This window comes from Serratia sp. PL7, assembly GCF_945957435.1.
The window spans coordinates 173014-215816 of the sequence record NZ_CAMFLB010000014.1 but is presented as its reverse complement, the minus strand read 5'-3'; the positions used below and the strand labels follow the sequence as shown (position 1 = coordinate 215816).

General features: G+C 55.3%; 46 protein-coding genes (1 of these 46 running past the window's edge). 12 read left to right on the top strand and 34 right to left on the bottom strand.

The features are described 5' to 3' along the window. From N6G83_RS36415 to fkpA, 9 genes are all read right to left on the bottom strand, one after another. Positions 1–171 (bottom strand): GTP-binding protein (locus N6G83_RS36415; protein ID WP_235163334.1); only part of this gene is annotated, 171 nt, incomplete at its 3' end. A gap of 71 nt (positions 172–242) precedes the next feature. Then, positions 243–2357, bottom strand: coding sequence for an elongation factor G (fusA, locus tag N6G83_RS36410; RefSeq protein WP_021181636.1), 2115 nt, complete (start codon positions 2355–2357; stop codon positions 243–245). Between the two features lie 90 nt (positions 2358–2447). Then, positions 2448–2918 (bottom strand): 30S ribosomal protein S7, encoded by a 471-nt coding sequence (gene rpsG, locus N6G83_RS36405; protein ID WP_021181637.1) that lies wholly within the window; start codon positions 2916–2918, stop codon positions 2448–2450. 91 nt (positions 2919–3009) lie between these two features. Then, on the bottom strand, positions 3010–3384 hold the full coding sequence (rpsL, locus tag N6G83_RS36400; protein WP_021181638.1) for a 30S ribosomal protein S12: 375 nt from the start codon (positions 3382–3384) through the stop codon (positions 3010–3012). Positions 3385–3528: 144 nt separating this feature from the next. Then, entirely contained in the window at positions 3529–3816 is a 288-nt protein-coding gene (tusB, locus tag N6G83_RS36395) for a sulfurtransferase complex subunit TusB (protein ID WP_065684973.1), read from the bottom strand. Between the two features lie 9 nt (positions 3817–3825). After that, positions 3826–4185, bottom strand: coding sequence for a sulfurtransferase complex subunit TusC (tusC, locus tag N6G83_RS36390; RefSeq protein WP_065684972.1), 360 nt, complete (start codon positions 4183–4185; stop codon positions 3826–3828). 9 nt (positions 4186–4194) lie between these two features. Further along, positions 4195–4584, bottom strand: a complete 390-nt coding sequence (gene tusD, locus N6G83_RS36385) for a sulfurtransferase complex subunit TusD (RefSeq protein WP_065684971.1) — start codon at positions 4582–4584, stop codon at positions 4195–4197. Next, the gene (locus N6G83_RS36380; protein WP_024482691.1) at positions 4584–5306 is read right to left on the bottom strand and encodes a transcriptional regulator; all 723 of its coding nucleotides are present in this window, start codon (positions 5304–5306) and stop codon (positions 4584–4586) included. Before N6G83_RS36380 ends, tusD begins: the two co-directional genes overlap by 1 nt. Positions 5307–5632: 326 nt before the next feature. After that, positions 5633–6511, bottom strand: coding sequence for an FKBP-type peptidyl-prolyl cis-trans isomerase (gene fkpA, locus N6G83_RS36375; protein WP_065684970.1), 879 nt, complete (start codon positions 6509–6511; stop codon positions 5633–5635). Positions 6512–6828: 317 nt separating this feature from the next. Here fkpA and N6G83_RS36370 point away from each other — a divergent pair, with 317 nt between their 5' ends. Then, positions 6829–7056, top strand: coding sequence for a protein SlyX (locus tag N6G83_RS36370; RefSeq protein ID WP_211134519.1), 228 nt, complete (start codon positions 6829–6831; stop codon positions 7054–7056). Between the two features lie 45 nt (positions 7057–7101). Here the strand turns inward: N6G83_RS36370 and slyD are convergent, their stop codons facing one another. The 4 genes from slyD to kefG all read right to left on the bottom strand — a co-directional run bounded on the left by slyD (position 7102) and on the right by kefG (position 10364). Further along, positions 7102–7689, bottom strand: a complete 588-nt coding sequence (gene slyD / locus N6G83_RS36365; RefSeq protein ID WP_021181645.1) for a peptidylprolyl isomerase — start codon at positions 7687–7689, stop codon at positions 7102–7104. A gap of 94 nt (positions 7690–7783) precedes the next feature. After that, positions 7784–7987, bottom strand: a complete 204-nt coding sequence (locus tag N6G83_RS36360) for a YheV family putative zinc ribbon protein (protein WP_037376686.1) — start codon at positions 7985–7987, stop codon at positions 7784–7786. A 14-nt stretch (positions 7988–8001) separates the two neighbouring features. Beyond that, positions 8002–9810 (bottom strand): glutathione-regulated potassium-efflux system protein KefB, encoded by a 1809-nt coding sequence (gene kefB, locus N6G83_RS36355; RefSeq protein ID WP_211134520.1) that lies wholly within the window; start codon positions 9808–9810, stop codon positions 8002–8004. Next, positions 9810–10364, bottom strand: a complete 555-nt coding sequence (gene kefG / locus N6G83_RS36350; protein WP_024482696.1) for a glutathione-regulated potassium-efflux system ancillary protein KefG — start codon at positions 10362–10364, stop codon at positions 9810–9812. The genes kefB and kefG overlap by 1 nt, the downstream gene beginning before the upstream one ends. Positions 10365–10498: 134 nt before the next feature. Between kefG and N6G83_RS36345 the strand changes: the two genes are divergently transcribed. Beyond that, positions 10499–12418, top strand: coding sequence for an ABC transporter ATP-binding protein (locus N6G83_RS36345; RefSeq protein WP_024530829.1), 1920 nt, complete (start codon positions 10499–10501; stop codon positions 12416–12418). A 117-nt stretch (positions 12419–12535) separates the two neighbouring features. On the opposite strand, the gene N6G83_RS36340 is transcribed toward N6G83_RS36345, so the two are convergent. Together N6G83_RS36340 and prs are read right to left on the bottom strand one after the other, a co-directional pair. Then, the gene (locus N6G83_RS36340) at positions 12536–14056 is read right to left on the bottom strand and encodes a nicotinate phosphoribosyltransferase (RefSeq protein ID WP_211134521.1); all 1521 of its coding nucleotides are present in this window, start codon (positions 14054–14056) and stop codon (positions 12536–12538) included. Between the two features lie 10 nt (positions 14057–14066). Further along, a complete protein-coding gene (prs, locus tag N6G83_RS36335; protein WP_211134522.1) occupies positions 14067–14927 on the bottom strand; it encodes a ribose-phosphate diphosphokinase in 861 nt (286 codons plus the stop codon). Positions 14928–15119: 192 nt separating this feature from the next. Between prs and N6G83_RS36330 the strand changes: the two genes are divergently transcribed. After that, positions 15120–15839: an NUDIX hydrolase gene (locus N6G83_RS36330; RefSeq protein WP_024530826.1), complete on the top strand. Its 720-nt coding sequence runs from the start codon at positions 15120–15122 to the stop codon at positions 15837–15839. A 3-nt stretch (positions 15840–15842) separates the two neighbouring features. On the opposite strand, the gene tauD is transcribed toward N6G83_RS36330, so the two are convergent. The 9 genes from tauD to N6G83_RS36285 form a co-directional block, all read right to left on the bottom strand. Then, positions 15843–16691, bottom strand: coding sequence for a taurine dioxygenase (gene tauD, locus N6G83_RS36325; protein ID WP_211134523.1), 849 nt, complete (start codon positions 16689–16691; stop codon positions 15843–15845). Next, entirely contained in the window at positions 16688–17521 is an 834-nt protein-coding gene (gene tauC / locus N6G83_RS36320; protein WP_211134524.1) for a taurine ABC transporter permease TauC, read from the bottom strand. The genes tauD and tauC overlap by 4 nt, the downstream gene beginning before the upstream one ends. Beyond that, positions 17518–18285, bottom strand: a complete 768-nt coding sequence (tauB, locus tag N6G83_RS36315) for a taurine ABC transporter ATP-binding subunit (protein ID WP_074032192.1) — start codon at positions 18283–18285, stop codon at positions 17518–17520. The genes tauC and tauB overlap by 4 nt, the downstream gene beginning before the upstream one ends. Before the next feature lie 10 nt (positions 18286–18295). Further along, positions 18296–19291 (bottom strand): taurine ABC transporter substrate-binding protein, encoded by a 996-nt coding sequence (gene tauA, locus N6G83_RS36310; protein ID WP_211134525.1) that lies wholly within the window; start codon positions 19289–19291, stop codon positions 18296–18298. Positions 19292–19384: 93 nt separating this feature from the next. Continuing rightward, the gene (locus tag N6G83_RS36305) at positions 19385–20512 is read right to left on the bottom strand and encodes a Gfo/Idh/MocA family protein (protein ID WP_211134526.1); all 1128 of its coding nucleotides are present in this window, start codon (positions 20510–20512) and stop codon (positions 19385–19387) included. Then, positions 20509–21573, bottom strand: a complete 1065-nt coding sequence (locus N6G83_RS36300; protein ID WP_211134527.1) for a sugar phosphate isomerase/epimerase family protein — start codon at positions 21571–21573, stop codon at positions 20509–20511. The genes N6G83_RS36305 and N6G83_RS36300 overlap by 4 nt, the downstream gene beginning before the upstream one ends. After that, positions 21570–22646, bottom strand: a complete 1077-nt coding sequence (locus tag N6G83_RS36295) for a Gfo/Idh/MocA family protein (protein ID WP_211134528.1) — start codon at positions 22644–22646, stop codon at positions 21570–21572. Before N6G83_RS36295 ends, N6G83_RS36300 begins: the two co-directional genes overlap by 4 nt. Continuing rightward, a complete protein-coding gene (locus tag N6G83_RS36290; protein WP_211134529.1) occupies positions 22639–23901 on the bottom strand; it encodes an MFS transporter in 1263 nt (420 codons plus the stop codon). The genes N6G83_RS36295 and N6G83_RS36290 overlap by 8 nt, the downstream gene beginning before the upstream one ends. Positions 23902–23948: 47 nt before the next feature. Further along, positions 23949–24866, bottom strand: coding sequence for a GNAT family N-acetyltransferase (locus tag N6G83_RS36285; protein WP_196062613.1), 918 nt, complete (start codon positions 24864–24866; stop codon positions 23949–23951). A gap of 233 nt (positions 24867–25099) precedes the next feature. Here N6G83_RS36285 and N6G83_RS36280 point away from each other — a divergent pair, with 233 nt between their 5' ends. After that, the gene (locus tag N6G83_RS36280; protein ID WP_121608441.1) at positions 25100–26080 is read left to right on the top strand and encodes a LacI family DNA-binding transcriptional regulator; all 981 of its coding nucleotides are present in this window, start codon (positions 25100–25102) and stop codon (positions 26078–26080) included. Here the strand turns inward: N6G83_RS36280 and N6G83_RS36275 are convergent. Both N6G83_RS36275 and N6G83_RS36270 read right to left on the bottom strand, forming a co-directional pair. Next, positions 26072–26854, bottom strand: a complete 783-nt coding sequence (locus N6G83_RS36275) for a PhzF family phenazine biosynthesis protein (protein ID WP_065684959.1) — start codon at positions 26852–26854, stop codon at positions 26072–26074. The genes N6G83_RS36280 and N6G83_RS36275 overlap by 9 nt on opposite strands. Positions 26855–26864: 10 nt before the next feature. Beyond that, entirely contained in the window at positions 26865–27467 is a 603-nt protein-coding gene (locus N6G83_RS36270) for a LysE family translocator (RefSeq protein WP_021808042.1), read from the bottom strand. 117 nt (positions 27468–27584) lie between these two features. Here N6G83_RS36270 and N6G83_RS36265 point away from each other — a divergent pair, with 117 nt between their 5' ends. The 3 genes from N6G83_RS36265 (at position 27585) to N6G83_RS36255 (ending at position 29816) form a co-directional block, all read left to right on the top strand. Next, entirely contained in the window at positions 27585–28565 is a 981-nt protein-coding gene (locus N6G83_RS36265; protein WP_065684958.1) for a hydrolase, read from the top strand. Next, complete coding sequence (locus N6G83_RS36260) at positions 28562–28795, top strand: YheU family protein (protein ID WP_024530813.1); 234 nt, start codon at positions 28562–28564, stop codon at positions 28793–28795. The genes N6G83_RS36265 and N6G83_RS36260 overlap by 4 nt, the downstream gene beginning before the upstream one ends. A gap of 151 nt (positions 28796–28946) precedes the next feature. After that, entirely contained in the window at positions 28947–29816 is an 870-nt protein-coding gene (locus tag N6G83_RS36255; protein WP_021808045.1) for a phosphoribulokinase, read from the top strand. A gap of 36 nt (positions 29817–29852) precedes the next feature. Here the strand turns inward: N6G83_RS36255 and N6G83_RS36250 are convergent, their stop codons facing one another. Beyond that, positions 29853–31031: an amidohydrolase gene (locus N6G83_RS36250; protein ID WP_211134530.1), complete on the bottom strand. Its 1179-nt coding sequence runs from the start codon at positions 31029–31031 to the stop codon at positions 29853–29855. Between the two features lie 5 nt (positions 31032–31036). Continuing rightward, positions 31037–32227 (bottom strand): MFS transporter, encoded by a 1191-nt coding sequence (locus tag N6G83_RS36245; protein ID WP_074032184.1) that lies wholly within the window; start codon positions 32225–32227, stop codon positions 31037–31039. Positions 32228–32420: 193 nt separating this feature from the next. On the opposite strand from N6G83_RS36245, the gene N6G83_RS36240 reads away from it, so the two are divergent. Beyond that, positions 32421–33329: a LysR substrate-binding domain-containing protein gene (locus N6G83_RS36240; RefSeq protein ID WP_211134531.1), complete on the top strand. Its 909-nt coding sequence runs from the start codon at positions 32421–32423 to the stop codon at positions 33327–33329. Positions 33330–33331: 2 nt separating this feature from the next. Here N6G83_RS36240 and N6G83_RS36235 read toward each other — a convergent pair whose 3' ends face one another. Beyond that, positions 33332–33739 carry an OsmC family protein gene (locus N6G83_RS36235; protein ID WP_021181673.1) on the bottom strand — a complete coding sequence of 136 codons (408 nt, stop codon included), beginning with the start codon at positions 33737–33739 and terminating at the stop codon, positions 33332–33334. 381 nt (positions 33740–34120) lie between these two features. On the opposite strand from N6G83_RS36235, the gene crp reads away from it, so the two are divergent. Together crp and N6G83_RS36225 are read left to right on the top strand one after the other, a co-directional pair. Continuing rightward, a complete protein-coding gene (gene crp, locus N6G83_RS36230; protein ID WP_005969523.1) occupies positions 34121–34753 on the top strand; it encodes a cAMP-activated global transcriptional regulator CRP in 633 nt (210 codons plus the stop codon). Between the two features lie 56 nt (positions 34754–34809). Beyond that, positions 34810–36885: a YccS/YhfK family putative transporter gene (locus N6G83_RS36225; RefSeq protein ID WP_065684951.1), complete on the top strand. Its 2076-nt coding sequence runs from the start codon at positions 34810–34812 to the stop codon at positions 36883–36885. Between the two features lie 42 nt (positions 36886–36927). Here the strand turns inward: N6G83_RS36225 and N6G83_RS36220 are convergent, their stop codons facing one another. Beyond that, the gene (locus N6G83_RS36220; RefSeq protein WP_024527550.1) at positions 36928–38145 is read right to left on the bottom strand and encodes an aspartate aminotransferase family protein; all 1218 of its coding nucleotides are present in this window, start codon (positions 38143–38145) and stop codon (positions 36928–36930) included. Between the two features lie 94 nt (positions 38146–38239). Beyond that, positions 38240–38815 (bottom strand): aminodeoxychorismate synthase component II, encoded by a 576-nt coding sequence (locus N6G83_RS36215; protein ID WP_024527551.1) that lies wholly within the window; start codon positions 38813–38815, stop codon positions 38240–38242. Between the two features lie 217 nt (positions 38816–39032). Between N6G83_RS36215 and N6G83_RS36210 the strand changes: the two genes are divergently transcribed. Next, positions 39033–39392, top strand: a complete 360-nt coding sequence (locus N6G83_RS36210) for a type II toxin-antitoxin system RelE/ParE family toxin (RefSeq protein ID WP_211134532.1) — start codon at positions 39033–39035, stop codon at positions 39390–39392. Beyond that, on the top strand, positions 39376–39699 hold the full coding sequence (locus N6G83_RS36205) for a helix-turn-helix domain-containing protein (protein WP_065684948.1): 324 nt from the start codon (positions 39376–39378) through the stop codon (positions 39697–39699). Before N6G83_RS36210 ends, N6G83_RS36205 begins: the two co-directional genes overlap by 17 nt. A 236-nt stretch (positions 39700–39935) precedes the next feature. Here N6G83_RS36205 and N6G83_RS36200 read toward each other — a convergent pair whose 3' ends face one another. From N6G83_RS36200 to N6G83_RS36190, 3 genes are all read right to left on the bottom strand, one after another. Continuing rightward, a complete protein-coding gene (locus N6G83_RS36200) occupies positions 39936–41462 on the bottom strand; it encodes a helicase HerA-like C-terminal domain-containing protein (protein ID WP_211134533.1) in 1527 nt (508 codons plus the stop codon). Positions 41463–41599: 137 nt separating this feature from the next. Continuing rightward, positions 41600–42325, bottom strand: coding sequence for a two-component system response regulator BtsR (gene btsR / locus N6G83_RS36195; RefSeq protein WP_021181680.1), 726 nt, complete (start codon positions 42323–42325; stop codon positions 41600–41602). Continuing rightward, on the bottom strand, positions 42325–42803 hold the final stretch of the coding sequence (locus N6G83_RS36190) for a sensor histidine kinase (protein ID WP_260524115.1). 1207 nt of this gene lie beyond the right edge of the window; 479 of the gene's 1686 nt are visible here — the last part of the coding sequence; its start codon lies beyond the right edge, outside the window — the gene reads right to left on this strand; it ends in the stop codon at positions 42325–42327. The genes btsR and N6G83_RS36190 overlap by 1 nt, the downstream gene beginning before the upstream one ends.

The following is a 42803-nucleotide window of genomic DNA, read 5'->3' as shown; positions in this document are numbered from 1 at the left end:
TTTTTCTTCTGGCGCGTTATCGATCTGGTCGAAAGCACGTGCAGAACCACCGTAGGTTTTAGCCAGAACGGTAGTGATTGCAGCGGTCAGGGTAGTTTTACCGTGGTCAACGTGGCCGATAGTACCAACGTTAACGTGCGGTTTGGAACGTTCAAATTTTTCTTTAGACACGGCTATATTCCTTAACTCTTTTGCTCCCCCCTCATGGAGGGAGCACTGATCAATGTGTTAAACCCGAAAGCTTATTTACCACGGGCTTCAATTACGGCCTGAGCGACGTTGTTCGGCGCATCATCGTACTTCAGGAACTCCATGGAGTAAGAAGCACGGCCTTTGGTCAGAGAACGCAGTTGAGTTGCGTATCCAAACATCTCGGACAACGGAACTTCAGCGTGAATCTGAACGCCAGTAGCGTTGGATTCCTGACCTTTCAGTTGACCACGACGACGGCTAAGGTCACCGATGACGTCACCAGTGTTCTCTTCCGGCGTTTCAACTTCAACCTTCATGATAGGCTCAAGCAAAACAGGTTTTGCTTTCTTAAAGCCATCTTTAAAGGCGATAGACGCGGCCAGTTTAAACGCCAATTCGGAGGAGTCAACATCGTGGAAAGAACCGAAATGCAGACGCACACCGAGATCAACTACCGGATAACCGGCCAGTGGACCAGACTTAAGTTGCTCCTGAAGACCTTTATCAATGGCAGGGATGTATTCCGTTGGGATCACACCACCTTTAATGTCATTGATGAACTCGTAGCCTTTCGGATTTGAGCCCGGCTCCAGTGGGTACATGTCGATAACAACATGACCATACTGACCACGACCACCAGACTGCTTGGCGTGTTTACCTTCGATGTCAGTAACTTTCGCGCGAATTGCTTCACGGTAAGCAACCTGTGGTTTACCCACGTTCGCTTCAACGTTAAATTCACGACGCATACGGTCAACCAGGATATCCAGGTGAAGTTCACCCATACCTGCGATGATGGTCTGACCTGATTCTTCGTCAGTCCATACGCGGAATGATGGGTCTTCCTTCGCCAGACGGCCCAGAGCCAGACCCATTTTTTCCTGGTCAGCTTTGGTTTTTGGTTCTACCGCTACGGAGATTACCGGCTCTGGGAACTCCATACGCTCAAGAATGATCGGGCTAGCAGGATCACACAGCGTATCACCGGTAGTTACGTCTTTCAGACCGATTGCCGCAGCGATGTCGCCTGCACGAACTTCTTTAATTTCTTCACGCTTGTTAGCGTGCATCTGAACGATACGGCCCAGACGCTCACGCGCGGCCTTCACGGAGTTCAGAACGGTGTCACCGGAGTTAACAACGCCAGAATACACACGGAAGAACGTCAGGTTACCCACGAATGGGTCGGTAGCGATTTTGAACGCCAGTGCAGAGAACGGCTCTGAGTCGTCAGAATGACGTACTGCAGGGGTGTCTTTACCGTCGTCCAGAATACCGTTGATAGCTTCAACGTCATTTGGCGCTGGCAGGTATTCGATAACCGCATCCAGCATTGCCTGTACGCCTTTGTTTTTAAAGGCAGAACCACAGGTTACCAGAATCACTTCGTTGTTCAGCACGCGCTGACGCAAAGCTTTCTTGATTTCTTCCTCGGTCAGCTCTTCGCCGCCCAGGTATTTGTCCATCAGCTCATCTGAGGCTTCAGCAGCAGACTCGACCAGATTCTGGTGCCATTCAGCAGCCAGTTCTTGCATGTCAGCTGGGATCTCTTCGTATTCGAAGGTCACGCCTGCATCAGCTTCGTTCCAGTTGATGGCTTTCATTTTCACCAGGTCAACAACACCGGTGAATTTCTCTTCTGCGCCAATTGCCAGCTGCAATGGAACCGGGTTTGCGCCCAGACGAGATTTAAGCTGACCAACAACTTTCAGGAAGTTGGCACCCATACGGTCCATTTTGTTAACGAACGCGATGCGTGGCACTTTGTATTTGTTAGCCTGACGCCATACGGTTTCAGACTGTGGCTGAACACCACCAACAGCACAGTAAACCATTACCGCGCCATCAAGCACACGCATGGAACGTTCTACTTCGATGGTGAAGTCAACGTGCCCTGGGGTGTCGATGATGTTTACACGGTGCGGCTCAAACTGCTTGGCCATACCAGACCAGAAAGCAGTTGTCGCTGCAGAAGTAATGGTAATACCACGCTCCTGCTCTTGTTCCATCCAGTCCATGGTGGCGGCGCCGTCATGAACTTCACCGATTTTGTGGTTTACACCGGTGTAGAACAGGATACGTTCGGTAGTTGTGGTCTTACCGGCGTCGATGTGAGCACTGATACCGATATTACGGTAGCGCTCAATGGGTGTTGTACGAGCCATTTGATTCCTCTATTGCCTTAGGCGGTTCGGTGAAACCAAGCGGGTTGGCTTCTTGAAGCGCCCACTTGGTTAGCAAAACTACTGCATGGATTACCAGCGGTAGTGGGCGAACGCCTTGTTGGCTTCTGCCATACGGTGAACGTCTTCACGCTTCTTAACAGCAGAACCTTTGTTCTCTGCTGCATCAGACAGTTCGTTCGCCAGGCGCAGAGCCATGGATTTATCACCACGTTTACGAGCGGCATCAACGATCCAACGCATTGCCAGGGCATTACGACGAACCGGACGAACTTCAACTGGTACCTGGTAAGTAGAACCACCAACGCGGCGAGACTTAACTTCTACAGTCGGGCGCACGTTGTCGAGAGCGACTTCGAAAGCTTCCAGGTGACCTTTACCAGAACGCTGAGCCAGGGTCTCCAGCGCGGTATAGACGATTGCTTCTGCAGTAGATTTCTTGCCATCTACCATCAGAATGTTTACAAATTTAGCCAACAGCTCGGATCCGAACTTAGGATCTGGCAGGATTTTACGTTGGCCTATTACGCGACGACGTGGCATGGAAATACTCCGTTGAAAATTTCAGGATTGTCCAAAACTCTACGAGTTTATTTTGACATTAAAATGTTTGGCCTTACTTAACGGAGAACCATTAAGCCTTTGGCTTCTTCACGCCGTACTTGGAACGAGCTTGCTTACGGTCTTTAACGCCGGAGCAGTCAAGTGCACCACGGACGGTGTGGTAACGCACACCTGGCAAGTCTTTAACACGACCGCCACGGATCAGGATTACGGAGTGTTCCTGCAGGTTGTGGCCTTCGCCACCAATGTAAGAACTCACTTCGAAACCGTTAGTCAAACGCACACGGCAAACTTTACGCAGTGCGGAGTTTGGTTTTTTCGGGGTGGTAGTATATACGCGAGTACATACGCCACGTTTCTGCGGGCAAGCTTCCAGCGCTGGAACGTTGCTTTTAGCAGCCTTCACAGAGCGTGGTTTGCGAACCAGCTGATTAATCGTAGTCATTAAAAAAAGCTCCTGGGTTTTGCTTCGTTTTTTGCTTCGTAAACATGTGATAAATCCCCCGTATGCACTATTGGCACAGTACGAGGACGCAGAATTTTATGGCTGACTGGTAGAGGTGTCAAGAAATATACAACATCACACGCATTACCATGCCATTTGGCTGTGGTGTGTCTCGGTTAACACAACGAAGTCAGTATAACCGATCAGCGTGATTTTGGGTGAAAAATGACCAGACAGGCCTCTGGCATCCAGATCGTCCTGCAGCGCATAAAGGGATATGGGGGCATTGAGCAATAAATCAAGGCTGGCGCTACCGGCCAGGCCGGCCAGTAAGCCGTCTTGCAACAACAACAGGGCATCACCTTCTCTGGTGAGCCTTAACAACGCAGGCAGGTCGCAACGGGTTGGGGAATGGCTTAGGGTATACAGCATCAAAGTATCCTAGAAAGTCATGACCACATCGTAAGCGGCCAGTTTCTCGCGCAGAGTCTCTGGCGGCAGAATTTCGGCCTTCAACACCCAGTCGGTGACCTGTTGCAGCCCGCGCTCCTGGATGGCCGTTGCGCAGAGATAGCAGTTATCAACGTCATACAGCGGCAATACGCCAAAGGTGGCGATGTAATTGCGGGCCAGGATCTTTTCGGGTTGTTGGCCCGGCAGCAGTTGCAACACGCCATCGCCGACAAAAAACACGCCGATATCCTCGCTCAGTGCCGACGTCGCCAGTACCGCATCCAGCCCTTCTCTGCCAGCCGCACTGCCATGTGGCCCTTGGGTAAATACAAACGCAACTCGCTTCATTCTACTCACTTAAAACTGTACCAGACGATCGTTGCTCAGCGCCGCTTCTGCCAATGAGCCTAAACCGCTGAGGGTAAACCCCGGCTGCAGGTTAGCGGCCGCCAATGCCAGCTGTGCGGCTTCTTGCTCATCGGCCACGCCACGGCGCAAAGCTGCCGCCACACAGACGTTAAGCTCCACACCATGCCGCTGTGCCAGATCAACCCACGCACGCACCAGATCGAACTCATCGCTGGCCGGAGATGATAGCTGGTTAGCATTCAGCACCCCTTCGCGATAGAAAAAAACGCTGGTAATGCGGTGGCCTGCCGCCAACAGGGCCTGGGCGAATTGCCAGGCGCTGCTCGCTTGCTGAGTACCATAAGCCGGGCCAGTGACCAATAGGCAGTAGTTAAGCATCAGCGCTCATTGCCCAGCAGATCGCCACTCTTGAACTGGCGGATATACAGGTAAACGGTATGTTTGGAGATATTCAGGCGATCGGCAACCTGATTGATCGCGTCCTTGATATCAAAAATGCCTTTCTCATACAGGTTGAGTACGATCTGGCGATTTTTGGCGTTATTGGACACGTTGCGATCGGCATTCACCTCTTCGATGGTGAACTCCAACGTCTGCGCCACCAGATCGTCAACCGAGGAGGCAAAGTTGACAGAGGAAGCTACCTCCTGCGTTTCCGGCGGCATAAAGGTCTGGATGATCTGCGAGAACGGCACATCAAGGTTCATGTTGATACACAGCAAGCCGATCACCCGCTGTTCGCGATTGCGGATGGCAATCGTCACCGACTTCATCAACACGCCACTTTTGGCCCGGGTGAAATAGGCTTTGGAGACGCTGCTGTCATCGCCCGCCATATCGTGCAGCATGCGCAGTGCCAGATCGGTGATCGGCGAACCGATTTTACGCCCGGTGTGCTCGCCATTGGCGATACGCACGGCGGAGCATTTCAGATCCTCCAGGGAGTGCAGCACGATTTCGCAGTGCCCACCAATCAGCATCGCCAGCCCGTCGACCACGACTTCATACGACTTCAGGATTTCATGGTCCGTCTGACTAAACGGACGCTCATTCAGCAAATCAAGTTCGCTGGCTTCGCTGGATAAAAGCGAATTTGACATCGAAGATACCACCTACATAGATCGCCTGTGCCAGGGGACGCAACTAAAACGGCTCGCGCAGGAGACAATCGCTGCCGGGAGCAGTTTTAGGTACACGCCCTAAGGGGCAGGCGCATGATTCATAAGTTCAGACCCAGAGTCTAGCAAAACGGTCAGATGCTGGTTCTTACATTTGCGCGTGATATTGACGTTAAGCCCGATGCCCGGCAGGCGTCAAGCGATCAGTAGAGACAGGAAGTAAAGTTGCAGGATATTTTGCATTCTTGGTCGTGCAGAAATGAAAACCGCCGCGAAGGACATTCGCGGCGGTTGGGAAAATCTTAGACTTATTTGGCTTTAGCGTCTGCAGCAGCTTCGTCAGCCGCTTTTTCTGTTTTGTCGTCAGCCTTGGCTGCCGGTTTCACATCCAGCAGTTCAACATCAAACACCAGCGTGGAGTTGGCAGGGATCCCTGGAACGCCATTTTTGCCGTAGGCCAGTGCCGGTGGGATAACCAGTTTGATCTTGCCACCTTTCTTGATGTGCTTCAGGCCTTCGGTCCAGCCTGGGATCACGCCGTCCAGACGGAATGACAATGGCTCGCCGCGATCGTAGGAGTTGTCAAACACGGTGCCGTCGGTCAGGGTACCTTTGTAGTTTACCACTACGGTATCGCTGTCTTTCGGTGCTTCACCGGTCCCTTCTTTCTCTACTTTGTACAGCAGACCAGATTCGGTTTTCTTCGCGCCTTTTTCTTTGGCGAAGGCTTCAGCGTATTTAGCGCCTTTCGCTTCGTTTTCTTTCGCGTCCTGCTCCATCTTCGCCTGAGCGGAAGCCTTCACGCGCACTTCAAAACCTTGCAGGGTTTTTTCGATGTCAGAGTCATTCAGCTTGCTTTGCTTGGCAAACGCGTCTTTAACAGCCCCGAGCATCACGTCTTTGTCCAGCTTGATGCCCAGTTTTTCTTGTTCATCCAGCGAGTTTTCCATGTAGCGGCCGAGTTGAACACCCAGTGCGTAAGCTACCTGCTCATCGTCATTCTTGAACTTGCCGGTGCTTGGTGCTTCTGCAGGTTTAGCCGCTTCAGCAGCAGGCGCAACCTCACCGGTAGTGGTAACGGTAGCTGCATCAGCAGGTTTGGCCGCATCGGCTGCCATAACTTGGGTCGCATTCAGAGCAAGAGCCATAGTGGTTGCCAGAAGCGTGACTTTAAACAAAGATTTCATCCATTTCTCCAGTGTCTGAAGCGGTGCCTCAAACCATCATTAAGTAAGTTAACCGGGCTACTATAGCTGCCTGAAACAAAACAAAACAGTCACACAGGTAACCAATCGAGTCAAGATGTGACCTCATATTGGTAGCAAAGTTCAAGAAAAATAAAAATAGCATTGATAATTAACGATTTTATTTAACGACTTTGCGGATTGAATTGTCCGCTCTACGGCAGTGAAAAGCCACTTGCCGAAATTGGCAGGCACAAAGCCGACCGCTACTGATAACATAGTGCCAGAATCCCGGATTTAACAGTGCCAGAGGTAACATCATGCACGAGAAAAACTACGAGAACCTGCTTCTGCGGTTGGAAGAGATAGAAAGCCGCCAGGCCTTTCAGGAAGTGACGATTGAGGAACTCAATCAAACCGTGGTGCAGCATCAGCTTGAAATGCTGAAGATACAAGAGCATCTGCGCCTGCTGACCGACAAACTGCGCGCCAGCCAACCTTCGATGATCGCCTCGCAGTCGGAAGAGACGCCGCCCCCGCATTACTAAAAAAGGCCGCCGAAGCGACCTTTTGTTGCAGTTACAGCACCAGAATTAGTGGCAGCCGCAACCACCGTTGCCACCACAGCCGCCTTTCTTGCCGTGGTCATGATCGTGGTCGTGATCGTGGCCATGACCGCCGCAGCAGCCGTCACCGTGTTCGTGGTGATGATCGTGCTCACCGTGAACGTGGCCGTGGGCCAGTTCTTCTTCGGTCGCTTCACGGAGCGCCACAACTTCTACGTGGAAGTTCAGGTCTTGGCCAGCCAGCATGTGGTTACCATCAACCACTACGTGGTCACCATCAACTTCGGTGATTTCAACCGGAACCGGGCCCTGATCGGTATCAGCCAGGAAGCGCATACCTACCTGCAGTTCATCAACGCCCATAAAGACGTCTTTAGGAACGCGCTGCACCAGGTTTTCATCGTAGTTGCCGTAAGCTTCGTTAGCGGCAACATGAACGTCGAAACGATCGCCCGCTTCGTGACCTTCGAGCGCTTTTTCCAGACCTGCGATCAGAGAGCCATGCCCGTGCAGATAGTCCAACGGTGCACTCACCGGAGACTCATCAACCAAAACACCGTCTTCTGTACGTACTTGGTAAGCCAGGCTGACCACCAAGTCTTTTGTTACTTTCATGATATCTCCTACCGTTGGAAACTAAATCGGTGGAGATTGTAGCGGAAATCTCCAGCGCTGTACCCTTCAGCATAAAAAATCACGGCAGATAACGCTACTCCGGATGAAAAATACCGATCACCTGCTCCTGCGGACGAACGTGTTTTTCCACCTGTTGCTCGGTCTGGCGCTGATGGTGGCCACACTTGACGCACTCCACCACTTCAACCTGGTCTTCACGCCAAACCGCCAGCGTATCCATAGCGTTACAGCTTGGGCAAACCGCCCCGGCGATAAATCTTTTACGTGTTGCAGACATCATTGTGCTCCGAATTATTCGTATTCATCCCAACCGTCGAACTGCCGTTTTTCTTTTTGCATTTCACGGTGGAAAAGTTCTTCCAGCTCGCGCCGGGCTTCTTTCACGCGGGAAATCTGGGCCACGTCCCCCAGATGCGGAGGCATCAGTTCACGCAGCATGCGCATATCCAGACGGCGAAAATGCTGCTGAGCGCGATAAGCCTGATGCGGGTGCATCCCCAACTCCGTTAACGCCTTGCGCCCCAGCTCCAGAGCGCTGGAGAAGGTTTCCCGGCTAAACTGTTTTACGCCAGCCTGTAGCAACTCATGCGCTTCCACACGCCCCCGCGCCCGCGCCAAAATGGACAGGTTGGGGAAGTGCTGCTGGCACAGATGGACAATGGCCATGGTATCTTCCGGCTCATTACAGGTAATAACGATAGATTTGGCTTTTGCCGCACCGGCTGCCCGCAGCAGTTCCAGCTCCGTAGCATCCCCGTAGTAAACCTTGTAACCGTATCGGCGCAATACGCCAACCGCGCTAACGTCCCGCTCAAGCACGGTGATACGCTTCTTGTTAGCCATCAGTAAGCGGCCAATCACCTGCCCGAAGCGGCCGAAGCCGACGATGATTACCTGCGGATCGTCATCTGCCACGTAGGGAGCCTCTTCATCCTCATCCTTGGCGTTATAGCGGCGGGCCAGAATGCGATCGATAATCTGCATCAGCAGCGGCGTGGTCATCATTGAGAGCGTCACCACGACCAGCAGCAAGGCCAGTTGATCGTCGTCAAAGATATGCTGTGTCGACGCCGCCGAGAACAGCACGAAGGCGAACTCCCCGCCCTGGCTCAGCACCCCGGAAAATTGCAGACGTACCGAGCGTCGCAGGCCAAAGATACGCGCCATCGAGTACAATACACCCGACTTCACCGCCACCAGGATCAACACGCCAAGCAGCACTTCCAGCAGATGGGTATACAACACGCCCATATTCAGTGCCATGCCTACCGAGATGAAGAACAGCCCGAGCAGCAGCCCTTTGAAAGGCTCAATGGCGATTTCCAGCTCATGGCGATATTCGCTCTCTGCGAGCAACACCCCGGCGATAAAAGTCCCCAATGCCATCGACAGACCAAGGGCATCCATAAACAGCGCAGCCCCCAGGACCACCAACAACGCGGCGGCCGTAAATATTTCACGCACCCCAGATGAGGCGATATAACGAAATAACGGGCGTAACAGGAAACGCCCGCCGATCAGCATGCCGCCGAAGGCCGCAACCTTCATGGCGATTTTCGCCCAATCATCGCTGGTGCCTGCGCCACCGGCCAGGATCGGGATCAACGCTAACGCCGGGATCACCGCCATATCCTGGAACAGCAGCACCGAGAAACCTAGCTGGCCCCCTTCGTTACGGTTCATCCCCTTTTCACGCATCAGCTGCAGCGCCATGGCCGTCGATGACATGGCCAGACCAATGCCGCCGATCACTGCCGCCTGCCAGGCGAAATGGCTAAAATACAGCAGCGCGCCGAGCACTGCCGCCGTGACCAATACCTGCCCGGCACCGACACCAAAGATCGAACGACGCAGTTCCCATAGTTTGGCCGGGTTCAGTTCCAGCCCGATGATAAACATCAGGAACACCACACCCAACTCGGAGAAATGCAGAATTTCATCCACATCCCGAATGAATCCCAATCCCCACGGGCCGATGGCGATACCGGCGATCAGATAGCCTAAAACAGCCCCGATCCCCAGGCGACGGGCAATGGGTACTGTCACCACCGCGGCAAACAGGAACAGCAGTATGGCGGTTAATAGCGCGGAACCTTCCATCAGTGCCTCCCGGTGTGCGGTAAGGGGTTACGCAACCAATCGCCATAGGCGCTGGCGTGGCTGCTCAGCACTTCCGGTTTCTGGCGGCGTGCCCAGTAGACGAGGATCGGCGTCAGCCAGTGCATATGACACATGGCCGCAGTCAGTTCAAAAGGGCGCAGAATATCCTCGATCGGATAGCGATTATAACCGCCGGTGCGATAGGCGCCTTCCGGCTCCCCGGTAGTGATCACCGAACGCCAGTATTTGCCTGCCAGCGCATTACCGCCCATCCCACTGGCAAAGCCACGGGACAGCACACGGTCCAGCCACTCTTTCAGCAAGGCCGGGCAGCTATAGGTATATAAAGGGTGTTGGAAAACGATGACCTGATGGTCGCGCAGCAGCTGTTGTTCGTGATGGATATCAATAAAGAAATCCGGATAGTGCGCGTATAAATCGTGCACGGTGACATGTTCCAACTGCTGTGCCGGTTGTAACAAAACCCGGTTTGCTACCGAGTCCTGGGATTCCGGATGGGCATACAGCAGCAAAACCTTCGGCGGCTGTGACATCATTCCCCTCCAAAGCGTCGTCAGGGTGGCGGATTTCCGTTACCATGCAACGCAAAGACTAATAATAGGACTGCTACGCGTCCTGTTAACGTAAACTCAATTCAATTTAACATACTCTGAACAAACGGCGCTTTATGATTGTTTTCTCCTCGCTACAAATCCGACGCGGCACCCGCGTCCTGTTGGACAACGCCACGGCGACGGTTAATCCAGGTCAGAAAGTCGGCCTGGTGGGTAAGAACGGCTGTGGGAAATCCACGCTGCTGGCCCTGTTGAAAGGTGAGATCGCCGCAGACGGTGGCAGCTACACCTTCCCAAACAACTGGGCGCTGGCCTGGGTGAATCAGGAAACTCCGGCACTGGACGTGCCCGCCATTGAGTATGTTATCGATGGAGATCGGGAATTCCGCCAGTTGGAAGCCGAATTACAGGTGGCAAACGATAATAACGACGGCCACGCCATCGCCACGCTGCACGGCAAGCTCGATGCCCTGGATGCCTGGACCATCCGTTCCCGTGCCGCCAGCCTGTTGCACGGTTTAGGCTTTTCCAACGAGCAACTGCAAAGCCCGGTGCGCGCCTTCTCGGGCGGATGGCGTATGCGCCTCAACCTGGCTCAGGCTTTGGTTTGCCGCTCCGATCTGCTATTGCTGGACGAACCCACCAACCACCTGGATCTGGATGCAGTGATCTGGCTGGAACGCTGGCTGAAAAGCTATCCGGGCACCCTGGTGCTGATTTCGCATGACCGTGATTTCCTCGACCCAATCGTCGACAAGATCCTGCACATCGAAAATGAGACCATCAACGAATATACCGGCAACTATTCCTCCTTTGAGCGCCAGCGCGTCACCAAACTGGCACAGCAGCAGTCGCTGTATCAGAGCCAACAGGAAAAAGTGGCGCATCTGCAAAGCTATATTGACCGTTTCCGTGCTCAGGCCACCAAGGCCAAACAGGCACAGAGCCGCATCAAAATGCTGGAACGGATGGAGCTGATTGCCCCAGCGCACGTCGATAATCCGTTCACGTTTAGCTTCCGCCAACCCGAAAGTCTGCCAAATCCCTTGCTGCGGATGGAAAAAGTCAGCGCAGGCTATGGCGACAAAGTGATCTTGCAGTCAATCAAGCTCAACCTGGTGCCCGGTTCACGTATTGGCCTGTTGGGGCGTAACGGCGCCGGTAAATCAACGCTGATCAAAATGCTGGCTGGCACGCTGGAGCCGTTAAGCGGGGAGATCGGGCTGGCAAAGGGTATCAAACTGGGTTACTTCGCCCAGCATCAGTTGGAGTTCCTGCGCGCCGATGAGTCGCCACTGCAGCATCTGAGCCGTATAGCCCCTCGTGTGTTAGAACAGCAGTTACGCGATTACCTTGGCGGCTTCGGCTTCCAGGGCGATAAAGTCACCGAAATCACCGAACGTTTCTCCGGCGGTGAAAAGGCACGGCTGGTGCTGGCGCTAATCGTCTGGCAGCGCCCTAACTTGCTGCTGCTCGATGAACCGACCAACCACCTGGATCTGGATATGCGCCAGGCGTTGACCGAAGCGCTGATCGATTTCGAGGGGGCATTGGTGGTGGTTTCGCACGACCGCCATCTGCTGCGTTCTACTACCGACGATCTGTATCTGGTGCACGATGGCCAGGTGGAGCAGTTCGAGGGCGATCTGGACGATTACCAGCAGTGGCTTAGCGATCTGCAAAAGCAGCAGGCGCAGCAGGATGCCGCACCGAAGCAGGATAACGGCAACAGCGCCCAGGCGCGTAAAGACCAAAAGCGCCGTGAAGCCGAATTCCGTACGCAAACCCAACCGCTGCGTAAGCAGATCGCCAAGCTGGAACAACAGATGGATAAGCTGGGTGCCGAATTGGCCGCGGTGGAAGAACAGCTGGCAGACTCGGCGCTGTACGACATCAGCCGTAAAGCCGATCTGACCGCCTGCCTGCAAAAGCAAAGCCAGGCCAAGTCCGCTCTGGAAGAAACGGAAATGACCTGGCTGGATGCCCAGGAACAGCTGGAGACGCTGACCCAGGCGTTTGAAGCAGAGAGTTGATTTAACGCCCCCTCTCCCAAAGGGAGAGGGGGCCTATCGTGCTACAGCTTAACTCTGGTTATAATCCTTTATATCAACTAGTTAAATATTAACTCTGTAATCGCCTACGAGCTCAATTCAGTTCTCACTCCCTGTGGGAGAGGGTTGGAGTGAGGGGCAGGCAATGCGCTGGCGGATTTGCTCCAGTGAGTCCTGGTTGTAGAGTCTGCCATCCAGGAAGCGCGTTTTCAGTTCGCCCTGCTGTTCCTGCTGCCAATCCTGATTATCCAGCAGTTGATATTCCCCTGCTTCATCGCGGACCACCCGCAACAAACCGCGTGCAGACTGTTTCAGACCGCTATCGGTCTTCGGTTGTTTGAAGATGGGGCGCCCCACTCCGTTCACCTCACCATAGGTGGCCTTCATCGCGAAACCAAAGGTATCGCGAGTATTGTACTGATAAGTAAAGGAACCCACGCCAAACACTACGTTAGAACTGGCAAAACCTTTCGCTTCCAGCCGTTGCAGAATTTCCTGGGCGCGTTCCAGAGTGATGGAGTCTCCATAAATCAGCCCGACATGCGGATCCAACACTTTGTAGCCCTTGCTGTTAACCGTGCCGCCAAAGATTTCCCACAACACTTCCACCGAGCCTTTCTCTTCGGGGCTACGTTGCGTACTGCGATCGCTGTCGTCGCCGGTTCCACAAAGAATAGCCACCGGGTCGCCACTGTCTGGGCGGAAGACCACTCGGCCATCGCGCGCCATAATCTTGCTGTGTAACTCACGAGTAAACTCCGTCAGCACCTGCCAGTAATCCCAGGTATCCGACACGATGGAAACCAGCCCGTTCGGGTAAAGATCTTCAATCAGGCGGCGGAACGTTTCGATCTCCGTTGCCTGCTCTCCCATGCACATCACACTATGTTCGGTGGCGGGAATGCTGCCAGCCACGAAGTAATCTTCAGCGGTTGGATAATACTTCTGTGCGTACAGCACCGCAGGAATGTTGTCGGTCCCCTTGAAGCTGAGCAAATGCCCGGCACCGGATTGCGCGACATCATGCATGCCCGACATGCCGCGGAAGGAAAAGTCGTGGCATTGGAAATCCAGATGCGCCAGGTCATCACAGGTTTTATCCGCCCACATCTGGCAGATCTTGCGGTAATGGTGGGCAATGGTGGCATTGGTGGAAGCCTTCCACAGTTCGGCCGAGATCACCGTTTCCAGGTAGTTGACCAGCCAGAAGAACTCCTCACGCGTATTGGTGATGGTCAACACAGGCACCTTCATCCTCACCTTGCTGCCTTCATCCAGCCCTTTGATATGCAGCGGCAGATAGCCCAGCTGATGCAGGGCGCGAATATGCTCCACGCAGACTCGGTCCTGACCAATGTAGCTATCCATCAGCTTTTTATATTCCCCCACTATCTGCTCTTCCGGTTGGGCAAAAAACTGTTGGTTGAAGAGATCCACCATGAACCACTGCAACAAACCCTGCAAACCAAAGAACACCAGTTGGCCGTCCGGCAACGGGGAAGCAAAGAACCGATCGCTGCGCGGCGTGAAGTTGGAATAGATCCGCGTAGTACCCAGCGGATACTGCTCACGGTGTGACACTTTATAGCCATCAATCGCCAGAATAGGATTGGTCAACATAGTCGGTTCCTTAGTGAGCGTAGATACGCGCAATATCAATCAGTTCAACACGTTGCTCAGCGAGTTCCGCCGCAGCATAGGAAGTGGTGCTATAGATGTTATCGATGCCTTGGCTCAGCAAAGCCGCAGTGCCTTTGGAAAACACCCCGTGGGTGACATACAGGCTGACCGTACGAGCCCCCGCCTGACGCAACACCTTGGCCGAGCCGATAAAGGTACCGCCGCCGTCGCACAGGTCATCCACAATCAGCACGTCTTTGCCCTGCACATCACCGGCCAGCAGTTCGAAACTCGTCAGTTCGCCGCTGAACACGTCCCGGTGTTTGGTCAGGATGCCGTATTGCGCGATGCCAAAGTGGGCTGCCACCGCGTGAATTTTTTTCAGCGCGCCGGCATCCGGAGCTACCAAGAACAGCTGCTGCTGGGTCAATAAATTGGCCAGTCTGCTGCTGTGCTGCATGCAATGTTGCTGAGTAATGATGTGCATGTTGTCGATCACGGCGGCAGCCACTTCGCTGTGTGGATCCAGTACCGTCACGCGGTCAAACGCCAAGGTGTTGAGTAATTGGCCGAACACCTTGAGCGCAAAGCTGTCGCCGGAGGTCATATGGCGATCCTGGCGGGCGTAGGGCAGGTAAGGCAGCTCAAGCAGGCTTTCTTTGATCAGGAACTGGTGGCGTACCGCCTGCGCCAATTGTGCCAGCAGCATGAAGTCATCCATGCTGCGCATTGCTCTGGCACGAATACGCATCTGCGAAGCTCCCGTTGTTTCAGGCTGTGCAAAACGGGCATACACCGCCCCATCGGGAAACTTCCCGGTTGTCACCTTCACTTCAATATCGTTCAAAAACAACTGCAGCTGTGCGCTCATATTCTTCTCCCTTATCAATTATTGTCCCTAAGACATTTATATAATTGTCCAAGAGACATTTATTGGCAAGCGAAAAATGTATCAATCGCAGCGAAATCGCTTAACCATATGTTTATTCGAGTTTTTAATAATTATCATTAGCCGGCAGCTATTGTTATATTGTCTCAAAGACCTTTTTAGCCGAGCGCCAACATGACCACGCAAGCCGAGTACCTGAAAAACTACGATCCGCGCCTCTTCCCCTCACCGCTTGTCACCGTTGACAGCGTGCTGTTTACCGTACACGGCGGGAAGCTGTGCGTGCTGTTGGCCAAGCGCGCTAATCACCCTTTCCTCGAGCAGTGGGGATTGCCCGGCGGGTTTATCGATTTGCAGCGTGACACCTCCACGCAAGCGACGGCCGAACGTAAACTGAGGGAAAAAACCGGTTTGGTGCCACCCTATCTGGCGCAGTTGGCCAGTTTTTCTGGCCCCGAAAGGGACCCGCGCGGCTGGAGCCTGACCACGGTCTACTTTGCTCTGATCGCCCATGCCGATTGCCAGCCGCATATCGCCGACGTGAGCGATGTAGCCTGGGTACCGTTGGACAGCCTGCAAGCGCAGCAGCTGGCTTTCGATCATCAAACGATCGTAGAAGCGGCACTGCAGCGGCTGCGGCAAAAAACGGCTTACTCCATGCTGCCGGTCTATTGCCTGCCAGCGGAGTTTACGCTTTCCCAGTTGCAGGAAGTGATTGAGATCATCTTGTCGCATACGGTACAGCGCAAAAGCCTGATGCGGCGTTTTGACGCTTCGGAAATGTTTGAGGAAACCGGCGAGAGAGTGGCAACAGGCGCACGTAAGGCACGCCTGTATCGCAGGAAAGCGGGAGTAGATATGAGAAACTTTTCCAGAAACCTGATGGTGGAGTGATCCTCAGGCGCGATAAAACGGCTTATCTCCCAGAATGGTCGCGCGGTGCATAATACGCCGCTGCGGCAGGTAATCCGCGTTGGCGTAATGCTGCGTCACCCGGTTATCCCAGATGGCAATATCATTGGCCTGCCAGCGCCAGCGCACCTGAAACTCCGGCTTGGTGATATGCGCAAACAGGAAGCTCAGCAGGGCATCACTCTCCTTCGCCGCCAGATCGACAATCCGCGTAGTAAACCCTTCATTGACGAACAGCGCCTGCTTGCCGGTCACCGGATGGGTGCGGATCACCGGATGCAGCAAAGGTGGATTTTTCTGCACGGCCAACTGCCAGCGTTGATGCTCTTCCTCGCTGCCACGATGTTTATACTCGGGGAACGACTTGGTGAAGTCATGTTCCGCCTGTAACCCGGCCAACAGCCGCTTAAAGGGTCCGGACAACGCCTCATAGGCGGCAATCCCGCTGGCCCACAGCGTGTCCCCACCGCTCGTCGGCAACTGCTTGGCGGCTAAAATCGCCCCCTGCGGCGGGTTTTCAATGAAGGTGACATCGGTATGCCAGTTGTCGTTATCCGGCGGATTATCGTCATGGGTATCCAGCACAATGATCTCCTCCACATCGGGAGCATGTGGATACACCGGATGAATATGCAGATCGCCGAAGCGCCCTGCCAGCTCGCGCTGTTGTAGCGGCGTGATTGGCTGTTCGCGCAGGAACAGTACCTGATGTTTGAGCAAAGCATGGTAAAGCTGTTCAAACTGGCCGTCGCCCAGTGGCCGCGCCAGACTGACATTTTCCACCAACGCGCCGATATAAGGCCCCAACGGGGTAATTGCCAAACGTTCGTTCATTGCTGTACTCCATGCCAGGGGGTCAAACGGCGCTGTAAGGCACGCAGCCCAAGCTCCAGACCAAATGCAATTATCGCAATCACGCTGATACCGGCGATCACTACGTCGGTCGCCAAAAACTCACCTGCGGACTGCACCATGAATCCCAGACCGCGCGTGGCGGCAATCAGTTCAGCGGCCACCAGCGTAGACCAGCCGACGCCCAGGCCAATACGGATACCGGTCAGAATTTCCGGAAGCGCGCTCGGCAACACCACAAAGCGCAACAGTTGCCAGCGGCTGGCTCCCAAAGCTTGTGCAGCACGAATGCGCACCTGCGCTACGCTGCATACGCCTGCCACGGTCGAAAGCGTCACCGGGGCAAAAATCGCCAGGTAGATCAGCAGAATTTTCGAGGTTTCGCCAATGCCAAACCAGATCACCATCAGCGGCAGATAGGCCAGCGGCGGCACCGGACGATAAATTTCAATCAAGGGATCTAGCAGGCCACGTACCGTGTCACTCAACCCCATCGCAATACCCACCGGGACACCGATGACCACCGCAGCAAGCAGTGCCACCAGGATACGACCCAGGCTGGCGGCCAAGTGTTGCCAAAGCGTGGCATCCATAAAGCCTTGCGGGCTGGCAATGACCACTAACTGATGCAATACCTGCTGCGGAGCGGGTAGAAATAACGGGCTGATCAGCTGCAAGGCGGTTACTGCCCACCAGACCGCCAACAGCACCAGCAAGGTTGTCGCGCTCAGCTTGAGGCTGCGCGGCAGCGTGAAACGAGATTGACGCACCGCTGTCGGTACTGCGGCTTTCAGAACAGAATGCAGGCTCATAGCAAGGCCTCGCGCTGTTGGAACACCCGGCCCAGCACGTATTCACGCTGGGCGATAAACTCAGAATCGGACTTGATGGCGCGGCAAGCCTCTCCGGCGGCATAGCGCTGGCCAAAATTCAGCGATAAACGCTCCACCACCTGCCCAGGGCCAGGAGAAAGCAGTATCAGCTCGCTGGCCAGGAATACCGCTTCTTCAATGTCATGGGTGATCAGCAGCACCTGCTTGCCGGTATCGCGCCAAATGTTCAACAGCAGTTCTTGCATCTGCTCGCGAGTGAATGCGTCCAGTGCCCCGAAAGGCTCATCCAGCAGCAATAGCCGAGGGTCAGCAGCCAAGGCGCGGGCAATACCTACCCGCTGACGCATTCCACCGGACAGTTGCCAGATGAAGTGTTGTTCATAGCCGGTCAACCCAACGCGTTGCAACATCTGCTGCGCCACCTTGCGGCGTTGCGGCTTGGCCACACCGGCCAGTTGCAAGCCAAACTCCACGTTATCCACCACGTTGCGCCACGGCAGTAAGCCTTCATGCTGGAAGACCACGCCCCGCTCGGCACCCGGGCCTTTGACGGGGACATCATCCAACGTAATGCTGCCTGCCGTTGGCTCAATAAACCCGGCGATCAAATTCAGCAACGTGGTCTTGCCGCAGCCAGAAGGCCCCAACACCACCACCAGTTGCCCTCTGGCTATCTGGAACGACACATCGCGCAGCGCCGCACGCCCCTGATAATCGGCCGAAAGATGGTTAACGTTTAGCATGGCGGACCCCTTACGACTGCGGCGCAGCCTGCACCTGTTTGACAAAGCGGTCGGTCACATAGGCGCTGTAATCACTGTCCACCTGCGGGATCTTGCCCTGTTGCTTGAGGAACTCGGCGGTATCACGAATGGCTTTATCTACCGGCTGGCCCAGTTGAGTGACCTGATCGGCAACCGGCAGGTAGCGGTTACCCTTCACCAGTTCCGGCACCTGCTCTGGCGGCACTCCGCTCAGGCGAGCCAGCGTGCTGAGGTTGCTTGGGTCTTTCAGCCACTGTTCCGGCTGTGCCAGATAGGCCTTCTGCGCCTTCAGGGCGCTGGCGGCAAACGCGGTGACGACTTCAGGGTGCTGCTCGGCAAAGTCTTTGCGCACTACCCACACGTCCAGCGTTGGTGAGCCCCACTGGCCAACCTGCTCGGAGTCGGTCAGCACCTTGCCTTGTTTGGCGAGTTCATTGACCACCGGTGCCCATACGTAGGCCCCGTCGATATCCCCACGCTGCCAGGCCGCCGCAATGGCTGGCGGTTGCAGGTTGAGAATTTGCACCTGGTCAGGTTTGATGCCCCAGTGTTTCAGGGAGGCCAGCAGGCTGTAGTGAGTGGTGGAAATGAACGGTACCGCAATACGCTTACCGATCAGATCCTGGGGAGATTTGATGTCATTTTTCACCACCAGCGCTTCGGAACTGCCCAGCTGCGAGGCGATCAGGAACACTTCGATAGGGAGCTTCTGGCTGGCGGCCACGGCCAACGGGCTGGAACCGATATTGCCAATCTGCACGTCGCCAGAGGCCAGCGCACGCAACACGCTGGAGCCGCTATCGAACTTGCGCCAGTCAACGGTCGCGCCAGACTGTTTGGCAAAGCTGTTTTCCGCCTGCGCCACCTTGGCGGGTTCGGCGGAGGTCTGGTACGCCACGGTGACGTCCACTGCCTGGGCACTGGCCGCACCGAGCGATAAAGCCAACAATACTGCACTGCGTAATGAGAAAAGTTTGCTCGCCATGATCCGCTCCGTTGATAAAATTCTGTGCTGTGACCAACAGTTTTATCTGAGCGGCGCTCGGCAATAAAAGAATAAAAAAATATTCTTTATTACTTATGGCGATATCAATACCACCCACTCTCCCCCTGCACGGCTACTGCGCTGAGCGGCATCAATAAACGCCATCCCTTGCACACCCGTTTCAATCCCTGGTAACAACGGTGCCGCCGAAGGGCCATCACGCAAACACCGGGCCGCTTCACGGTAAATCTGGCCAAACCCTTCCAGATAACCTTCAGGATGCCCTGCGGGTACGCGGGCCAACTGGCGGTTCTCTACGTGCTGAAATGCCGAAGCGCGGGTGATGCAATAGGGGGGCGCGTCAAAAGGCCGTATCCACAGCTGGTTCGGGTTTTCCTGGCAAAACTCCAGGCTGCCCTCACTGCCGTAAACTCGTAACTTCAGCCCATTCTCATGACCACAGGCTACCTGGCTAGCCCAGAGCCGACCTTTGGCACCGTTGGCATAACGCATCTGCACTCGCACGTCGTCATCCAGCTTGCGCCCCGCGATGAATGACGTCAGCTCAGCGCTGATCGCCTCAGGCAACATGCCACTGACAAACTCTGCCAGTTGCCAAGCATGGGTACCTACGTCACCGATGCAACCGGATCCGGCTTTTTCCGGCTGCGCACGCCAACCGGCCTGCTTGTTGTCGGTCAGTTCTAACGGTTTTGCCAGCCACTGCTGCAGATATTCCACCTCAACGAAGCGGATCTCGCCCAACTCCCCCGCCAATATCCGGCTACGTGCCTCACGCACCAGCGGGTAGGCGCTGTAGTTATGGGTCAGGATCAGTTGTCTGCCGCTTTGGTGCACCGTTTGTGCCAGTTGCAGAGCCTCGGCATAGGAGGTGCATAACGGCTTATCGCAGATCACATCAATCCCGGCGTTGAGAAAGGCACTGGCGACTGGGGCGTGCAAATGATTCGGGGTCACGATCGCAACGACATCAATTCCATCCTCGCGTGCCGCTTCCGCCAACGCCATCTGGGTAAAATCGGCATAGCAGCGATCCGGTTGCAGATGCAGTAGCGCCCCGGTGCGCAGACAGTTTTGTCTATCGGAGGAGAAAGCCCCGGCGACCAGCTCAAACTCATCATCCATCCGCGCCGCCAGCCGATGCACCGCGCCAATAAACGCGCCTTCACCACCACCTACCATTCCCAGCTTCAATCTCATGATGCATCCTCCACGCCCAGCATGGCTCTGACTCGCTCACGGTCAGTATCCACCGCGGCAAAATCATCAAAGGCCCGTTCCGCTACCGGAATAATATGGCGGGCGATAAAGGCGGCACCTTCGCGTGCCCCAGCCTCCGGCGACTTAAGGCAGCACTCCCATTCCAACGTAGCGACTCCAGGGAAGCCGTACTGCGTCAGCTTGCTGAAAATCGCCGGGAAGTCGATCTGACCGTCCCCCAACGAACGGAAGCGCCCAGGCCTTTCCAACCACGGTTGGTAGCCCCCATATACGCCGCTGCGGGCGTTGGGGCGGTACTCGGCATCTTTGACGTGAAATGCGCGGATACGTGGGTGATAACAATCGATAAAGCCCAGATAGTCCATTTGCTGCAAATGCAGATGGCTCGGATCATAGAGAATATGGCAGCGGGGATGATTGCCGACCTTGGCCAGAAAGCGTTCAAAGGTCACGCCGTCATGTAAATCCTCCCCCGGATGCAGCTCATAGCACACATCTACACCAGCCCGATCGAAGGCGTCCAGGATCGGCAGCCAGCGCTCGGCCAACTGTTCGAAAGCCTCCTCCAACAGTAACGCATTATGCGGCGGCCACGGATAGAAATAGGGCCACGCCAGCGCCCCAGAGAAGGTCGCATGAGCCGTTAGCCCCAAGCGCTGAGATGCCTGTGCCGCCAGCAACAGTTGCTCCGTTGCCCAGGCCTGCCGCAACTGCGGTTTACCCCGGACTTCTGGCGGAGCAAAACCGTCAAAGGCCAGATCGTAGGCAGGATGGACGGCGACCAGTTGCCCTTGCAAATGCGTCGACAGCTCGCTGATGCGAATACCGTGCCGTCCAAGCCGCGCGACGACCTCATCGCAATAATCCTGACTACGCGCCGCCAGCGCCAAATCGAAAATGGCCGGCTCAAGCGTGGGGATCTGGACGCTGGTAAAACCCAACCCGGCAGCCCACTCCGCCAGGCCATCCAGCGTATTAAACGGGGCCTGCTCGGCGATAAACTGCGCCAGAAACAGCCCCGGCCCCTGTATCGTCTTCATTCCTCACTCCCCAATACCACCGTGCGTTGGCTGCGTACCGCTTCGTCCGCCGCCAGCACCACCCGTAAGCTGTTTAGCGCATCCTGAAGATGCTGATTGAGATCCAGGCCCTCACGAATAGCCTGTAAAAAGTAACGCTGTTCACTCAGGCACAGCGCTAAATGGTCCGGCTCATCCTGGCAATCGATCCAGCGATCCGGCCGCTTAAAGCGGTTCTCATCGTCTAAATCGGCGTAATGCACCCGCAATGATTCGGTTTTGGTATGTCCCCCGACATCGTCAGAAGCCCTTTCGTGATGACGGGCCACGATCGAAACCGCGCCGCGCGGCCCAATGACGTCTTTCACAAAGTAAGCCGTTTCACTGATCATCGGCCCCCAGCCAGCTTCGTACCAGCCGATCGATCCGTCGGCAAAACGCACCTGTAGCTGGCCGTAGTTATACATCCCCTGCGGCAGGTCATCGGTCAGCCGGGCACCGATAGCGCTTACGCTGATCGGTTCTGCCTGGGCCATCTGGCACATCACGTCCAGATAATGTACTCCGCAATCAACGATTGGCGACAATGACTGCATCAGGTTGCGATGCACATTCCACATCTGTCCGTGGCTTTGCTGGTTGAGGTTCATCCGCATCACCAAGGGCTTACCCAAACCGCGAGCGAGCTCCACAAACTGCTGCCAAGAGGGGTGATGGCGCAGAATATAGCCCACCACCACCTGTCGTTGTGCCTGATGAGCAGCAGCAATCACCCTTTCAGCCCCTGCTACCGTGGTGGCGAGTGGCTTTTCGATAAACAGATGACATCCCGCGGCCAGCGCCGCCAAGGCGTAGGCTTCGTGGGTGTCCGGATAAGTGGTCAGGCACACGGCATCAGGCCGGGTTTGCGCCAGCGCTAACTCAAAGTCGCTAAAGGTGGGATAACCGCCGCCCAAACGTTGATTGAGCAGCTCACGCGACTCGCCCCGAGCGACCAGCCCGCAGATTGTCACCCCTTCCATAGCGTGGTAGGCCTCGGCATGGGACGCCCCCATATTGCCGCAGCCCACCACCAGCACCCGCAAATCAGCCATCGCGTTTCTCCCCTGCTGGAATATCGCTGTAGTTGAAAGTGACGAAGAACAGCGCGGCGATCGCCAATGCGCCAAAGGCCGGGTACCACCAGAAATGCTGCCATTGCGGCAACGCCGCAGCCCCTTCCGCCGTCACCATATGGTTAAACAGCGCACCGCTGATCTGCGAACCAATCAACATACCGATGCCGTAGGTGAACAGCACCAGCAGGCTTTGTGCCTGGCCTTTCACCTTATCCCCCGCCACTTTATCGGTATAGATAAAGCCGATAACGAAGAAGAAGTCATAGCACATGCCATGCAGGATGATGCCGAGGTAGATCATCCAGCGCATTTCTTCGGTAATGCCCAGAGCGAACATCACGTAGCGTAGGAACCAGGAAAGCATGCCGATCATCAGCATGTACTTGATCCCCAAGCGGGCAAACAGGAACGGGATCAGCAGCATGAAGAACAGCTCGGACATTTGCCCCAACGACATCACGCCACCCACATTGGTGAAACCGGCCGCGGCTACGAACGGCGCGGCATAGGCGTAATACGCCGCCAGCGGGATCGAGATCAGCATGGCGCAGATGATAAACACCAGGAAATGGCGCTGCTTGAGCATCGCGAAAGCATCGGCGCACAGCAGATCGCGCATTTTTACTGGCTTGCCGCGTTCCGGTGCCGGGGTATGCGGCAGCGTAAAACTGTAAATCGCCAATGCCAGAGAGGCCACGGCTGCCAGCGTGAAGATATCGGTACTGTCCGACAGGCCGCTGGTGCCGACAATCAGCCCGGCGACAATCCAGCCAAAGGTGCCGAACGCCCGCACAATCGGGAAGGCCTTCTCACTGTTGCTCAGGCTGTAAAATGCCACGTTATTGCTCAGGGCAATGGTGGGCATGTAGCACAACATATAGCCAAAGATGATCCACAGCAGCCCGCTGCCATGCCCCTCGGCAAAGAACCCTGGCATCATCCAGAGCAGGCCAGCCCCAATCAGGTGCAGTACAGCCAACACTTTTTGCGAGGCAAAGAAACGATCGACGACCATACCCAACACAAAAGGCGACAGGATGGAGGCAATCGGCCCGGTGGAATAGGCATCACCAATGATCGCCGCCAAGCCGTATTTGCCCATCACCACGCCAAGCGTAACGTACCAGGCTCCCCAGACAAAAAATTGCAGGAACATCATCAGTGCCAGCCGTGGCACCACCCATTTGAACGTGGCACTTTTGGCCTCCTGGGCCAGGCTATCTGTTTGCATAACTCCCCCATCGGTGTTGGTTGGTTAATACGGCAACGACGCCAGTGCTAACCGCTTTCCGGTAAAAAGGACGGCATCACCACGCCGCCGGGTTGTTGCGCCTGGCCTTTCACCTGCGCGATATGTAATTCACAAATTCGTCCGCCCCAGCGCAGCAAAACCTGGCTCAGCGCGGAGCGCTCTGCGGGTACCAATACCACCGGTGTCGTACCGCGATGATGGCTATCCAGCATCCAACCGAGTAACTCAAGGGCGATCTCTTCGCTATGGCAGCACCCCGGCCCCAACATGCGGGAGGCCGGATGCGCCACCGAGGCCAAATAGCCACCGATGCGATCGTCCAGCTCCCAGACGGCAACCCGCCACAGTCCACGGGTATCATTGAGGAAATAATCGATATCGCGCTGGCGTTCGATGCCCAGTATTTCGCGCTCCAGCTCCAGGATGGCGGGCAGATCGTCGAGCCGGGCTGCCCGCACCTGGCCGCGAGTCAGGCGTGGATAAGCAAATCCCTGGATCGGCACCGGGATCGTCATATCCTGATAGAGGGCATACGGGGTAAATCCCCCGCGCTGGTAGAGCGAATAGGAATCCAGGTTTAGCGCGCTGGATAGCAAACGGACCGGTAAGCCACCCGCCAGTTCGTCGGCCTTGGCCAACAAACGGCTGGCAATCCTGCGGCCAAAATAATCGGGATGAACATTCATGATGCCCAATCCCAAATGAGTTTCACGCGGGTGGAAAAAGCAGGAGCCACAGATCGCCCCTTGTTGATCGCGCGCAATCCAGTGGTGGCCCTGATCCAACTGCTGGTAGACATCAACAAACAGGCCGCAACTTTCCGGCCCGGCAGAGAAGATGTCGCCCAGCCCGTGGCGCTGATACCAGGCATTGGTTGAGCAATGGATCAGAGCGGCAATCTCGCTGCGATCTTGCGCCTGCGCTAGCTGAAGCTGTATCTCCATCTGCCACCTCCTATTGCGTCACCATTGGGGGGAATTCGGTCTAAATTAGAAATGTAATCGATTTCATTTTGCGATAAATAAAATGTAATCGATTTCTTTTTTTCGGCAACCGGATTGATATGATTAAAAGCAGGTAGAGGATGAATTTGTAATCGCTGTCACAAACCCTTCGTAGTGATCGTACTTTTTGCCGCATACTGTGCGAGGCAAACGGGCAGAAGGAAAAGCAAACCATGTCGATAGCAAAGGTGGCGAAAATCGCTGGCGTCTCAGCGGCCACCGTCTCACGGGTGTTGAACGGCCAACAGATCGTCAAACCGGCCACTCGCGATAAGGTCCTGGCGGCGATCCGCGCGTGTGACTATCAACCCAATCTGCTGGCACGCCAACTGCGCACTGCCCGCAGCGGGATGCTGTTGGTGCTGGTGTCCAATATCACCAACCCCTTTTGCTCACTGGTGGTGCGCGGTATCGAAGAAGAGGCCGAACGCCACGGTTACCATATTCTGCTGTGCAACTCGGAATCCAATCCCACCCGTGAATCCGCCTACCTCAGCCTGCTGAGTGGCAAGGTGGTTGACGGGGTGATCACCATGGATGCCATCAGTTGTTTGCCGGGGCTGACCGCCATGATCGGTGATTTCCCCTGGGTACAATGCGGCGAAGGGGATACCCAATTCCGCGCCTCCTCCGTCACCATCGATAATCACCAGGCCGCCATGGCCGGTGTGCAGCACTTGGCCGCCAAGGGCCGCCAACGGATCGCGTTGCTCAATGGTGATATGCGTTATCTGTATTCACAACAGCGGGAACAGGGCTATCGGCAGGCGTTGGCAGAGCTGGGGCTGGACTATTGCCGGGTGGAATACGTCGAAGGGCTGGATTACGCCGCTGGAGCCAAGGCGATGAGTGATTTGCTGGCAGACGGGCCACGGCCAGATGCGGTATTTGCCATTTCGGATGTAATTGCCGGAGGCGCGATGAGTGCCTTGCACCAGCAGGGCTTACGCATTCCAGAAGATATCGCGGTAATGGGATTTGACGGTGTGCCGTTTGGCAGCATCACCACTCCGCCGCTGACCACCATCGTACAGCCCATGCATCAGTTCGGCGTGCGCAGCGTGCAGTTGCTGCTGGAGAAAATTCAGGGCCAGCAGTTGCCTCCTTGCCACGACGTGCTGGATTGGCAACTGCTGGAACGGAGTTCAACCTGAAATCGTGCCGCGTAAGAAAATACGTGCGTGGCCACCCAGCAAGGTACGCTCCCCTTGCAGTTCGCAAAACAGTTCACCACCGCGTGATGATAGCTGCTTGGCATGCAATACGTGGCGGCCAAGACGCGCCGTCCAGTAAGGCATCAGTATGCAATGGGCGGAGCCGGTGACCGGATCCTCACTGCGATCCAGCGAGAAATAGCGCGAGACAAAATCTACCTCATCGCCCGGAGCCGTGACGATCACGCCACAGCCAAGGTGGTCAATCAGCTCGGCGATCGCAGGCTGTACCGCCCTGACCTGCGCCTCATCGGCCAATACCGCCATCAGCGACTGGGCTCGCCACACTTCCTGCGGTTGCACACCGAGCAAAGCGGCCAACCGTGGCGGTTCAGCAATTTTCTGTGGTGGGCGAGAAGGGAAATCCAGGATTAGCCGTTCACCGTCGGCCGCATCGCGTTTGACATACAGCTCACCGCTGGCGGAACGGAAACGGATATCGCTCAACCCCGGGTTGACCACGTTTAACAGCACGTGCGCCGTAGCCAAAGTGGCATGTCCGCAGAGATCCACTTCCCGCGTTGGCGTGAACCAGCGGATCGCGTACATGTCACCATCCTGCCAGACAAAGCTGGTTTCCGGCAGGTTAAGCTCGTTGGCGATGGCCTGCATCTGCGCCGCCTCCAGCGGTTGTTGCAGCAGGCAGACACCGGCCGGGTTGCCCCGCAGTCCCTCGCCGATAAAGGCATCCACATGGAAATAGTTTTCGTTCATCAGCGTTCCCTCAATGCCAAATCAGTAATACACAGGCGGCGGTTAGCAGCCCCATCGACACGTTAAAGATAATCCAGGCCTTCTTGCTGCGCAGCAGGCGGCCAATCACCGTACCAAAACCTAACCAGATAATCCCAGCCACGATATTGACGGCAAAGATACCGAAGGCGATAGCCAGAATGGAGTGGTTGTATTTATCCCCCGCCAGGCTGAAGCTCGCCACCGCCCCTAGCGCCATCAGCCAGGCCTTGGGGTTGAGGAATTGCAACAGCCAGCCTTGGTACAGACGCACCGGCTTTGGTGGCGGCGCATCGGTTTCCAGCTTTTCATAGGCCGCCGTCGCCACTTTCCACGCCAGCCACAACAGATAAAGGCTGCCGAGGATTTTCAAGATCAAGTGCAAGGAGGGATAAATCAGGATCAACCCACCAACGCCAAATGCCACCAACACCAGGATACTTTGCATGCCCAGCATGATGCCGATCATCAGCCATAATGAACGCATAAAGCCGAAATTGGCACCTGAGGTGGTGAGCAACATATTGTTGGGGCCAGGGGTGATCGCGGCCACCCACAGGAAGCCTAGCATCGAAAGAAATAAACTCAGTTCCATGAAGCGGGTGCTCCTCACCCAAATGACTTTTTTGCAGTATGATTGCTAATACATGTGTTTGAAGCTAACAGTGCGGTTCGGATCACACAATAGCCGCCAACAAGAATTTTATTCATTATGTATGAATCCTTTCGCCCCCTGACCGGGGCCAGTAATCCACACCTGCAAACCCTGCTGCCACGGCTGGTGCGCCGCCGCGTACTGCTGCAACCTCATTGGCAGCGGCTGGAGTTGCCGGACGGCGATTTCGTCGATCTGGCCTGGAGTGAAGATCCGCAACTGGCGCGCGATAAACCTCGCGTGGTGCTGTTCCATGGGTTAGAGGGTAATTTTTACAGCCCTTACGCACATGGGCTGCTCAATGCCTGGCGCGAGCAAGGCTGGTTGGGCGTGGTGATGCATTTCCGTGGTTGCAGCGGTGTGCCCAACCGTAAGCAACGTATCTACCATTCCGGCGAAACGGAAGATGCCCGCTTCTTCCTGCGCTGGCTGCGTGACAGCTTTGGCGAAGTGCCAACGGCGGCGGTCGGGATTTCTCTCGGCGGCAATATGCTGGCCTATTATCTGGCCCAACAGGGCAATGACAGCCTGCTACAGGCGGCTGTGGTTGTTTCCGCCCCGCTGATGCTGGAACCTTGCTCAATCCGCATGGAACAGGGATTCTCACGCGTTTATCAGCGCTACCTGCTGGGCCAACTCAAGCAAAATGCCACCCGCAAGCTGCTGCACTATCCAGGCACCTTACCGTTGGATTTGTCGCAACTGAACAAGCTGCGGCGCATTCGCGAGTTTGATGATGTGATCACCTCGCGCATTCACGGCTTCAGCGACGCGGTCGATTACTATCGCCGCTGCAGCGCCCTGCCGCTGTTGCCGCAGATCACCACGCCGCTGCTGATCATTCACGCTAAAGACGATCCGTTTATGACCGATGCGGTGATCCCCGACCTCGCCAGCCTGCCGCCTAATATCGAATATCAGCTGACGGAGTGCGGTGGCCACGTCGGCTTTGTCGGCGGCACCTTGAAAAAACCGCAAATGTGGCTGGAGCAACGTATCCCAGCCTGGCTTTCTCCTTTTTTGGAACCCACCAAGTGATTATTCCCTGGCAAGACATTGAACAAGAGACCCTCAACAGCCTGATCGAATCCTTTGTATTACGCGAAGGAACCGACTACGGCGAGCACGAACGTTCGCTGGAACAGAAGGTCGACGACGTGCGCCGCCAGTTGAAAAGCGGCGAAGTAGTACTGGTATGGTCAGAGCTACATGAAACCGTCAACATCATGCCTCGCGGGCAGATCCGCGCCGGGCAGGAGGAAATTTAGTCTTATTGCATGCTATGACTGAGGGAAAAAATCAGGTAACAATGCAGTATTGCAAACCAACGCGCACAATTTCGCCTTGGGCGAAAGGGTATCAGCCATACTAAAAATCTTATTCTTAGCCTGCGCATTTAATACGGAGTGACCCTCGATCATGTCTGCCAAACATCCCGTTATCGCGGTGACCGGCTCCAGCGGAGCCGGCACCACCACCACCAGCTTGGCGTTCCGCAAGATTTTTCAGCAGCTAAACCTGCGCGCTGCCCAGCTGGAAGGCGACAGCTTCCACCGTTACACCCGGCCGGAAATGGATGCGGCAATCCGTAAAGCCCGCGATATGGGTCGCCATATCAGCTACTTCGGCCCGGAAGCCAACGACTTTGGTCTGCTGGAGCAGAGCTTTATCGAATACGGCAAGAACGGCACCGGCCGCTCACGTAAATATCTGCATACCTACGACGAGGCAGTGCCTTACAATCAGGTACCGGGCACCTTCACGCCTTGGGAGCCACTGCCCGCCCCGACGGATGTCCTGTTCTACGAAGGGCTGCACGGCGGCGTAGTGGCCGATCAGATCGACGTAGCCAAACATGTCGATCTGCTGGTCGGCGTGGTGCCGATCGTCAACCTGGAGTGGATCCAGAAGCTGATCCGCGATACCGGCGAGCGTGGCCATTCACGTGAGGCGGTGATGGACTCGGTGGTCCGTTCGATGGAGGATTACATTAGCTACATCACGCCACAGTTTTCGCGTACCCATATCAACTTCCAGCGCGTCCCGACGGTGGATACCTCCAACCCGTTTGCCGCCAAGGCGATCCCCTCTCTGGACGAAAGCTTGGTAGTGATCCACTTCCGTGGCCTGGATCAGATCGACTTCCCTTACCTGCTGGCAATGCTGCAAGGATCGTTTATCTCGCATATCAATACGCTGGTGGTGCCGGGCGGCAAGATGGGGCTGGCAATGGAACTGATCATGGCACCGCTGGTGCAGCGGCTGATGGAAGGCAAGAAAATCGAGTAAATTATCAGGCGCGGCCAATCACCGCGCCCACCGTTGTTAACGCATCAACAGATGGCGGATAAAACCGACGTGCAGTTTCACCCCAATCTGCATCGCCGCCTCGTCCAGTTTAAAACGGGGATTATGCACGCCGTAGGTGGCACCGATCGCCTCGTTACCGCTGCCGATAAACAGGAAGCACCCCGGCACTTTCTCCTGATAGGAGGAGAAATCCTCGCTGCCAAACATCGCGGAGGTCAATTCCCGCAGCGCCTGTGGCCCCACGGCTTCGGCCACCACCTCGCGCGCAATCGCGCAGGCATCAGGGTGGTTATTGCCGATGGTATAGCCACGCGTCCAGTCAACCTTGTAGCTGGCACCGTGCGCCTGGCTGATCCCAGCGACGGTTTGCTCAACCAACAGCGGCACTCGCTCACGTACTTCCTGGTTATGAGTGCGTAGCGTTCCCGCCAGCCGCGCGCTGTCTGGGATGACGTTATAGCTGTCACCCGCCTGGAAGGTCGCCACCGTCAGCACCGGTGCATTTAACGGATCCAGCTTACGTGCCACGATCTGCTGCAAAGCGCTAACGATTTCCGCACCAATCGGCACCGGATCGATACACAGATGCGGCATCGAGCCATGCCCCCCCTTCCCCTGCAGCACAATATCGAAGTTATCGCTGGAGCCACTGAATACGCCCTGCTTCATCCCTACCTCACCGGTCGGGAAGTTGGGCATGACATGCAGGCCGAAGATCATCTTCACGCCATCCAGAACCCCTAAATCCACTAGCTGTTGGGCTCCGCCCGGTGGCACTTCTTCGGCATGCTGGAAGATAAAGCGCACTGAACCTTGCAACTGCGCCTGCAACTGGCAAAGCACGCTGGCCGCCCCCAGCAACATCGCGCTGTGGGCATCATGGCCGCAGGCATGCATCACCCCTGGCCGGGTAGAGCAGAAAGGTTCGTCGCTTTCCTCCTGGATAGGCAAAGCGTCGATATCGGCGCGCAATGCATAGCACGGCCCCGGCGCTGCGCCCTGCAATTCGGCCACTACGCTATTTGGTGTAGGACGTGAGATCTTCAACGGGCCAAGGCTGGCCAACTGCCCGGCAATGTAATCTGCCGTCTGCGCTTCCTGGAATGACAACTCCGGATTGGCATGCAGGTGGCGACGCCACTGCAAGACCTGTTGTTCCACGCCAGCAATCAGTTGTTCAATGTTCATTTTCATACTCCTTAATTCAGTGCCGGTTGGCGTGCTTTACCCGCCAATGGCAGGATCACCAGCCCGGAAACCACCATAGCCAGTGCTAAAAAGATAAACGTCGTCATATAGTTATGGCTGATAGTGATCAGATACCCCATGGCGATAGGGGCCACAAAGCCGCCCAAGGTGCCGCCGGTGTTAATCAGCCCCATCGCTGCACCCATTACTTCCGCAGGCAGGCGCTTCATCGGCAGGGTAAACACCGTGACGAACGAGGCCATCAGGAAGATATAACCCAGGAACAAGAACAGGCTGGCCGTCAGCGCTGATTCGCTGGTAAACACCAGCCAGATGCACAAGGCGCTGATCAGGGAACTGAAGAAGATCACCCACGGCTCACGCCCTTGCAGATAGCGCCCAACCAGCCAGCCGGTACCGAGTGAGGAGATCCAGATCCCCAGACCACCGGCGGCTACCACCATGCTGGAAACGTCAATTGGCATTCCCCGCTGCTGTACCAGGAATTTCGGCAGCCAGGCCATCAGGCCGTACGACGGGATGTTGATACAGAAGATCGCCACAAACAGCAGCAACACAATTGGGTTTTTCAGCAGGGCCTTATAGTTGGCTGCGGCGGCCCCAGCTTTGGCGGGTGCCGCCTGTGGCGGATTGGGAACCAGCCACAAGATGCAGGCAGCAATCACGAATGCCAACAGACCAAGCGCAGAGAACGACCCACGCCAGCCGATGTGATCCAGGCAATAGACCGCGACCAGCGGCCCGACGGTCATCGCCAATCCGGCGGAGGACAGCAGAATGGACTGCGCGAAGGTGCGCTGTTCCAGTGGGAAATTCGCCACCACCGCCTTGGCGCAGGAACACGGATAGCCAGAGTGGCCAATACCGGACAAAAAGCGGAACGTCACCAGCAGGCCCAGGCCGAACCCCAGAATGCCGAAGCACAGGGCAAATCCCCCCAGCAGCAGTAACGAACTGCACAGCACTTTCTTAAAGCCAAAGCGGTCATTGAGCCAGCCCGCCGGTATCTGGAACAGGGAATACGCCAGGAAAAACATCCCGGTAATGTAGCCCAGCTGTTCCGGCTGTAGATTGAACTCGCGCTCGATAGGTAACAGCGCAAAACCCATCACGGTTTTATCGATGTACACCACGACATAGCCCACAAACAGCAAAAAAATCATTAGCGAACGATTCTTCATTGCCGATATTCCTTTAAGTTATCACCCAGGCAGCCCACCCGCAGGGCAGGCGTAGTTTAATAATGTGATCAAGGTCACTTTATAGTTTTAATAACAGTCACTTACAATAACATGCTGAAATTATCGCCTTTTGCCGAGTGGCATAAGATACAATTTTGTAAGGGGTGATGCTTTTTATTGATAGGGTGGGGGAATGCGCTATTTACCGAAGTTACAACAGTTGAAAGTTTTCCAGCAGGTGATCCGCAGCGGCAGTATTCGCGGGGCGGCGCGCGCGCTGGAGCAGTCTCAGCCCGCCGTGAGCCGTACCATCCGTGAACTGGAACAGATCCTGGAAACCCAGTTGATCAATCGCAGCAGCCAGGGAATGACGCTGACCGAAACCGGCCGCGCCTTTGCCCTGCGGATGCAGTTGATCCTGGAAGAGTTGCAACGCGCCGCCGACGAGATCCAGCAGTTGAATCAGCATTCGCAAGGTAACGTCGCCATTGGCTGCTCTTCACTACTCGCTCTCACGGTATTACCGGAACTGGTCGAAGCCTTCAAACAGCCGTTTCCGCAGGCCAATCTGCTGATCCGCGAAGCACAGCTTTCTACGCTGCTGCCAGCATTGCGCGAAGGCCGCCTGGATTTTGCCGTGGGTACCGTCAGCCCGGAACTGCCGCTGGAGGATCTGGTGCGTGAACCGCTGTTCAGCGCCTCTTTTTGCATTATCGCACGCCAGGGGCACCCACTGGCGCAGGCAACCTCGCTGGACGAACTGCGTGAGGCCAAGTGGCTATTACCGGAAACCGATATGGGTTATTACCAGCAGTTGCGCGCGGTGTTGGGCACCTTCTATCAGCAATTGAGCCGTTCGCCCATTCGCTCGGATTCAGTGACCTGTGGCTTGAACATGGTGTTAGAGGCGGATTATTTGACTATCGTGGCGCGGGCGATGAGTGCACCGTTCCATTTGCAGCATCGGCTGGTGGCATTGCCTATCGACACGCTGCCGCAGGCGCAATATTGCGTGCTGTATTCACAGAAATCGCCGCTAACCGTAACGGCACGGCGATTTCTTGATTTATTGCGTGCCCACTGTCTGCGCTACCCTTGGTAGGATCAGGCTACTTCGCGGATTTCAAAGCTGTGGGTGATACTGGCGGCTTTACCCAGCATCAAGGAGACTGAGCAGTATTTCTCGGCGGAAAGATCCACCGCGCGCTCTACAATCTTATCAGTCAGCCCTTTGCCGGTGACAATAAAATGCAGGTTGATATGGGTAAATAGACGTGGCGCTTCTTCACGGCGCTCAGAGGTCAGTTTTACCTCGCAGTCACGCACATCGTTACGTCCTTTTTGCAGGATCGACACTACATCAATGGCGCTACAACCGCCGACGGACATCAACACCATTTCCATTGGGCTTGGCGCTTTATCGCCCGCGTTGCCATCCATCAAAACCTGGTGGCCGGACGCAGACTCACCCAGGAATGTCAGCCCTTCTACCCACTTAACTCTTGCCTGCATGTTACACACTCCGGTTAATTTCTTAAAAACAGGGTACGCTTTCGCATACATTCTGGCAACGTAACCTGACCCTAATCATGCTGAAGCGAGACAACACAAGACACCCGCCTCACTCTGTGCTACAAACAGAGCCGCAATAACTCTTTCCAGGTCACCGATTTCAGGGATATGTCCAAGGAAAGGCCCCTATATTGGTTTGTTAACAGAATGTAGCTTGCAGCTCTCCCTGCAAGTTAATATGCTAGAGCACAAGCGTATTTCTATAACACGCCTCAAAACCTGTTGATAGCCACAATTAAAACACCGGGCTATAAGCACGTTTTACAGGGAACTCTGACCCCTGTGATACAAGGCAGCGATAACAACAGAGGATAACAGCGAATGGTTCTCGGCAAACCGCAAACAGACCCGACTCTCGAATGGTTCCTGTCTCATTGCCATATCCACAAATATCCATCGAAGAGTACGCTGATTCACCAAGGTGAAAAGGCCGAAACGCTTTACTACATCGTCAAAGGCTCCGTCGCGGTGCTGATTAAAGATGAAGAAGGCAAAGAGATGATCCTGTCCTACCTTAACCAGGGGGATTTCATCGGCGAGCTAGGATTATTTGAAGAAGGCCAGGAGCGTAGCGCCTGGGTACGGGCCAAAACCGCCTGTGAAGTGGCTGAAATTTCCTACAAGAAATTCCGCCAGTTGATCCAGGTTAACCCGGATATCCTGATGCGCCTGTCCGCACAGATGGCTAACCGCCTGCAAGTCACCTCAGAGAAAGTGGGTAACCTCGCCTTCCTTGACGTTACCGGCCGCATTGCTCAGACCTTGCTGAACCTGGCAAAACAACCTGATGCCATGACTCACCCAGACGGCATGCAGATCAAAATCACCCGCCAGGAAATTGGCCAAATCGTCGGTTGCTCACGTGAAACCGTCGGTCGTATTTTGAAAATGCTCGAAGATCAAAACCTGATCTCCGCGCACGGCAAAACCATTGTCGTGTACGGTACGCGTTAATCCCCAGGGAAACGGTGCAGCAATGCGCCGTTTCTTTACCTACTGAATAGCCAACCATGTGGCGCCGCCTGATCTACCATCCGGAAGTCAACTACGCACTGCGGCAAACGCTGGTGTTGTGCCTGCCGGTGGCGTTTGGTTTGCTGATTGGCAACCTGCAACTCGGCATGCTGTTCTCGTTGGTGCCCGCCTGCTGCAACATTGCCGGGCTGGATACGCCACACAAACGCTTTTTCAAACGCCTGGTTGTGGGTGGCTCCCTATTCGCACTCAGTAGCTTTCTGCTGCAACAAGCCCTGCTGTGGGACCTTCCCCTGCCCTTACTGATGCTGGGAATGGCGCTGTTGCTCGGCGTCAGCGGTGAGATCAGTCCGCTGCATGCCCGCCTGCTACCAGCCGCACTGGTTGCCGCCATCTTTTCCCTCAGCATGGTAGGCACCGTGCCAATCTGGCATGCCCCTTTACTGTATATCGTCGGCACCGCCTGGTACGGGTTGTTTACCTGGGCCTGGTTCAAGCTGTGGAAAGAGCAGCCGATGCGCGAATCCTTAAGCCAGCTGTATATGCAGTTGGCCGACTATTTTGAAGCCAAATACTCATTACTGACGCAACATACCGATCCAGAAACTGCCCTGCCGCCGCTGTTGCAACGCCAACAGAAAGTGATGGATCTGATCAGTCTGCTATACCAACAGCTTAATTTCCTGCCCCATGCCAATAACCTGGAGCAAAAGCGCCTGCAACGTACGTTTCAGGTGGCGCTCGATTTGCAAGAGCACATTACCGTCAGCCTGCATCTGCCGGAAGAAGTACAAAAGCTGGTGGAGCAAAGCCAGGCCGAAGCGATTATCCGCCGCAACGCCCAGGTGATCGCCACGCGCCTGCGGGTGGTGGCCGACGATATTCTCTATCATCGGCACTCTGCGCGTTTCAGTATGAAGAATGAGTTGGCGGCGCTGGAAAAAGTGGCCTCACAGCACGCCGATAACCCGGTTGGCCAGTTCTGCTATTACCACTTCAGCCGCATCGCACGCCTGCTGCGCACCCAGCACCCGCTTTACCGCCGCAATCTGATGGCCAATCAGTCACGTCTGCCGTTCTGGCCCGCGGTGGTGAGCTATCTGTCGTTTAAATCCAACGCCCTGCGCAACGCCGCCAGGCTGGGGGTCATTCTGGCGGCAGGCAGTAGCCTGGGCATGCTGTTCAACCTGCCAAAACCCTATTGGATTTTGCTGACCATCATGCTGGTCAGTCAAAACGGCTATAACGCCACGCGGGTGAGGATCCAGCACCGTGCCCTCGGCACGTTGGCCGGGTTGGTGATTGCCGCCGGACTGCTGCAACTGCAGATGCCGGAGAACGTGACGCTGAGCATCATGTTGGCGATCACCTTGGCGGCCTATCTGATCCTGCGGAAAAACTACGGGCTGGCGGTGATGGGCTTTACCGTGACCGCCGTCTACACCTTGCAACTCCTGGCGCTGAATGGCACCCATTTCCTGGTTCCCCGCCTGATCGATACCCTTATTGGCTGCGTACTGGTGTTTGGCGGCACGATCTGGCTATGGCCGCAGTGGCAGAGTGGCCTGCTGCGTAAAAACGCCCATCAGGCGCTAGAGCACGATCAGACGGCACTGCGATTATTGCTGGAAGAGCAGGAACCGGACCCCAGTGAACTGGCCTACACGCGTATGCAGGTCAACCAGGCGCATAACGCCCTGTTTACCTCGCTCAATCAGGCGATGCAGGAGCCGGGGTTTGAATCGAATTATCTGGCAGATATGCGGCTGTGGATCACCCATAACCAGTTTATCGTTGAACACCTGAATGCGATGACCATTCTGGCGCGCGAGCACTATATGCTGACGCCCAAGCTGGCTCAGGAGTATCTGCAAACCTGTGAGATAGCCTTGCAGAGCTGCCAGCAGCGGTTGGAATATGACGGCCCAAGTACCAGCAATAGCATCATGAAGCCGCCGGACCTGCACCCGGACATGCCGATCACCGAGATGGAACGCCACCTGCGGCGGATCCTTTCTCACCTGACCGTGATGCATACCATTTCGTCACTGGCATGGCGCCAGCGCCCACATCATGGGATCTGGCTGAAGCGCAAACTGCGGGAAAGCTGAGGTTGCCGGAGCCGATGCTGAAGTTCGGCCCCGGCAAATGACTTAAGCCTTAATCACATCCTGTACGGCCAATTCGAACAGCGCCATGCCTTCGTCGATATCTTTCAGCTCAACCACCAACGAAGGAGCAAAACGGATCACGTTTGGCCCAGCGTTGAGGATCATCAAGCCACGCGCAGCGGCGGCAGTGAGAAAATCGCGCGCTTTGCCGTGATAGCCCGCCTTCAGTTCTGCACCAATCAGCAGCCCCATGCCACGAATATCGCTGAACACATCGTATTTTTTACCAATTTCCTGCAAAGCCTGCACAAACAGCCCGTGACGCTGCTCAATCCCGCTTAGCACCTCTGGCGTGTTGATAACGTCCAACGCTGCCTCTGCCACTGCACAGGCCAGTGGGTTACCGCCGTAGGTAGTACCATGAGTGCCAACCTGCATCACCGAGGCGATCTCTTCGGTAGTCAGCATCGCACTCACCGGGAAACCACCGCCCAGCGCTTTAGCGGTGGTGAGGATGTCTGGCGTAATGCCGTAATGCATATAGGTAAACAGCTTGCCGCTGCGGCCCATACCGCTTTGCACTTCATCAAATACCAGCAGCGCCTGATGTTGATCGCAGAGTTCACGCACGCCCTTGAGGAAGACAGGATCGGCGGCGGTAATGCCCCCTTCCCCCTGAATAGGCTCCATCACTACCGCACAGGTGTGATCGTCCATCACCGCTTTCACCGCGGCCAGATCGTTGAAGGGCACATGCACGATATCGGCCGGTTTCGGCCCAAAGCCGTCGGAATATTTTGGCTGCCCACCCACGGAAACGGTGAACAGCGTACGGCCATGGAAAGCGTTGTTAAACGCGATGATCTTGGTCTTATACGGGCTATGACGGGTGATGGCATAATGGCGAGCGAGCTTGAAAGCCGCCTCGTTAGCCTCTGCACCCGAGTTGGCGAAGAACACCCGGTCGGCGAAGGTAGCAGCGATCAATTTAGTGGCCAGGCGCAGCGCGGGCTCATTGGTGAACACGTTGCTGGTATGCCACAAGGTTTCGCCCTGCTGCTTTAAAGCCTCAACCAGTGCCGGATGGCAGTGCCCCAACGCAGTCACCGCTATACCACCAGAGAAGTCGATATACTCTTTCCCCTGCTGATCCCATACGCGGCTCCCCTTGCCCTTCACCGGCACAAACTGGGCCGGTGCATAAACAGGCAGGATAACCTGATCAAAGGTGCTGCGGGTGACTGCGGTTTTTTCGGTCATTACTGGCTCCAGGCGGCTAACTATTAAGTGAAAATATAATCACAAAATATGCATAAAAAACCAAACAAGGGCAAGCTTAAAAAGCCACTAACGGCTAACTTCCAAGGAAATTATCCAGCAGTTGGTGCCCTTGTTCGCTGAGAATGCTCTCCGGGTGGAACTGCACACCTTCCAGCGCCAGCGTCCGATGGCGGATCCCCATGATCTCATCGCGTTCGCCGTCACGTTCGCTCCAGGCGGTCACCTCAAAGCAATCCGGCAACGTGGCAGCATCCAGGATCAGCGAATGGTAGCGGGTGACGGTCAGCGGATTATTCAATCCCTTGAACACGCCGAGATTATTATGGCGGATGGCAGAAGTTTTGCCATGCATCACCTCCCGGGCGCGAACCACGTCGGCACCAAACGCCTGGCCCAACGCCTGATGACCTAGGCAGACCCCAAGGATCGGCAGCTTACCGGCAAAATGGCGAATGGCAGCCAGAGAGATGCCCGCCTCGTTCGGCGTACAGGGGCCAGGGGAGATCACCAGATGCTGCGGTGCCAGCCGCTCGATATCGGCCAGTTGCAATTCATCGTTACGCTTCACCAGCACTTCTGCACCCAGTTCGCAAAAGTACTGATAGAGGTTGTAGGTAAAAGAGTCGTAGTTATCGATCAGCAGCAGCATGTTTAAATTAACTTCGTGATTAAGGCTCGTTACGGTCGCCCGTATCAAATAGCTAGATAGCCGAGTTTATCTAACCTTCGCCGTTACACCTATAGCCACGTTCGAACAGTCCTCCATAAAGACGGCCAGTTTTGCTGATTTGAAAACGTTGAATCAGCTAAAAAAGAGAGTAATATAGCACTAAGTGCTATAGTTAAGGTAACAGGATGTCAACCTAATGCGCGTATTTAAAACCAAATGGTTTGCCAAAACGGCCGAATCTCATGGCATCAAAGATAGGGAATTATGTCGGGCTATTGACGCAGTGATAGAAGGGAAGGCCGATGACCTCGGAGGCGGAGTATACAAGAAGCGCCTAAGGGAGAATCGTGATCGCGCCATAATATTAGCCAAAGGCGGAGTGCATTGGTTTTACACGTTCCTGTATGCTAAACAGGATATGGTCAACATCGATAAACGTGAACTTGCTGGATTTCGAGAGTTAGCAAAGTGCTATGCGGTACTTACAGATGAAAAGATTATGGCATTGATTACAAATAAAGAGCTGGTGGAGATTTGTCATGACCGCAAAAAGTAAATTCAAAAGTCCTGCGTTTGAAGCCATCCATAGTGCAGCCTCTGGGTTATTCAGCGTCGATGCCATCCCGCAGGAGACAATGCGTAGCTTCGATCAAGCCTGCATCAGCAACGTCAAAGATCTTCAACCACTTGAAATAAAAGCATTACGAGAAAATCTCAATGTCAGCCAGCCAGTCTTTGCCCGTTATCTGAACACCAGCGTTTCTACAGTCCAAAAATGGGAAAGCGGCGCAAAACGCCCCAGTGGCCTGTCGTTGAAGTTACTTACCGTGGTCCTGAAACATGGGCTTAAGGTGTTGATTTAATAACTTGCTCAATCATCCAGTTTCACACCCAGCATCTTGAGCAGTTTTAGGGCCTTGGTCTGGAAATTGCTCAGATGCTATCAGAGAAATTTGTGAGGCAAGCCATTTCGCAGACACTGTCTGCGAAATCTGCTCTGACTGCCAAGCTGCGTACGGGGGTGTAGTCTGCCAGGCTTGAAAGCGCTGGCAAAGCTAAACGGACGCAGTATGCTGAGCCCCACAAAAGAATCACAGACCTACTTCTTACGGCCACCCATGATCGAGCCTAAAACGCCGCGCAGGATCTGGCGGCCCAGATCGCGCGCCATGCTCTTGGCGGCGGTCTGTACGATGCCGTCGTGTTTACCGCCACGTGGACCGGTGGAGCCGAACAGGATCTCGTTCAAGCCGCCCATCAAGCCACCGCCGCTTTCCTGCCCTGCGGCCGGTTTCTGAGCCGGTTGCCCAGGCTGTGGCGTACCCACAGTGGCAAAACCACCTGCGGCCAGTTTTTCATAGGCAGATTCACGATCCACCATATCTTCATAGCGTCCGTAGAGCGGGGATTTATTGATGGCACTGTTCATCCCTTCGTCCCCCAGCATGCCCATTTTCGATTCCGGAGCGATCACCATCGCACGCTCCACCACGTTCGGCCGCCCTTTCTCATCCAGGAAGGAAACTAATGCCTCGCCCACGCCTAGCTCGGTGATTGCCGTTTCCGCATCAAAGTCTGGATTGGCACGCATGGTTTGTGCCGCGGCCTTCACCGCTTTCTGATCGCGTGGCGTAAAGGCCCGCAGCGCATGCTGGACACGGTTACCCAACTGGCCCAGAACACTGTCCGGAATATCCAAGGGATTCTGGGTGACAAAGTAGATGCCCACGCCTTTGGAACGGATCAGGCGCACCACCTGTTCAATTTTGGTCAGCAATGCCGGTGGCGCATCGTTAAACAGCAGGTGGGCTTCGTCGAAGAAAAACACCAGCTTTGGCTGCTCCGGATCGCCCACTTCCGGCAAATGCTCAAACAGCTCCGCCAGTAGCCACAACAAAAACACCGCATACAGCTTCGGCTGGTTAATCAGCTTATCCGCCGCCAGCAGGTTGATAATGCCGTGCCCGTTGGCGTCTGTTCTCATCAGATCGTTGATATCCAACATCGGCTCGCCAAAGAACTGATTGGCCCCCTGCTGTTCCAGCGTCAGCAAACCACGCTGTATCGCCCCGATCGAGGCCGAAGAGATGTTGCCGTACTGGGTTTGAAACTGTTTGGCGTTATCCCCGACGTACTGCACCATCGCACGCAGGTCTTTCATATCCAGCAGCAGTAAGGCGTTGTCATCGGCGATCTTGAACACCAACTGCAACACACCGCTCTGCACCTCGTTCAGATCCAGCAGGCGGCCAAGCAGCAGCGGGCCAAGATCGGAAATGGTGGCACGGATGGGATGGCCCTTTTCGCCAAAAATATCCCAAGGGATCATCGAACAGGCTTGGGGTTGCCAGTCGGTAACGCCAATCGCGGCTAACCGCGCCTGCAACTTCTCGGAGGGAACACCTTCGATCGCAATGCCTGACAGGTCGCCTTTAACGTCCGCCAGGAATACCGGAATGCCAATGCGTGAGAACTGCTCCGCCATCTTTTGCAGGGTGACCGTTTTACCCGTACCGGTTGCCCCGGTGATCAACCCGTGGCGGTTAGCCAGGGCAGGCAAAATGACCAGATCCTGTGCCGGTTTCCCGTCTTTCATCGCTTTGGCAATAATCCGTGCTTCGCTCATTTGCTGTTCCTATAACCCATTACGGCGCGAATGCGCCCGTTGATATCATCAAGGCTATAAGCGAGAGGTAAACCCGTCAAGGACAAACAAAAAGGGCACCATTCAGGTGCCCTCATGCCAAACCGAGTCGCTTAACGCTATCCCCGTAACCCCAGTTCTTCTTTCAGCGATTTGAGATAGCGGCGGCTGACCGGTACCGGCTCCCCCACTGACATAATCATTTCCGCCGTGCCACTTTCTTCAAAACGGATCTCTTTGACCTGCTCAAGGTTCACCAGATATTGCCGGTGACAGCGCACCAATGGCGTGCGGCTTTCCAGCGTGCGTAGCGTTAGTTCGGTAAAACACTCCATGCCGTCATTGCGTACCACATACACCCCGGTCGAGCGTGAGCGGATGGCAATCACCTCGTCGAAACGCAGCAGGTAAATCCGGCTGTGGCCGGTACAGGGAATGTATTTCAGGTAGCCTGCGCTTTCATCCAACGCCGCAATATTCTGCGGAGCACGGCGCTGATGCAGGCGCTGCAGGGTTTTATTCAGCCGATTCGGCTCCGCCGGTTTCAGCAGGTAATCAAACGCATGCTGCTCGAAGGCCTGCACCGCGTATTCGTCATAGGCCGTCAGAAACACGATGTAGGGCATACGGTTCGGATCGAGCATGCCAACCATTTCCAGTCCGCTGATACGTGGCATCTGGATGTCCAGGAACACCACGTCCGGTTGCAAGCGGTGGATTTGGCTGATGGCCTCAATGGCATTGGCGCATTCACCAATAATGGTGATGCCCTCTTCCTCTTCCAGCAGGTGGCGCAGGTTATCGCGGGCAAAGGGCTCGTCATCAACAATCAGTACGTTCAACATCAAGCAGCCCTCGCCAAGGGAACGTTAAGGGTGATGCAGGTATAGGCTTCGGGCTCGCAGGTGACCTGCACACCGTAATCTTCACCATAGCGCACGCGGATACGCCGATCGACCAGGTTCATCCCCAACCCGCTGCCACCGGCTTGTTGACGGAACAGCCCGGCGTTATCCGTTACCTGCAACAGCAAGTGATCGCCTTCGAGGCGGGCACCAATATCGACACGGCCAATCCCCAACAGATGCGAAGTGCCGTGCTTGATCGCATTTTCCACAATCGGCTGCAGCGAGAACGCCGGTAAACGCACTGCCAGCAACTCTTCCGGCAGCGAAACGGTGATCTCCAGCCGATCGGCAAAGCGGGCTTTTTCGATCTGCAGATAGGCGTTCACATGTTCAATCTCGTCCGCCAGGCTCACCTCATCGTCGGAACGCTTGAGGTTTTTGCGGAAAAAGGTCGACAGATACTGCACCAGTTCGC

What these genes read in the sequence shown, in the direction of transcription:
- fusA (WP_021181636.1), bottom strand. Translation starts at nt 2,357, where the DNA reads ATGGCTCGTACAACACCCATTGAGCGCTACCGTAATATCGGTATCAGT.
- rpsG (WP_021181637.1), bottom strand. Translation starts at nt 2,918, where the DNA reads ATGCCACGTCGTCGCGTAATAGGCCAACGTAAAATCCTGCCAGATCCT.
- rpsL (WP_021181638.1), bottom strand. Translation starts at nt 3,384, where the DNA reads ATGACTACGATTAATCAGCTGGTTCGCAAACCACGCTCTGTGAAGGCT.
- tusB (WP_065684973.1), bottom strand. Translation starts at nt 3,816, where the DNA reads ATGCTGTATACCCTAAGCCATTCCCCAACCCGTTGCGACCTGCCTGCG.
- tusC (WP_065684972.1), bottom strand. Translation starts at nt 4,185, where the DNA reads ATGAAGCGAGTTGCGTTTGTATTTACCCAAGGGCCACATGGCAGTGCG.
- tusD (WP_065684971.1), bottom strand. Translation starts at nt 4,584, where the DNA reads ATGCTTAACTACTGCCTATTGGTCACTGGCCCGGCTTATGGTACTCAG.
- N6G83_RS36380 (WP_024482691.1), bottom strand. Translation starts at nt 5,306, where the DNA reads ATGTCAAATTCGCTTTTATCCAGCGAAGCCAGCGAACTTGATTTGCTG.
- fkpA (WP_065684970.1), bottom strand. Translation starts at nt 6,511, where the DNA reads ATGAAATCTTTGTTTAAAGTCACGCTTCTGGCAACCACTATGGCTCTT.
- N6G83_RS36370 (WP_211134519.1), top strand. Translation starts at nt 6,829, where the DNA reads ATGCACGAGAAAAACTACGAGAACCTGCTTCTGCGGTTGGAAGAGATA.
- slyD (WP_021181645.1), bottom strand. Translation starts at nt 7,689, where the DNA reads ATGAAAGTAACAAAAGACTTGGTGGTCAGCCTGGCTTACCAAGTACGT.
- N6G83_RS36360 (WP_037376686.1), bottom strand. Translation starts at nt 7,987, where the DNA reads ATGTCTGCAACACGTAAAAGATTTATCGCCGGGGCGGTTTGCCCAAGC.
- kefB (WP_211134520.1), bottom strand. Translation starts at nt 9,810, where the DNA reads ATGGAAGGTTCCGCGCTATTAACCGCCATACTGCTGTTCCTGTTTGCC.
- kefG (WP_024482696.1), bottom strand. Translation starts at nt 10,364, where the DNA reads ATGTCACAGCCGCCGAAGGTTTTGCTGCTGTATGCCCATCCGGAATCC.
- N6G83_RS36345 (WP_024530829.1), top strand. Translation starts at nt 10,499, where the DNA reads ATGATTGTTTTCTCCTCGCTACAAATCCGACGCGGCACCCGCGTCCTG.
- N6G83_RS36340 (WP_211134521.1), bottom strand. Translation starts at nt 14,056, where the DNA reads ATGTTGACCAATCCTATTCTGGCGATTGATGGCTATAAAGTGTCACAC.
- prs (WP_211134522.1), bottom strand. Translation starts at nt 14,927, where the DNA reads ATGAGCGCACAGCTGCAGTTGTTTTTGAACGATATTGAAGTGAAGGTG.
- N6G83_RS36330 (WP_024530826.1), top strand. Translation starts at nt 15,120, where the DNA reads ATGACCACGCAAGCCGAGTACCTGAAAAACTACGATCCGCGCCTCTTC.
- tauD (WP_211134523.1), bottom strand. Translation starts at nt 16,691, where the DNA reads ATGAACGAACGTTTGGCAATTACCCCGTTGGGGCCTTATATCGGCGCG.
- tauC (WP_211134524.1), bottom strand. Translation starts at nt 17,521, where the DNA reads ATGAGCCTGCATTCTGTTCTGAAAGCCGCAGTACCGACAGCGGTGCGT.
- tauB (WP_074032192.1), bottom strand. Translation starts at nt 18,285, where the DNA reads ATGCTAAACGTTAACCATCTTTCGGCCGATTATCAGGGGCGTGCGGCG.
- tauA (WP_211134525.1), bottom strand. Translation starts at nt 19,291, where the DNA reads ATGGCGAGCAAACTTTTCTCATTACGCAGTGCAGTATTGTTGGCTTTA.
- N6G83_RS36305 (WP_211134526.1), bottom strand. Translation starts at nt 20,512, where the DNA reads ATGAGATTGAAGCTGGGAATGGTAGGTGGTGGTGAAGGCGCGTTTATT.
- N6G83_RS36300 (WP_211134527.1), bottom strand. Translation starts at nt 21,573, where the DNA reads ATGAAGACGATACAGGGGCCGGGGCTGTTTCTGGCGCAGTTTATCGCC.
- N6G83_RS36295 (WP_211134528.1), bottom strand. Translation starts at nt 22,646, where the DNA reads ATGGCTGATTTGCGGGTGCTGGTGGTGGGCTGCGGCAATATGGGGGCG.
- N6G83_RS36290 (WP_211134529.1), bottom strand. Translation starts at nt 23,901, where the DNA reads ATGCAAACAGATAGCCTGGCCCAGGAGGCCAAAAGTGCCACGTTCAAA.
- N6G83_RS36285 (WP_196062613.1), bottom strand. Translation starts at nt 24,866, where the DNA reads ATGGAGATACAGCTTCAGCTAGCGCAGGCGCAAGATCGCAGCGAGATT.
- N6G83_RS36280 (WP_121608441.1), top strand. Translation starts at nt 25,100, where the DNA reads ATGTCGATAGCAAAGGTGGCGAAAATCGCTGGCGTCTCAGCGGCCACC.
- N6G83_RS36275 (WP_065684959.1), bottom strand. Translation starts at nt 26,854, where the DNA reads ATGAACGAAAACTATTTCCATGTGGATGCCTTTATCGGCGAGGGACTG.
- N6G83_RS36270 (WP_021808042.1), bottom strand. Translation starts at nt 27,467, where the DNA reads ATGGAACTGAGTTTATTTCTTTCGATGCTAGGCTTCCTGTGGGTGGCC.
- N6G83_RS36265 (WP_065684958.1), top strand. Translation starts at nt 27,585, where the DNA reads ATGTATGAATCCTTTCGCCCCCTGACCGGGGCCAGTAATCCACACCTG.
- N6G83_RS36255 (WP_021808045.1), top strand. Translation starts at nt 28,947, where the DNA reads ATGTCTGCCAAACATCCCGTTATCGCGGTGACCGGCTCCAGCGGAGCC.
- N6G83_RS36250 (WP_211134530.1), bottom strand. Translation starts at nt 31,031, where the DNA reads ATGAAAATGAACATTGAACAACTGATTGCTGGCGTGGAACAACAGGTC.
- N6G83_RS36245 (WP_074032184.1), bottom strand. Translation starts at nt 32,227, where the DNA reads ATGAAGAATCGTTCGCTAATGATTTTTTTGCTGTTTGTGGGCTATGTC.
- N6G83_RS36240 (WP_211134531.1), top strand. Translation starts at nt 32,421, where the DNA reads ATGCGCTATTTACCGAAGTTACAACAGTTGAAAGTTTTCCAGCAGGTG.
- N6G83_RS36235 (WP_021181673.1), bottom strand. Translation starts at nt 33,739, where the DNA reads ATGCAGGCAAGAGTTAAGTGGGTAGAAGGGCTGACATTCCTGGGTGAG.
- crp (WP_005969523.1), top strand. Translation starts at nt 34,121, where the DNA reads ATGGTTCTCGGCAAACCGCAAACAGACCCGACTCTCGAATGGTTCCTG.
- N6G83_RS36225 (WP_065684951.1), top strand. Translation starts at nt 34,810, where the DNA reads ATGTGGCGCCGCCTGATCTACCATCCGGAAGTCAACTACGCACTGCGG.
- N6G83_RS36220 (WP_024527550.1), bottom strand. Translation starts at nt 38,145, where the DNA reads ATGACCGAAAAAACCGCAGTCACCCGCAGCACCTTTGATCAGGTTATC.
- N6G83_RS36215 (WP_024527551.1), bottom strand. Translation starts at nt 38,815, where the DNA reads ATGCTGCTGCTGATCGATAACTACGACTCTTTTACCTACAACCTCTAT.
- N6G83_RS36210 (WP_211134532.1), top strand. Translation starts at nt 39,033, where the DNA reads ATGCGCGTATTTAAAACCAAATGGTTTGCCAAAACGGCCGAATCTCAT.
- N6G83_RS36205 (WP_065684948.1), top strand. Translation starts at nt 39,376, where the DNA reads ATGACCGCAAAAAGTAAATTCAAAAGTCCTGCGTTTGAAGCCATCCAT.
- N6G83_RS36200 (WP_211134533.1), bottom strand. Translation starts at nt 41,462, where the DNA reads ATGAGCGAAGCACGGATTATTGCCAAAGCGATGAAAGACGGGAAACCG.
- btsR (WP_021181680.1), bottom strand. Translation starts at nt 42,325, where the DNA reads ATGTTGAACGTACTGATTGTTGATGACGAGCCCTTTGCCCGCGATAAC.